52 protein-coding genes, 2 pseudogenes and 3 riboswitches (1 of these 57 running past the window's edge) are annotated in these 57671 nt (G+C 43.2%); of the genes and pseudogenes, 38 read left to right on the plus strand and 16 right to left on the minus strand.

Annotated elements, in window-relative coordinates; all coding sequences use genetic code 11:
- Positions 1-287: 287 nt before the first annotated feature.
- Positions 288-398: pseudogene (locus ACFQPF_RS12865) on the plus strand (TCP-1/cpn60 chaperonin family protein); the annotation flags it as partial.
- 156 nt (positions 399-554) lie between these two features.
- Positions 555-857, plus strand: a complete 303-nt coding sequence (locus ACFQPF_RS12870) for a hypothetical protein (protein WP_379750144.1) — start codon at positions 555-557, stop codon at positions 855-857.
- A 561-nt stretch (positions 858-1418) separates the two neighbouring features.
- Here the strand turns inward: ACFQPF_RS12870 and ACFQPF_RS12875 are convergent.
- Entirely contained in the window at positions 1419-3350 is a 1932-nt protein-coding gene (locus ACFQPF_RS12875) for a hypothetical protein (RefSeq protein WP_379750145.1), read from the minus strand.
- A gap of 503 nt (positions 3351-3853) precedes the next feature.
- Here ACFQPF_RS12875 and ACFQPF_RS12880 point away from each other — a divergent pair.
- From ACFQPF_RS12880 to ACFQPF_RS12905, 6 genes are all read left to right on the plus strand, one after another.
- A complete protein-coding gene (locus ACFQPF_RS12880) occupies positions 3854-4150 on the plus strand; it encodes a hypothetical protein (RefSeq protein WP_379750146.1) in 297 nt (98 codons plus the stop codon).
- A gap of 341 nt (positions 4151-4491) precedes the next feature.
- Entirely contained in the window at positions 4492-4959 is a 468-nt protein-coding gene (locus ACFQPF_RS12885) for a hypothetical protein (RefSeq protein WP_379750147.1), read from the plus strand.
- A gap of 310 nt (positions 4960-5269) precedes the next feature.
- Positions 5270-6190, plus strand: coding sequence for an aldo/keto reductase (locus ACFQPF_RS12890; protein WP_379750148.1), 921 nt, complete (start codon positions 5270-5272; stop codon positions 6188-6190).
- Between the two features lie 233 nt (positions 6191-6423).
- Positions 6424-8778, plus strand: coding sequence for a carboxypeptidase-like regulatory domain-containing protein (locus tag ACFQPF_RS12895; protein WP_379750149.1), 2355 nt, complete (start codon positions 6424-6426; stop codon positions 8776-8778).
- Between the two features lie 236 nt (positions 8779-9014).
- Positions 9015-9557 carry a dihydrofolate reductase family protein gene (locus ACFQPF_RS12900; RefSeq protein WP_379750150.1) on the plus strand — a complete coding sequence of 181 codons (543 nt, stop codon included), beginning with the start codon at positions 9015-9017 and terminating at the stop codon, positions 9555-9557.
- A gap of 52 nt (positions 9558-9609) precedes the next feature.
- A complete protein-coding gene (locus tag ACFQPF_RS12905; RefSeq protein WP_379750151.1) occupies positions 9610-10131 on the plus strand; it encodes an SMI1/KNR4 family protein in 522 nt (173 codons plus the stop codon).
- Positions 10132-10156: 25 nt separating this feature from the next.
- On the opposite strand, the gene ACFQPF_RS12910 is transcribed toward ACFQPF_RS12905, so the two are convergent.
- Positions 10157-10471 carry a hypothetical protein gene (locus ACFQPF_RS12910; RefSeq protein ID WP_379750152.1) on the minus strand — a complete coding sequence of 105 codons (315 nt, stop codon included), beginning with the start codon at positions 10469-10471 and terminating at the stop codon, positions 10157-10159.
- A 300-nt stretch (positions 10472-10771) separates the two neighbouring features.
- Between ACFQPF_RS12910 and ACFQPF_RS12915 the strand changes: the two genes are divergently transcribed.
- From ACFQPF_RS12915 to ACFQPF_RS12950, 8 genes are all read left to right on the plus strand, one after another.
- A complete protein-coding gene (locus ACFQPF_RS12915; RefSeq protein ID WP_379750153.1) occupies positions 10772-11062 on the plus strand; it encodes a DUF5344 family protein in 291 nt (96 codons plus the stop codon).
- Positions 11059-12441, plus strand: a complete 1383-nt coding sequence (locus tag ACFQPF_RS12920) for a T7SS effector LXG polymorphic toxin (protein WP_379750154.1) — start codon at positions 11059-11061, stop codon at positions 12439-12441. The genes ACFQPF_RS12915 and ACFQPF_RS12920 overlap by 4 nt, the downstream gene beginning before the upstream one ends.
- 17 nt (positions 12442-12458) lie before the next feature.
- Positions 12459-12764, plus strand: coding sequence for a DUF4176 domain-containing protein (locus ACFQPF_RS12925; RefSeq protein ID WP_379750155.1), 306 nt, complete (start codon positions 12459-12461; stop codon positions 12762-12764).
- Position 12765: 1 nt separating this feature from the next.
- The gene (locus ACFQPF_RS12930; RefSeq protein WP_379750156.1) at positions 12766-13104 is read left to right on the plus strand and encodes a hypothetical protein; all 339 of its coding nucleotides are present in this window, start codon (positions 12766-12768) and stop codon (positions 13102-13104) included.
- 20 nt (positions 13105-13124) lie between these two features.
- Complete coding sequence (locus ACFQPF_RS12935; RefSeq protein ID WP_379750157.1) at positions 13125-13670, plus strand: hypothetical protein; 546 nt, start codon at positions 13125-13127, stop codon at positions 13668-13670.
- A 285-nt stretch (positions 13671-13955) separates the two neighbouring features.
- Positions 13956-14999 carry a DUF5105 domain-containing protein gene (locus tag ACFQPF_RS12940; protein ID WP_379750158.1) on the plus strand — a complete coding sequence of 348 codons (1044 nt, stop codon included), beginning with the start codon at positions 13956-13958 and terminating at the stop codon, positions 14997-14999.
- Positions 15000-15191: 192 nt separating this feature from the next.
- Complete coding sequence (locus ACFQPF_RS12945) at positions 15192-15533, plus strand: hypothetical protein (RefSeq protein WP_379750159.1); 342 nt, start codon at positions 15192-15194, stop codon at positions 15531-15533.
- An 86-nt stretch (positions 15534-15619) separates the two neighbouring features.
- Positions 15620-16213 carry a hypothetical protein gene (locus ACFQPF_RS12950; protein WP_379750160.1) on the plus strand — a complete coding sequence of 198 codons (594 nt, stop codon included), beginning with the start codon at positions 15620-15622 and terminating at the stop codon, positions 16211-16213.
- A gap of 172 nt (positions 16214-16385) precedes the next feature.
- On the opposite strand, the gene ACFQPF_RS12955 is transcribed toward ACFQPF_RS12950, so the two are convergent.
- The 3 genes from ACFQPF_RS12955 to bla all read right to left on the minus strand — a co-directional run bounded on the left by ACFQPF_RS12955 (position 16386) and on the right by bla (position 20231).
- The gene (locus ACFQPF_RS12955) at positions 16386-18224 is read right to left on the minus strand and encodes a prenyltransferase/squalene oxidase repeat-containing protein (protein ID WP_379750161.1); all 1839 of its coding nucleotides are present in this window, start codon (positions 18222-18224) and stop codon (positions 16386-16388) included.
- A 123-nt stretch (positions 18225-18347) separates the two neighbouring features.
- Positions 18348-19190 (minus strand): sialate O-acetylesterase, encoded by an 843-nt coding sequence (locus ACFQPF_RS12960; protein ID WP_379750162.1) that lies wholly within the window; start codon positions 19188-19190, stop codon positions 18348-18350.
- Between the two features lie 177 nt (positions 19191-19367).
- Positions 19368-20231 (minus strand): class A beta-lactamase, encoded by an 864-nt coding sequence (bla, locus tag ACFQPF_RS12965; protein WP_379750195.1) that lies wholly within the window; start codon positions 20229-20231, stop codon positions 19368-19370.
- A 132-nt stretch (positions 20232-20363) separates the two neighbouring features.
- Here bla and ACFQPF_RS12970 point away from each other — a divergent pair.
- From ACFQPF_RS12970 to ACFQPF_RS12980, 3 genes and pseudogenes are all read left to right on the plus strand, one after another.
- Positions 20364-20784, plus strand: a pseudogene (locus tag ACFQPF_RS12970) (nuclear transport factor 2 family protein).
- Between the two features lie 277 nt (positions 20785-21061).
- Positions 21062-22948, plus strand: coding sequence for an alkaline phosphatase D family protein (locus tag ACFQPF_RS12975; RefSeq protein ID WP_379750163.1), 1887 nt, complete (start codon positions 21062-21064; stop codon positions 22946-22948).
- An 18-nt stretch (positions 22949-22966) separates the two neighbouring features.
- Positions 22967-23167: a twin-arginine translocase TatA/TatE family subunit gene (locus tag ACFQPF_RS12980; RefSeq protein WP_379750164.1), complete on the plus strand. Its 201-nt coding sequence runs from the start codon at positions 22967-22969 to the stop codon at positions 23165-23167.
- 97 nt (positions 23168-23264) lie between these two features.
- Here the strand turns inward: ACFQPF_RS12980 and ACFQPF_RS12985 are convergent, their stop codons facing one another.
- Positions 23265-24101 (minus strand): TetR/AcrR family transcriptional regulator, encoded by an 837-nt coding sequence (locus ACFQPF_RS12985; RefSeq protein WP_379750165.1) that lies wholly within the window; start codon positions 24099-24101, stop codon positions 23265-23267.
- Between the two features lie 97 nt (positions 24102-24198).
- On the opposite strand from ACFQPF_RS12985, the gene ACFQPF_RS12990 reads away from it, so the two are divergent.
- The 3 genes from ACFQPF_RS12990 to ACFQPF_RS13000 all read left to right on the plus strand — a co-directional run bounded on the left by ACFQPF_RS12990 (position 24199) and on the right by ACFQPF_RS13000 (position 30547).
- Complete coding sequence (locus ACFQPF_RS12990; protein ID WP_379750166.1) at positions 24199-27279, plus strand: efflux RND transporter permease subunit; 3081 nt, start codon at positions 24199-24201, stop codon at positions 27277-27279.
- A gap of 156 nt (positions 27280-27435) precedes the next feature.
- Positions 27436-27930 (plus strand): hypothetical protein, encoded by a 495-nt coding sequence (locus ACFQPF_RS12995; RefSeq protein WP_379750167.1) that lies wholly within the window; start codon positions 27436-27438, stop codon positions 27928-27930.
- Between the two features lie 304 nt (positions 27931-28234).
- Complete coding sequence (locus ACFQPF_RS13000) at positions 28235-30547, plus strand: glycerophosphodiester phosphodiesterase family protein (protein ID WP_379750168.1); 2313 nt, start codon at positions 28235-28237, stop codon at positions 30545-30547.
- A 62-nt stretch (positions 30548-30609) separates the two neighbouring features.
- On the opposite strand, the gene ACFQPF_RS13005 is transcribed toward ACFQPF_RS13000, so the two are convergent.
- Both ACFQPF_RS13005 and ACFQPF_RS13010 read right to left on the minus strand, forming a co-directional pair.
- Positions 30610-30894: a hypothetical protein gene (locus ACFQPF_RS13005; protein ID WP_379750169.1), complete on the minus strand. Its 285-nt coding sequence runs from the start codon at positions 30892-30894 to the stop codon at positions 30610-30612.
- A 174-nt stretch (positions 30895-31068) separates the two neighbouring features.
- Positions 31069-31767 (minus strand): Na-translocating system protein MpsC family protein, encoded by a 699-nt coding sequence (locus ACFQPF_RS13010; protein ID WP_379750170.1) that lies wholly within the window; start codon positions 31765-31767, stop codon positions 31069-31071.
- Positions 31768-32023: 256 nt separating this feature from the next.
- Here ACFQPF_RS13010 and ACFQPF_RS13015 point away from each other — a divergent pair, with 256 nt between their 5' ends.
- The 7 genes from ACFQPF_RS13015 to ACFQPF_RS13045 all read left to right on the plus strand — a co-directional run bounded on the left by ACFQPF_RS13015 (position 32024) and on the right by ACFQPF_RS13045 (position 36227).
- Complete coding sequence (locus tag ACFQPF_RS13015) at positions 32024-32485, plus strand: hypothetical protein (RefSeq protein ID WP_379750171.1); 462 nt, start codon at positions 32024-32026, stop codon at positions 32483-32485.
- Between the two features lie 92 nt (positions 32486-32577).
- A complete protein-coding gene (locus ACFQPF_RS13020; protein ID WP_379750172.1) occupies positions 32578-32955 on the plus strand; it encodes a DUF4176 domain-containing protein in 378 nt (125 codons plus the stop codon).
- A gap of 304 nt (positions 32956-33259) precedes the next feature.
- Positions 33260-33646 carry a YwqH-like family protein gene (locus tag ACFQPF_RS13025; protein WP_379750173.1) on the plus strand — a complete coding sequence of 129 codons (387 nt, stop codon included), beginning with the start codon at positions 33260-33262 and terminating at the stop codon, positions 33644-33646.
- Complete coding sequence (locus tag ACFQPF_RS13030; protein ID WP_379750174.1) at positions 33627-33899, plus strand: YwqI/YxiC family protein; 273 nt, start codon at positions 33627-33629, stop codon at positions 33897-33899. The genes ACFQPF_RS13025 and ACFQPF_RS13030 overlap by 20 nt, the downstream gene beginning before the upstream one ends.
- 199 nt (positions 33900-34098) lie before the next feature.
- Complete coding sequence (locus ACFQPF_RS13035; protein WP_379750175.1) at positions 34099-34833, plus strand: hypothetical protein; 735 nt, start codon at positions 34099-34101, stop codon at positions 34831-34833.
- Entirely contained in the window at positions 34820-35566 is a 747-nt protein-coding gene (locus ACFQPF_RS13040; RefSeq protein WP_379750176.1) for a hypothetical protein, read from the plus strand. The genes ACFQPF_RS13035 and ACFQPF_RS13040 overlap by 14 nt, the downstream gene beginning before the upstream one ends.
- Entirely contained in the window at positions 35556-36227 is a 672-nt protein-coding gene (locus ACFQPF_RS13045) for a hypothetical protein (RefSeq protein WP_379750177.1), read from the plus strand. The genes ACFQPF_RS13040 and ACFQPF_RS13045 overlap by 11 nt, the downstream gene beginning before the upstream one ends.
- Positions 36228-36286: 59 nt before the next feature.
- Here ACFQPF_RS13045 and ACFQPF_RS13050 read toward each other — a convergent pair whose 3' ends face one another.
- The gene (locus ACFQPF_RS13050) at positions 36287-37468 is read right to left on the minus strand and encodes a DUF4317 domain-containing protein (RefSeq protein ID WP_379750178.1); all 1182 of its coding nucleotides are present in this window, start codon (positions 37466-37468) and stop codon (positions 36287-36289) included.
- A gap of 174 nt (positions 37469-37642) precedes the next feature.
- Between ACFQPF_RS13050 and ACFQPF_RS13055 the strand changes: the two genes are divergently transcribed.
- A complete protein-coding gene (locus tag ACFQPF_RS13055) occupies positions 37643-37873 on the plus strand; it encodes a hypothetical protein (RefSeq protein ID WP_379750179.1) in 231 nt (76 codons plus the stop codon).
- Between the two features lie 22 nt (positions 37874-37895).
- Here the strand turns inward: ACFQPF_RS13055 and ACFQPF_RS13060 are convergent, their stop codons facing one another.
- Positions 37896-38420: an ECF transporter S component gene (locus ACFQPF_RS13060; protein WP_379750180.1), complete on the minus strand. Its 525-nt coding sequence runs from the start codon at positions 38418-38420 to the stop codon at positions 37896-37898.
- A gap of 214 nt (positions 38421-38634) precedes the next feature.
- Here ACFQPF_RS13060 and ACFQPF_RS13065 point away from each other — a divergent pair, with 214 nt between their 5' ends.
- The gene (locus ACFQPF_RS13065; RefSeq protein WP_379750181.1) at positions 38635-39339 is read left to right on the plus strand and encodes a hypothetical protein; all 705 of its coding nucleotides are present in this window, start codon (positions 38635-38637) and stop codon (positions 39337-39339) included.
- 83 nt (positions 39340-39422) lie between these two features.
- Here the strand turns inward: ACFQPF_RS13065 and ACFQPF_RS13070 are convergent, their stop codons facing one another.
- Positions 39423-39758, minus strand: a complete 336-nt coding sequence (locus ACFQPF_RS13070) for a BhlA/UviB family holin-like peptide (RefSeq protein WP_379750182.1) — start codon at positions 39756-39758, stop codon at positions 39423-39425.
- A 197-nt stretch (positions 39759-39955) separates the two neighbouring features.
- Positions 39956-40057, plus strand: a riboswitch (purine riboswitch).
- Between the two features lie 156 nt (positions 40058-40213).
- Between ACFQPF_RS13070 and ACFQPF_RS13075 the strand changes: the two genes are divergently transcribed.
- Positions 40214-41077: a 5'-methylthioadenosine/S-adenosylhomocysteine nucleosidase gene (locus ACFQPF_RS13075; protein WP_379750183.1), complete on the plus strand. Its 864-nt coding sequence runs from the start codon at positions 40214-40216 to the stop codon at positions 41075-41077.
- 221 nt (positions 41078-41298) lie between these two features.
- Here the strand turns inward: ACFQPF_RS13075 and ACFQPF_RS13080 are convergent, their stop codons facing one another.
- From ACFQPF_RS13080 to ACFQPF_RS13100, 5 genes are all read right to left on the minus strand, one after another.
- Entirely contained in the window at positions 41299-42573 is a 1275-nt protein-coding gene (locus ACFQPF_RS13080) for a hypothetical protein (protein ID WP_379750184.1), read from the minus strand.
- Positions 42574-42872: 299 nt separating this feature from the next.
- Positions 42873-44282 (minus strand): hypothetical protein, encoded by a 1410-nt coding sequence (locus ACFQPF_RS13085; protein ID WP_379750185.1) that lies wholly within the window; start codon positions 44280-44282, stop codon positions 42873-42875.
- Positions 44283-44456: 174 nt separating this feature from the next.
- Positions 44457-45707 (minus strand): S-adenosylmethionine decarboxylase related protein, encoded by a 1251-nt coding sequence (locus ACFQPF_RS13090; protein WP_379750186.1) that lies wholly within the window; start codon positions 45705-45707, stop codon positions 44457-44459.
- 547 nt (positions 45708-46254) lie between these two features.
- On the minus strand, positions 46255-46905 hold the full coding sequence (locus ACFQPF_RS13095; protein ID WP_379750187.1) for an LSm family protein: 651 nt from the start codon (positions 46903-46905) through the stop codon (positions 46255-46257).
- 31 nt (positions 46906-46936) lie between these two features.
- Positions 46937-48295 (minus strand): arsenic transporter, encoded by a 1359-nt coding sequence (locus tag ACFQPF_RS13100; RefSeq protein WP_379750188.1) that lies wholly within the window; start codon positions 48293-48295, stop codon positions 46937-46939.
- Positions 48296-48633: 338 nt separating this feature from the next.
- Between ACFQPF_RS13100 and ACFQPF_RS13105 the strand changes: the two genes are divergently transcribed.
- From ACFQPF_RS13105 to ACFQPF_RS13130, 6 genes are all read left to right on the plus strand, one after another.
- Positions 48634-49608, plus strand: a complete 975-nt coding sequence (locus ACFQPF_RS13105) for an AAA family ATPase (RefSeq protein WP_379750189.1) — start codon at positions 48634-48636, stop codon at positions 49606-49608.
- Complete coding sequence (locus ACFQPF_RS13110; protein ID WP_379750190.1) at positions 49608-50879, plus strand: DUF58 domain-containing protein; 1272 nt, start codon at positions 49608-49610, stop codon at positions 50877-50879. The genes ACFQPF_RS13105 and ACFQPF_RS13110 overlap by 1 nt, the downstream gene beginning before the upstream one ends.
- Entirely contained in the window at positions 50866-53064 is a 2199-nt protein-coding gene (locus tag ACFQPF_RS13115) for a DUF4129 domain-containing transglutaminase family protein (RefSeq protein WP_379750191.1), read from the plus strand. Before ACFQPF_RS13110 ends, ACFQPF_RS13115 begins: the two co-directional genes overlap by 14 nt.
- A 41-nt stretch (positions 53065-53105) precedes the next feature.
- Positions 53106-53207, plus strand: a riboswitch (purine riboswitch).
- Between the two features lie 108 nt (positions 53208-53315).
- A complete protein-coding gene (gene guaA, locus ACFQPF_RS13120; protein ID WP_379750192.1) occupies positions 53316-54854 on the plus strand; it encodes a glutamine-hydrolyzing GMP synthase in 1539 nt (512 codons plus the stop codon).
- 95 nt (positions 54855-54949) lie between these two features.
- Positions 54950-55051, plus strand: a riboswitch (purine riboswitch).
- A 137-nt stretch (positions 55052-55188) separates the two neighbouring features.
- On the plus strand, positions 55189-56487 hold the full coding sequence (locus ACFQPF_RS13125; RefSeq protein ID WP_379750193.1) for an NCS2 family permease: 1299 nt from the start codon (positions 55189-55191) through the stop codon (positions 56485-56487).
- A gap of 285 nt (positions 56488-56772) precedes the next feature.
- On the plus strand, positions 56773-57671 hold the 5' portion of the coding sequence (locus ACFQPF_RS13130) for a nicotinate phosphoribosyltransferase (RefSeq protein ID WP_379750194.1). Its footprint extends 535 nt past the window's final position; the window shows 899 of its 1434 coding nt (coding positions 1-899); the start codon lies at positions 56773-56775; its stop codon lies beyond the right edge, outside the window.

The following is a 57671-nucleotide window of genomic DNA, read 5'->3' on the forward strand; positions in this document are numbered from 1 at the left end:
ATAAAAAGCCACGTACTGGAACTGTTTGTGTCATCTTCAGTATAGTCACCGCATTCCCATTTTCATGCGGGGGTTGGGAGAGGACCGCTCATGATAGTTTTTATTCAACGTAATGAACCATATGAATATATAATAAGATGCTTACTAGACAGTTGGATGAAATTTCAATATACTGCTTTACACTCAACAACCACTGTTTTATACTGTAAATATAATTTTAAACTTAGGAAGTAGTGCTTACTGCTTCTAACTATATATACATAGGTTTCTACCGTTCTAACTGTTTTATGTTCCTAACGACTGAAGCTGTCATCGCCGACAAGCCTGAAGAAAACAAAGGCGGCGGCATGCCAGACATGGGCGGCATGGGAATGGGTGGAATGGGCGGCATGATGTAATAGCTGCTCGTTCATAATGGAATGAGTTAAATTAAAGAGGGTGTCCTGAGTACTTAAATGTACTGAGGGCACCTTTTTTTATTATTAGGGCAGTTCCTTTATTTTACAAATGTGTTAGAATTCTATATAACTGCAGCTCCTTAAGGAAGGAGAGCAATGCTTTATAATGTCAAATGGGATAGTTCGCAAACAAAACAAATTTACAAGGGTTTAAAAGATTCCGAGAGGTTAATGACCTATTTAGAGCAATCTTTATTGGACGCAGAACTCGTTCAGCTTATTGGAGAACATCCAGTACCTGATAAAGGAAGAGAATATGACGTGATGGTTTATTATCATCAGTCAAAACCTAAAAGAAGATTATTATCAGCTGCTCCCCGGCGTAATAATAAGCACATTCATGTCGTTCTTTTCAGAGGCATTTTAACTAAAGAGGAATTGATTAAAGAAGGATTTTAATTAGGGAATAATGCCGATCCTACTCCAGATATAAAGCTGCAATTAGAAGAAGAAATTGATGTATTGATTGAATTAATAAGAAAGAAAATTCAGCGTATTTAGTGGTTGATTTATATTAGTTTTGAGTAATGGCTTAACTGGTACCTGCACTAAATTTATCAAGAAGCGCGAGAACCGTCCCGGTGCTCTTTGAGGGACGGTTCTCGCGCTTTTTTTGCCCAAGATCTGTTCAGGGAGGAAGAAAAGAATCGTACGAGACCAGTGATCAGTGAAAAAATAGTATTTAAAAAAATCACTCACTTCAATTTCCTAATTATTAGAATTTAAAAACGAACATTGATATAAAACGGGGGATATTGAAACTGATATTCTTCTTTTTTATGACATTAATGCCGCAATTTTTTAAGCACGTGGATGGTTCTCTCGCTTCTTTTTTCTATTTGTGCTGTTAGAGCCTGACATCTTTTACACATTAAAAATGAGAAGGAAGGATATAAAGCTGCTTGTAATAAAGGCGGCTAACTTTGTTAGAAGCACGAGAACCGTCCCCATGCTTTTAACTTATTTCGACAAAAATTTATCGATTAATCCTAAATCTGCATGATTTAGATTCACGCCAAAGTGTGTTGTTTGGTTTACTTTCCAATGTCTTTTTACATTAATAAAATTTAAATCTCTGCTTTTAAATTGATAAAAACTTTTAATCATACTTATTTGTGGTGGAGATTTTAAAAATTGTACAATTTTCTTTGCCGTCAACTCTCCTTCAAGTATTTGAAACTTTTGTGTGGGTATATTAAATTCTTTTCCTTTATCAAAATACATCAACCTTGGAGCAGAACGATTTAAAAACTTTACAAACGCCGATTCATCTACAATATATACTCCATTAATAAGTAGAGGTGAACCCATCATAGAAGTTGTCAATATTATTCTGTGAGTATTTTTAGGAATAAAATTATCAGGTAAATCAAGTTGTTCTTTAACTAAAGATAGATTTTGTTCAAAAAATTCGGCTATCCTATTTATTTGAAGGGTTTCTTTTTTTAACTTATACAAGTGATTTGTATGCTGTCTTGTGGAGAATGGTTGAACGTGTGCTTTACATTCAACAAAAAACAATTCATCGTCTAAAACAAATGCTACATCACATTCATACTCGGTTTTTTTTGTTTTTTTATACAATCTAGAATTAATAATACCTTGTAAGTTTAAATCGTGTTTGGTACGTTCTTCAAACCCAGGTCCTCTAAAGTCCAAATCTAATCTTCTATTTAAGAAGTTTGAAGCAAGTGCCCTTGCTGCATCCGCGTTAGAGGTAAGAGTTGGAATAACAACTAGGTTATCATCTATTTTTACAAAAGGACAATCAATCATATCAAGAGAATTGCGATTAAAAGTAAATATATCTAAAATTGTTTCTGTTTCTTCTTGACTATATCCTTTAGATTTAAAAAACCTTATCCAATTAAGAACTGATTTACTTAAGCAAACTTTATCTAAACTAAACGATCTAATTTGATTTCTTCTTCGTAGAAAAGATTTGCTTTCCTCTATTAACAATTCATATGCATTTAACCAACGTGCAAGCGAAATTTTTTTCACTTTCTCTTTTAAAAAAATTGAACCGAAATATAATGTTGAAAACAAATAATTAAGAGATTCTTTTTTTTCCTTAATAATTTTATCGTATGGTATATTCTCTTGACCACTGTACTTACTTTGTATTTCTCCTATTGCATTCATTTGCCAGCCTTCCCGTAAGTTAAGAAATCTTTCATTAGATAACACGTTATTCAATTCAAAATCCTTATCACATATTTCAAAAAATAAAATATTATCCTTCTTTTGGATTTTAACATCTGAATATTTCCAATACTCTAGAAGGTCATTCAAGATTAACCAGATTTCACTAAACGACACATGTGTTTTAGAAACTTCCAAAACCCGAGGTGATATATTCCTTTTATTTCCTTTGAATGCATTTTTATTGTACATAAAATATTTTAATATCATTCCGCTAGATTCAATTGCGGAATCAAAGGAAGCTGTTAATACATTTGCTTTTAATTCTTGTAACTCCTTATTTACTATTTCATCCAAATGTAGTTCTAATGATACTAAATAAGATGCTACTTTATATTGCTCATCTATTTTTTCATTTTCTTCAAAATATTTAGTTCGTATCTGCTCAAATGATTTAAATAATTGTTCAAAATAGATCTTCTCTTGGACTAGATCTTCTATTTGGGAAAACTCGTCAATATCATGTGCTTTCCCCATGTAAATATTTAAAATATCTACAAATAACATATGATGCTTGTTACTTTCAAACAAGTCAACACTTATTCCTGAAGACTTTATAGCTTTTATTACTGCAGATATATCATTTTGTTCGTAAATGCTTTCTAAATACCTTATAAATTTATCTTTGTCTTCTTTTAACATGTTCTCTAATTTATAAAAATTGTAATGTTCTGGAATATCTAACATACACATACCACTCTTTTCACCTATATTCACTCAATAATTTACCATAAAAAGTTATTTAAAGGAATTAATGGAGTGAGTTTATCTTCGTTTTTATATTATTGAATTCATACTAATATTAAAAGAGTAGATGTCGCATATAAATTTATCTTTGATAGGCTGTTTTTCATATCTTCTCTTCAACAAGACTTCGACATCCTCCAGTTTGTCCTCCGTGGAGCACAGGGACGAGAAGCACTGGAACGGTTCTCGGGCTTCATTTGTTGTTTTTAAATAGTAACCTTTCAGGTTAATTGTGTAACCTAAAGTCTAATTCACTTGCATTGCACTGAGCATAAAAAAAAAGCATGAGAAGAACCGTCCTAGTGCTCCTACCCTACTTCTAAATAGTAGAAATTGTGGTTGTATGTGGAAATTGAGAAAGATTAGACTTTGCAAAATTTCGTTTAAAATATATATAATCAAAGAACGATAGCATATTTTTACAAAGGAGATGAGAAGGTTTAATGGATAAAGGAAGAGCGTTGATATTAGAAAATGCTGCAAGAGAAGCACTAGGTTTAAAAGAGCGTGGCGGACTTAACGGCCTTATTGATGCTGACCCAATTAGATACGGCCAAGCATTTTGGGTAATAGTAGCAGCTTTATCACCGTACTACAAAGAAGCTAATGAACATGGTAAGCAAGTGATTGAAGAATTATTAGACAGATATTCATTTTTAAAAGAAGACACAAGAGATGAAACATACTACGAAGGTGTTGTTAGCGCAGCTAAAGACATTAGAAAAATTATTAGACAATAGATATGAAGCGCTCAATTAGAGTGCTTTTTTATCTGTTACAAACATTTATAATGGATAATATAATTAGAGAAAAAGAGCACGGGGACGGTTCTCGTGCTTCTGTACGGACTTAAGGAATTGGAAGATAACAAAAAAGTGTCACGGTGTCACGTGTACTTAAATGTACACGGGGACTCTTTTTTTAAAACTACGCCATTTTACAATTTAGTGTGAGCAGTTAGCAGTTTTTAGCTGGAGAGTATTCATAGAAACACGCTCGATTGAAAGAGGAGCATGAGAACCGTCCCCATGCTTCACATGCTTCATAATTAGATAATATTTCTGTAAGAAAGAGGGTTAGTATGTTTATAGCTCAAATATTTTTTACTTTATTTGGTTTTTTTGGATACTACGCTTGGTTTGTATATTACTTCGGAATATTTTATGAAAACCTAAATAATCATGCTCCTATAAAAATTGCCACATTTATGCTGCTAATGTTATATAGCTTTTTAACATATACAAGATTTTTTTTAGGATACTATCAAGATCTTACAGATTTTGATACAGGTTATCCGGGTTATATTTTAACAATCTTGTTTTTATATCTTTCTAGGGAGTGGAATAAGATTATAGGAGTAATTTTTTCACTAATAATAGTTTTAATGACTATTTATTATGTATTTACACCTAGTTCTAACTCGGAAGAATTACATTATCAAATGTTTAATCTTACTATTCCAAACACAATTATGTTACTGCTAAATATTATTCTTTTGTTTACTGCTGACACCTTAGTTAAGCCGAGAAAAGAACAACTTAATAAATGAGAAGTACTGGGATAGTTCTTTGTTTACTGAGCATTATTTAATGAGCATGAAAAGCCTCCCCATGTTTCTTAAAAACCTTAAAGTGATACGAACTTGTAATACGGGGACGGTTCTCGTGCTCCTATTCTTTTTTTAGTTTGCCATTCTCGGGCTCTTAAAGATAACAAGATTTTTCCATCCTGCTCATTAAATACCTTAATTTACCCGACAATATTGTCCTTGCTCACCATAGTATTATCCCACAATGCAATTTCCCAAATAAATACTCAACGTGTTAACCTTATCCCAAATATTTTTCCGAGGTGATGAGATGAAGTACAGGCGCTTAGGTAAAACAAATCTAGATATTTCCGTTGTTGGGATTGGGACATGGCAGTACGGTGGAGAGTGGGGAAAGGATTTTACCCAGCTGGAAGTGGATTCTATTTTGGATAAGGCGAAGGAAATGGGCATTAATTTCATTGATACTGCTGAATGTTATGGTGATCATCTGTCAGAGAGCCTGATTGGCGGATATCTTAGCGGAACCAACAGGGAGGATTGGATTGTTGCCACAAAATTCGGCCACCATTTTCATGGGAATTTTGAGCGGAGCAGGCAATGGAGTGCGGAGGATGTGTTGAAGCAGCTGGATGCTTCTCTTAAAGCACTGAAAACGGAGTACATCGATTTATATCAGGCGCATTCTTGCTCGGACGAGGAATTTAATAATGACGAGCTTTGGACGATGCTTGATAAGCAGGTACAAGCCGGTAAAATACGGCACTTAGGTGTTTCACTTAAGACAAATGATGAGAGTTACCAAACAGACAAGGCGACAGAGGTCAATGTCGGTGCCATTCAGGTCGTGTACAATCGTTTAGACCGAGCACCAGAAGAAACAATTTTTCCATCAAGCATAAAACAAGATCTGGGCGTCCTTGCGCGTGTTCCGCTCGCAAGCGGGTATTTAAGCGGGAAGTATAAGCCAGGAGCCGTCTTCAGCCATGACGATGTTCGTTCCAAGCATGACAGAGAAGAAACGGCACGACTATTGGAGGAAGTGGAGAAGATTCGTGCTGCCGAAGTTCCGGAAGTTGTTCACATGTCTACTTGGGCATTAGCATGGTGTTTGAAGCATCCTGCTGTTACCTCCGTCATCCCTGGCTGTAAAAATCCAGAACAAGTGGAACTCAACGCCAAAGCCGCAGACTTTGTTGAAAATAATCATGCTCAGAGTGTGAATCCATGATAACTAAGTAAGCCCCAGCTGTAATGGCTGGGGTTTGTTTTTGTTCCATTTTTTAATTGCATGATAAAAATGGGGAGGAGCAGCCAGAATTAACAAACTAGTAAATTTCAAAATTATGATTTTAATAAAATAAAAAAGAAAAATCACAAGGAATATACATATTATGGTCGAATAATTAATCTTTGGAAAGATAGAAGTCTTTAAAGGAATATATAAAAGGTGGAGGAATTTAAGTGGTTAAAAAGTTTTATCTCGTTTTATTAATGGTGATCATCATGAGCAGTTTCACAATTGGCAATGTAAATGCCGCGCAAACAAAGAATGAAAGCAATGAAGCTGTTCAAGGAATGATTAAAGAAAATGGTACTCCGATAAAAAACTCTTTGGTTTTAATAGGTGAAGTGGGCAAGAAAAACTGGAATCATGTCGTTACTGACGCTAACGGATCATTTAAAGCAAAATTATCAGATGGTGACTATGTGATTAAGAGTGTTAAGGAGAAAAATAAATCTTGGTACAGTGCCAATGAAAAATTCACTGTAAATGATAGTAAGATTAAAGGTTTGAAAAAAGGGGAGATAAATCTTTCCGAGACGAAACAATTAAAGAAGTCTTTAAAACAAGACATTAATTTAAAAGGTGTATTAAAGGAAGGAAATAAAGGATTAAAGGCTGATTTAGTTATATCAAAATATGGTGAAAATGAGGAAGGAACTTATACCGTTGCATCTAAAGGCAACGGAAGTTTTTCTGCTTCATTGTCTGACGGAAACTATATGATAGTTGGAATAGAAGTTGATGGTGGTTTTTATCGTTATGAGAAAAGGTTTACAGTAGCGGATGGAAAAGTATTAGTAGACGGTGAGCCCAAAAACAATCTATCCATTAACATCCCTGTCAATAAACATGCAGGAATCGTTAAAGATTCAGCATCATCGCTATCAGAAGCAACGATTGTATTAGAGAAACGTCTCCTTAATGAAGAATATGAAACGGAACTGATTGAAACGGTTGTAACAAACAAAAAAGGAGAATTCTCTTTAAGAGAATTAGCCGATGGTGAATATGAAATTAGTGTGTATCATGAAACATACGTTGCATGGAAGAAAGAAAATTTTAAAGTGGTTGAAGGAACCGTTTATGTTAATGGTTTCGATGCATCAGTCATTGAAATCGTGGTGCCAGATATTAACCTAAAAGGTACTTTACAAGATGATATACAGCCAATTACCGATGCTAATGTTAACTTTGAAGGAGAGACAGCAGAAGGAGAATATGTTGGCTTTGGTACGCCTGTAGATTCAGAAGGTAATTTCCAATATAGACTTCAGGATGGAAAATATAAAGTTGTCTCTATCGATGAAAAAAGTAGATCTACACTGGTGAATAGTCCATTTGAAATACGTGACGGAAAGCTGATTCAAAATGGTGAATCATCAGCCTTGAATATTCATTTACCCTCCGTTACTTTTAATGGGAAGCTGCTTGAAGAGTCAGGGAATGCACTTCAAGGTGGGGTGTATGTGGAACGTGTTTCAGAAGAAGGCAGCACTGAATCGTACCATGCATACACTGATGAAACAGGAATTTATTCACTTCGCTTGAAGGATGGGACCTACCGAGTAACGGGTGGTCATTTAAATGGTGAAGGTGAAGATTTGGCTTTCTCTACAATGTTCGAAATTATTAACGGCAAACTTTTTGTGGATGGTCAAGAACAGTCTCTTTTAGAACTAAAGCTGCCTGCTGTCAGTGTACAGGGGCTCGTTCAAGATGGAGATACTCCTGCATCGAATGGGTATATATCGGTTAGTTCAGAAGACGGGACCTTTTATACCTGGGAAAGCCTTAACCCGGATGGGACATTCAAAATGCGTCTTGCAGATGGAAGTTATCGAATAAATGATATTCAATTAGAAGATGGAACAAATGCATCTATTAATCAATCGTTCTCTATCCAAGACGGTAAGACATATGTAAATGGCCAATTACAAGAAGTACTAAAAATTACTGTTCCGCCAATAACGTTAACGGGAACAATTACAGATTCAGGAAACCCTATTTCGGGTGATATTTATATTATGGAGATGAATGATGCGGATAGTCCTTTAGAAGCTCGAGCCTCGGCAAATGAAGAAGGAAAATTCCATTTGCGCCTTCCGGATGGTGAGTACAAGGTGTATACCGTATATTTACATGACGGTACAACGTTCAGTTCTGGAAAAGAGTTCAGCATTGTATCGGGTCAGTTATACGAGAATGGGGAGCTTTCACAACAACTTAACATTGCAGTTGATCCGGTGACGGTAACAGGTACTGTGAAGAACGGAGAGGAGCCAGTGGCAGAAGGCTCTTTATATATCAACTCAATTGATGGAAATTGGATTGCTGGAAATCCTAGCTTGATTCAAAACGGATTTTACCAAAAGCGCCTGCCAGATGGTGAATATTTGATCTCCATGGTAGAAGATTATCAACAGGGAATATTCAATTTTGATAAAAAGTTCTCTATCATAGAAGGAAAAATGATAGTTGATGGACAGGAAGTAAATTCCCTCGACATCAATCTGCAAGACGGCTGGCAATAAGATTTTAAAAAAGTAAATCATGAACTAACCCGAATCATGTGCACTTGTAAAAGCGTCCATTATTCGGGTTTTTGTGTTTTTTTGCCAAGTTTTCGTGCTTTTTAAGGAGAAGAAGAGCGTGTTCCACGTGCTTAGTTTCGTCCACATTCTCGTTCATCTACAAAACAAGTAAAGAAAGGATATGAATCCAACTTATCGAATGAAGTAGAAAGTAAATCATACGGAGGGATGTCACCGTGGCAAAGCTAATCTATCATGTGGCAACGACACTGGACAACTTTATCGCAGATGTAAATAGGGACGCAGGCAGTTCTATCTTCATGGATGAAGGGGATCATGTTACGGACTTTATCCATGATACCCAGCAATATGATGCGGTGTTAATGGGTGGAAAAACGTATGAATATGGTTTTCAATTTGGCCTTAAACCGGGTGAACCAAGCCCTTTTCCATTGAAACAATATATCTTTTCGAGCACGATGCAGTTTGATTCAAACGATCAAGTGGAGCTCATTAAGAACGATGCAACAGATTTCATCCGGAATCTAAAAAATAAGGAAGACGGCAAGCTGTGGCTTTGTGGGGGCGGTGAGCTGGCCGGTTCATTGATTGAACATCAACTCATCGATCAATTAATCTTAAAGGTGAATCCTATTATAATCGGTGATGGCATACCCTTGTTCGGCAGTAGCAAGCCTCGATTGAACTTGGAATTAGTCTCTTTGAAATACTATTCGAACGGTGTTGTTAAACCGACTTATAATATAATTTATTCTTAGTTAATGAATGAATCCAATAGAGCAGAGCGTGCTATTTATGGAGGAACTAAGCATGGAAACGGTGATTGAGAATATCTTAGCAGGCTTGAAGAATCGACTGCACGACGGCAAATTGATGATACAGAGTTCCGGCGGGTATTGTTATGAGGCGGAGTGCCTCTTTCATGAGCCTTTAACTGAATATGTGATGCAGCAGTTTGAAAGGCAAACGTTATTCACACTGCCTAAAGAGTATAGGCAATTTTTATTGCTTCATAATGGAATGACGTTGTTTAAGGGTACATTTGAAGGTCATATTGAGCTCTATCGATTGGAAGACATCCCTAATCACTATAAGACGTTTCGTGATGCGTTTTCCTCTTATTTAGACGACGATAAGAAAGATTCTTATCCGATCGGATATTACACGAATATAGGAATGATAATGATTCATAACGGTAAGGCGAAGGACGGTAAAGAGGATTACTTATGGATCACCTCAATAGATTCCATCGTCCTGCCTCACCATTTCCAAACCTGGCTGGATCGAACCATCATTTCACAAGGCAGCCCATATTGGTCGTGGTGTGACTAGCGATTTATTTGGAGGTGAAGGAAAACTAATTGATACCAGGGTACTCCACTTGCTTTTCAGTATACGATTCCATGATGATTTCATCCTTGTCATTCTTATAGTAATAATACGTTCTACTATCGTCTTTTAGCTTCACGCTAACCATCCAATTTTTATTTCCTCTTAAATTAGCTATAAACGGTTCAGCCGTAACAATATTCTCTTCAGATATCTTTTTCTCGCTAGTTAAAAAGTGTAATACGTCCTCTTTTACATCATTTTTCTTATAAGTGATATACCCATACACAGAACCTATCAATAACAAAACAATACCTATCATGATTCCCAGCTTTTTCAACATACGATACCCCCTCTAGTTTTTTCTACCATTGTTAAACCCTCTGCTGCTTCTGGCGGCTCAAAATATGCCGAGAAAACAGGGTTGATAGATTGCCCTGTTTTTTTATGTCCAATTTAGCACATTATTAACAATTAATGGTTTTAAATCGTTTGGATTGTGTTATTAAAATCAGTAATAGTTCTTTAGTTTTAGTTCATATTTATCATTCGGATTGGAGGGAGAGTATTAATTAATCTTAACACGTTAAAACACTGTTCAAGTCAAGGGGAAAGTAAAAAATAAAGTAAGGTAGTGATATAAATGGGGAAAATACAAATAAAGTATGAAAACATTGCGGAAGTATTAAAAGGTATGCAAGTAGCTTCTGCTAAATTAAATAGGAATTTTCCTGAAAGTTTATTTGAAGGAAATCAATTAGATACAATAAACGAACTAAAGGATATAAATGAATCATTTGAAAAGTTGATTGAAAACTACAAGAATCTTTTACATAAAAATCAACTTATGGTAACTCAATCGGTAGCCTTAATGAAGGAAACAGATAATAATTTGAAAAGTGCTATGTCAGTAAATAGTGTGATTCAAAAATGATGAAACTATTGGATAGATTCATCTTAGAAGAAAGTGTCAATATTCTTATAAAACACCTTGAGCATCTAATTACAGAAATTGAGGAGATTGAAAGAACAATTGAAGGCTTAATCAACTTAAAGGATTCATTTACGGGAAATGGTGCGGAGGCTATTAAATTATATTATTTAACGTGCCATCAACCTTTTATTCTTAAATTAAAGCAAGTTATATCTATGTATTCAACTAAACTTTCACATTGCGGTAAATCATTCCAAGCGTTTGAGCCAAGTATGAATGGGTTTGTAAGAACAGATTTTTTACAAGGTGAGCTTACAAATGCTTTAAATAAAACAAATCAAGTTACCAATGATTTAATTAAAAATGCTAATCAGGTTATTTCTTCAGTATCAGACATTATTTTTCTTCCGCAGTTTGATGGTGAGAGTTTTGAGGAAGAGGTAATATATGCAAATAAACAAATAACTAAAACCATTAATGACCTTGAAGAAGTGGATGGTTTAAACGTTCAATCATTTAATGAATTGAAGGCTGCCTTAGAGTTGTTAAGTACGTACATTAGTGAAATAAATTTAAATACAACCTTTAATAGTAGGCTTGAAAATTTTAATAGCTTACAGTTGCTATCTATCCCCTCGCATTCAAGATTGCATTCGAGTTTAAATTCTTCATTTAATACACTAAAAGTGACTACTAATTCTTATCAAAAATTTGCTGATAAGAAAGTATATACTGACTTTTTAATGAGCAGCTGGTTTGAACTTAAGTTGTATCCCAGCACTTATGAAGATCAGAAAAAAAATTACATTGTCGGGCAGAAGGTAACGAATGGAGATGTTACATTAGAAACTTCTGCAGGGAAACTAGAGAATAAATGGTCTGAACCAAATCAATTTGGGGGGAGCAGTTCATTTAGCGGAATTCATGTTAGTGCAAAACATGATACATCCATTATCGATACCAGTTTTACACAAGATATTGGCTCAGCTGAAGTAGAGGCAAGTGCAGGAGGAAAGTCGTTCTTCCCACTGTTAAAAGCTGGTGGAGCAGTTTATTCTAGTAAAGTACGTACGCAATTAGATAAAGAGATTCCCTTATTTGGAAGCACTGGTTTAGAGGCAAAAGGAGAAGTGTTAAAAGCAAACGCATATGCTGGTGTAGATAATAGCTCCGTTGGAATAAGCGCAAAGACTGCTGTTGCTGAGGGAGAGGTTTCTGGCATACTACCATTACCATTTACAGACTACAACTTAAAAGGTACAACTGGAGTTTCGGCTTTTGGCCTTGGAGGAGAAGCGAAGATCGGAAAAGAAATTGTATTAGATCTTCGTTTATTAATTGGAGTCAAAATTGGTTTGAGTTTAGAAAAAGAAGAATAATGTTTAGGAGGAGTAAAATGAAACAGGGAGACATCAATTCAATTAGTATTAATAAAGGTGAAGAACTTTTGCCTATTGGTACCGTGCTCTTACTAAATGGAATAACTCAGCCACTAATGGTTTATGGGAGAATGCAACAACAGTCGGAAAATAAAAAGGTGTGGGACTATGTGGCTTGTCCATATCCTCAAGGACATCTTTCAGAAGAAACCAATATTTTTTTTCAGCATAGTCAAATTTATAAGCTTCTTTTTAAAGGGTTTGAAACCGAAGGTGAAACACGATTAAAAGAAAAACTTAAAATTTTAAGTATGAGGAAATAATATGAAATTATTAACTTGGTTTATTGAACCTTATTCTATTGTTAAAAATGAAATGAGTTATCTAAGTAAATTAAAAAAGAATCAAAACACTTCCAGTCAAGAGATTTCAAGAATTTATCAGCTTCAATCATTTAATATTCTTCTTACTATAGTCTATTCCGTGTTTTTTATTGCTTTTATTGTTTATACAATTATGCTATTTGTAGTAAATTTATATGCTTTATCAGGCATCATAGTTGGCTTAGTTATGATGACTGTAATTAAACTAGTTCTGAAAAAAAGATATTTAAAGAGAAGGGATGCATTTCTTAAGGATGATCCTAGATTAATTAAACCGTAACCATGAAAGGATTTTTTTAAATGGCTAAAAAAATACTATATGTAATGGTGATATCGCTAATGGTATTGACCGGTTGTAGTGTGGAAGTCGTGTCAGATGACGAGGTCAAGAAGGAAAAGACTTTTAAAGATAAACAAACGTATTTATTAAATTTTATTAATAAGGACATTGAGAAGATTGCCAATCATGAAACGAAAGCGAATTTAGCTTTAGGCACAGTTGCCGGAGCAAATTTTAGAAGTGATAAGGAATTGCATGAGATGCTCACTAATACGGTCCTTCCTGAATACGAAAAGGCCGTTCAGGCAACAAAGGAGTTAGATGTTGAAATGAAGGAACTAGAGCCGCTGGTTAAATTATTAAAAGATTCTATCTCCACGTATTACGAGGGATTATTGCTTGAAAAAGAAGCACTGGAAAAAAGAGATATGAATATTCTTGAAGAATCGAATGCGAAAGCTGAAGAATATTTTGTCATCATCAACCAATACCACGATGGAATGAAAAAGCTAGCGAAAAAATATAAGATTGATTACGAACCGAGTTTTTTTAATAAAGGTCAATGATTGCAATTATAAATAGCAGGCTTAATTGAAAATGAATATGGACGAAGACCATTTCTCAAGGAAGATGGTCTTTTTGCAATGGTCCGGCATGGAAACCACCTAAGGGGTATCAAACGTTTAAGCTGAATTGGGGATAGACGAATAAGGTTCTCCGCTATTCATAAAAATCATGTAACTCCATACATTTATGGTTTATCCTTCCATATTAAGGGGAATTGCAATATCGAAACGGAACTGAAATATTGTTGAAATACTTTTAATCAAATGAACTGGGAGGATTTTTGAATGAGTAGAAAAGGAAGTTACCTTGTATTACTGGTTATGCTGATGATTGTGGCAGCGGGGTGCAGTGGAGGCGCATCTGGCGACGGTAAGAGCGATTTGGTGGAAGTGTCAGTGGCGGACGCTTCATACATACTGACTGGGGAGGATGACGGCGTATCGGAAAAAGATACGGGGATTCTGATGGTCAACTTGAAGGTAAAAAACACCTCCGACGAAGCGGTGACCATCTCTTCAGGAAATGGAATCAAGCTATATAAAGGAGAACAGGAGCTAAGCCCGAAAAGAGATGTTTTTGATCCTGATTTGAAACTGGAGCCAGACATGTCTGGGAGCATCGGAGCCAACAAAGTAAAGACCATCCCTGCTTTTTTTGAAGTGGAAAAGGGACAGAAATATGAGATCGGCATTACACCGCGCACGGAGGATTATGAAGAAAAGCCAAAGGAAGTTACCTTGAAGCTGGATACAACAAAATATGCAGACAGCCTGGATAAGATCGAGGATCCTGCGAGAGCGTTGACCGCGTACATTGAAGCTATCTATCTGGATAAGGAAAACCCAGATTTTGAAAAGCTTGTCTCCGCTGATAAGCAGGCACTGCAGGAAGAAGCCAAATCCAACTTCAACGACAGTCTGAAAAGTATTGTATACAATACGATACCCGCGCCTGAAGTGGATAAGCACTATAACAGCTTTAAATCCGTGCTTGCAAAAAAGACAGAATATAAAGCCGAGACAAAGGCGTATGCCAATGATCGGGCCGTCGTTAAGATTGAATATACCACAATAGATGTAGATGACTCTTATGAGATCATAGCAGACATTCAGAAGGAATATAGAGAAAAAACCGGTGATTTTGACTCCAAAAGGGCTCAAAGTTTCGCCATGCAAAATTTTGAAACGGTGCTGAATATGCTGGAAGTTCAGCCAGGAAGGGATCCATTGGAAATTAAAATGGTGAAGAAGGATGGCAAGTGGTCAATCGATAAGGGAGACTACAATAGTGAGAGACTTGTCGAAGTATTTGCAACAGGATCGCGCTAATAAAAGGGACAGCAGAAGATGTAGCTGCTGACTATTCAGCAGCTGGTCATTGGTTAATAGCTTGTCTACAAAAGCACGGGACCATTCTCGTGCTTTATTTTCTATGATTGAACTATGTATAACCCACGCTCTTGTATAATGGGCTTGAAAAGAAAGGAGAACAGCATCCATGAATAGGTGTGGTGAAATAAAATGAGTAAAATGTTGAACTGGTTCATTGAGCCATATTCCTTGACGATTAATGAACTGAGGTATTTGAAAGAAATAAGCGGAAAAACAGAGTCGGCGAAAGAAAGAATGAGAATCAGAGAGTTACAGGCGTTTAATATTGTTTACCTGCTCTTTATTTCTGGATTTCTTATACTCTCCATTGTTTATGTAATTCTCTCTTTTATTACGGCATGGTATGCTTTTACATCCCTGATCATCTCCCTGCCGATGATCGCACTGGCAAAACGTATGCAGAAAAAACGCTATTTTAAACGACGGGATGCTTATATCAAAAACGACGTAAGCTTGATTAAGCCGGATTGACAGATTGAAAGCAACGCTAGGGTACTTGTGCTTCACGTTCGTTTTCAAGGTATTATGTACTCCTAGGTAACAAAGGGGATATAACGATGATCATTGAGAAGAGATTATCATTAAAAGAAAGCAGAATGGGGCCAACATTTTTTTCAATTTTATTCCTTGCCTTAATGGGAAGTGTTATGCCGGAATGGTCAACAATAATCGCAGTGGTGAATTTCAGTTTAGCTGCAATTGCCATCACCATTATCATTGCCGCATGGTTAAGAGTGAAGAATACAAAAGATTATTTTTCGATTATGAGTTATTGCCTCTTATTCATTTTTGCCATTGCTGGTGCTCAGCCCGTCATACGATTATTTTGGTATGCTGGCCATTCGTTCTGGATTGTACTGAGTGTCTTTTGGAGTCTTGTTTTTTTAGTAAGTACCATGTTTAGGAAGAAAGCGTTCAAATCATTTAAAGATCCTGAGCAGTCCAAAGCATTAAAGGTCATTTACATCATCATTGGTTTTATTAGCTTAGTAGCTGGACCCGCTATTTTCGTTGGTGAAAGTATACTTCAGGGGTATTTCGACATGCATGCAGGGATGGTCATTGCTGGGCTTTTCCTATATATCCTATCGTTGATTTTACTTGTTTTAATTCCAGCTTTCCTTAACAAAGCGGATGCATCTGAAGAATAGAAAATGGTTGGATGGCCTTTTCATATGAAATGTCTTTCATCCTTTTGAAATGGGCTACTTTCCTCGTGTTCATCCTTTCTCCTTCTAAGCCAACGCTAGTTTAACGGTATACATACATAAACAAAGCATTCATAAAGAAGCATGAACACCGTTTCCATGCTTCTTATGTTCCTTAGCGATATTCTTTATAAAAATGACTCAGTGCAAGCAATGGCCAGATATGCGGATAGCTGTGATAGTAAATATAGAAACTTCCTGGCAGGCCTGCGCCTGTTGGATACGTTCTGCTAAAATCCGTATCGGATAGTGGATCGAGTAAATAATCCATCCCTTTCTTTATTTGCTCTGTCGGGTAGGGGAAAACGGATATCAGCGTGTCAAGAGCCCAAGCTGTCTGAGTGAGTGTGCTTTTGTATAGAGGTACATAGTGTTTCTTTTCGTCGCTTAGACAGGATTCACCCCAGCCTCCATCCGCGTTTTGCCTCTCTAATAGCCATTTTACAGATCTCTTTATACATCGGTCTTGTGGCGGTACACCGACACTTCTCATCCCAGTTACAGCGGCCCAAGTTCCGTAAATAAAGCAGATGCCCCATCTGCCATACCAGCTTCCGTCTAGTTTCTGGCTGCGGCGGAGCCAGGAGACTGCCTGCTGTACAGCAGGGAAATTACCATTCATTTTTTCGTATGACCCCAAATATTCAAGTGTGCGTCCAGTCAGATCAGCCGAGGATGGGTCGGTAAGCGCATCTTCCGCGTTTTCGATCGGGAGAAGCTTGAGCCACTTTTTATTTGTGTTCTTTTCGAATGCCGCCCATCCGCCGTCATTGTTCTGCATCGACAAAAGCCATTCTTTACCCAGTGAGTATGATTGATAGGCCCATTTGCTGCTGGATGAATAGTATTTCATGGTTCGTAAAGCAGCCTGAGTATCATCGATATCAGGATGTATGCTGTTGCTGTCCGAAAAACCCCAGCCCCCTGGTGCAGCAAACTGATTATGAACTTGCCAGTCTCCACATTTTGTGTGCTGTTTTTTTGTTAGATAGTGATAAGACTTTAATAGCTTTGGATGGCTGGGAGAGATACCTGCAGACAATAGAGCATAGTTTACGAGAGAAGTGTCCCAAACGGCAGATGGGGAGTTTTGAATATGAAGTCCATCATCTGTCATGCAAGCAAGACTAGACAGCCCTTGGAGCGCTTGCTTGATTTCGGGCGAATCCTTTTTATAGCCGATTGCCATCAGTCCGTAAATCATGAGAAAGGTGGTACTGGCATAGCTCAATAACGTGCCGTCGACTTCAATTCGATTTAGAATATACTTTATAAGAAATTCATCTCCACCAGAGATCTGTGAATCAGCCGTATTCAAGCCATCTATCTTTACATCCTCCCAAAACATAGAATCGTCAATTGGGTTTAAATGCGAGAGACTTGGCGTCCATTTGCTTGTGATCGTGAACTTGCGTGACATCGCGAGAAGGGCAGGGGAAAAGTGAGACCTAGCATAGCTGCTGAAATCAAAGAAATCGACGTTTAACGCGCTAAATAAGCGAAATAACATCGATGTATTGATTTCTTGCTCTGGCCACGGATACAGTCCGTTGCAAGCAAAAAATACTTTTGAAAGCAGACCCATACGCTTCAGGCCGCTGTTTTCTCTAATATAGTGAGCGGCTTTCTTCATTTTTATCGAGTCTTTTTGAACGTTTCCAGAGTACAGCAATGCCGTATACGCCTCGATAGTAGAGGTTAAGTGGCCACCCCGCTGATCAGGATAGGCCTTCCACGTCCCATCCTTTTCCTGCAATTTCATGAGCCTGTCAGAAAGCTGAGAAATCAGGCCGTTATCTTCGCAATCCAACGAGCGTAATAAAATAATCATATAAGCATCTGTCATGAGCGTATTTTCAAAGCAAAATCTCCACGATCCATCCGCAGCCTGTAAGCTAAGCAGGTGACTGCATCGTTGTCTAACGTTAGTTACAATGGAATCAAACCAATCCATCTTCTACTCCTCCTAGAAAAAGAACAGCACTATAGCTTATGAGACGCTGCTGCTAAGTGCCATCTTTTCTAGGAATTTAATCGTTCATAGATTTGCCTTTGTAAGGGCTTTTGAGTAAGGCAGTTATGAATTCATTACCTTCGCCATCTGTGCCTCAAATTCTGTGTAGGTAATTTTACCCGATGCCAAATTCATGCTATGAAGATAGATCTGTTCTGTTTTGGAATAGTCGCGCTCGACTTTTAGCGATTGTTCTTCCCCAGGAATGGGTTTTAGGACATGATCTCTTTTAGAAAAAGCATCAAAATAGCGGTAGCCAAATTTGCGCAGCGAAATCGCGTCGAAATGAATGCCATCAGGATTTGCGGTTAAACCTGCTGCTGTTACAAAATAGCAATTAGGCTGTTCGTTCGCAAAGCGCTGCAATTGTTCATTGACCTGTCGAAATTCTGTCGCGTGCTGTCCAAAGCCGGTCTTTCCAAGAAAATCACCAAGTCCGCCAATAATCAAAGGTACCTTATCAAGTTTCAACTCATTTCTTAATGTCCCAATGATAACGGTTAATTTCTCATAGTAAGTCTCATGCAATGAACGATAAGTGTCACTCTCACCCTGATGCCAAAGAATCCCGCTGATTTGACTGGACCGGAGAGCGAAGCGGGCTTCAGACAAAGCATGCTGAAAAAGGATGCCTTCTGGATGCCAATCATCCAAGGAACTGCCACCTTCCGCACAAGGAATCAAACCAACTTCCTCATCGGGATGCATTTTCGACCAGGCATCAGCAAAAGACGCGGCAAGGCCTACGCCAGAAACCGGACGGTCATAATTAATGGGCTCTGTCATCATCTGCCACTGTCCATTGCGCAGCATTTTTATTTTTTCGTTATAAATGGGCTCTACTTCATGCAAAAATCCACGGCCTGCCATATTCGATTGACCCAACATTAAAAATGACTTTATCATTTCATCTTCATTCCTTTACATGCTGTCATGATTTTACTTCAACTGTAGTGAATGCCGTTTATCTCGTTACTTCTTAATCACTATACCACTACTATTGGTTGAATTTTAAATCGATACCGCTAGACCAATTGTCACTAAAGGATGAATGGTCTAGCGGTCAGTTTTTTTCAATTGCCGTTATTTTAACGCGTTAAGTACGACCTTGGCAGCTTGCGCGATCAGCTCATCCTCATACTTGGCATCTGCCGTATCATGACGGGATAGTATTGCCATGATGATGGGTGCTCTGTTCGGTGGCCAAACGATGGCAATGTCATTTCTCGTTCCGTAACTTGCAGCCCCGCTTTTATCACCGACTGTCCATCCTTTAGGGGTGCCCGCGCGAACTAAAGTATCGCCTGTCTTGTTTCCGAGCAGCCAATCCGTAAATCGTTGTCGCTTATCATTCGGAAGAAAGTCTCCAATTGCAAATTTCTTAAGATCTGTGGCAAGAGCTTTCGGTGTGCTTGTGTCACGAGGATCTCCCGGAGTGAAGGAACCTAACTCGGTTTCGTATCGATCGGATTGGGTAACGTTATCGCCCGTTTCCCTTAACTCTTGTTCGAACCCTTTAGGACCGCCGAGTGCCTGAAGCAAGAAGTTACCTGCCGTATTGTCACTGGTCCGGACCGCTGCCTCAGCTAGTTCCAGAAGGGTCATGCCGGTGTCTATGTGTTTTTCGGTAACCGGAGAATAGGTAACCAAGTCATCCTTCGTATAATGGATGACCTCATTAAGTTCTTCGGTAGATTTCTGCTTTAGCACGAGAGCTGCGGCCAGCGCTTTAAAGGTGGACGCAAAAGCGAAGCGTTCCTCTGACCGATATTCAATCGTCTCGTTTGAACCGGTATCGATCGCATAGACACCAAGGCGAGCATCAAACGTACTCTCGAGCTGGGAAAATTTTTTATCGGCATTGTCTGTGTGTCCCTCGTTCACCTTTTTAGATGAGGCATCGGTCGTTTTGGCTGCATTCGTGCAGGCGGCGAGTGAAACAATCATCGATATAAACAATGTAAACAATCGAAAGCTGAATGTAGATGTATTAATCAAAGTGATACCCTCTTTCTTTTTTAAAATTTGATTAAACATATATCTTGCTTCTTTGTTCCAACGTTTGTCTAATTAGACACAATAAAAGGTTATCTAAAAGGCTCTTTTCGTAAAGAATGCTGCTTCTTAACATTAACTTTAAAGGAACATTTAAAAGAATTAGAGGAAATCCACATAGGTCTAGAAGTACGCAAAAGTCAGGAAAAACTAGACCAAATTCTTGCAGATGAGTTCTTTAAAATAGGTAGTTCAGGATAGAGAAAAAGGACTTCATTGAAACGGGAGCGGCATTGACTGAAATGTCACTACATAACTATGAAATCTATCCGTTAGCACCACATGTCGTTTTATCCACTTATTTTATTGTAGATAAAACGAGAAATCGTAACACCCTTCGCAGCTCTATTTTTGGAAACTGATTGATGGCAGATGGCAATTGTATTTTCATCAAGGCACGATATCACCACTGCAATTAAGTGAAGTTCTTAAAAAAACCAAATAGATGGGATTTTTGCTACAAAGGAGACAAAAGTCTGATTGCTTCGCCTTCGTTTTTAATCAACTCAAAGGCTACTTCCTAAAAACCTGGAAGTAGTCTTTTTATGACTGTTCTATACCCATACCCCTCTTTCACAACTATTATCCCGAAATACTTAATTTCATCATGAATATTTACCTACTCTTTACGTTCTGATAACCGCGCTGTAACACATCTTAATATCTCCTTCATGCTTAGTCAGTAGAATAGCGGTTGTATACAACTCGGAGGAGGCATTATCTTGAACAACAACGATCATAAGAAGAATATAGAAGTGGAATATGATAAATCACGAAGAACGTTTTTGAAATACTTTTTGGCAGGATCGGCGGTTATGGCGTTAGAGGCAACCGGACTCACTCGTTTATCATCCATGGTTTCCCCGGTGCAGGCAGCAACGGCAATTAATCCATACACAGCTTCCCAAGCAATCGGCAAAGGATTCCCGCAGTCTGTTGCCTCTGGTGACCCAACACCAACTGGCGCCATGCTTTGGACGCGAGTCGACCCAACACTCGAAACTGGTTTGACGAACAAAGAATTCTCAAGTGAAGTGATTTACTGGCTGGAGAATAAAGGCGGAAACGACGCGACTTTAGAAGATGGCATCAACCAAGGCAAGTTCATCATGTTCGAAATCAGCAGAAAGTCTGATTTCTCTGAGCTAGAAATGAGAGGCTTCTCTCCAATCTGGAAAGATCATGACTCGGTTGTGCGTGTTGACTTAGACGGGGCGCTGTCTTCTCAGCAGACGTACTATTACCGTTTCATCACAAAAAGCGGACTCGTCAGCAAGACCGGCCGTTTCAAGACATTGCCGGCAGTCGGGGCAGATGTTGCGTCTGCATCGATCGGTTATGTGTCGTGCCAGGATTACACGAACGGTTATTTTAACGCGCTAGGATACATGGCGGACGAGGAAATGGACTTCTTCCTGCATCTTGGTGACTATATTTATGAATCGGTCGGCGACGCGGCGTACCAAGGAAATATTGACGGTCGCCAAATCAAACTTCTGAGCGGACAGGCTAAGGCGTTCACGATCGAGGACTATCGCACGCTGTACAAAACGTATCGTTCCGACAAGCATCTGCAAAAGCTTCACGAAAACCATGCGATGGTCGGTATTTGGGATGACCATGAGTTTGCTAACGACACGTATTATCCGGCCGTAGCGCCAGACGACAACCCGGACTCTGATCCGAATCGCCGCCTTGTGGCAAACCAGGTTTGGTTTGAATACATTCCGGCTCGCGTTCCGTACAATCCAGAGGGCACGTTTGAAGACAGTGTGAAAATTTATCGTTCTGTGCAAGTCGGAAACCTAGCTTCCATCATCATGACAGATGAGCGATTGTACAGAAGCGCGCACCCATGCGGACAAGGAACGCTCGACCGTTACTTGACGTCCGGTTGTGAGGATATTAACCTTTCAAGCCGAACGATGCTCGGTAAAACGCAGAAAGAATGGTTCTTAAATGAACTGAAAAATGCCAAAGGAACATGGAAGATCTGGGGCAATGAAGTGCAAGTCACGCAGTTAAAAGCGCTTGGACGCTATTTAAACCTTGATGCGTGGGATGGCTACGCGTATGAAAGAAGACAAATCGCCCAAACGGTGCTCGACAACGGCATCCAAAACTTCCTTGCGCTCACTGGCGATTTCCACACATTTGAAGCAGGTTATATGCAAAATGAATATGTGCGCGGCGGCGAAAAATATGGCGTTGAACTCATGGTCGGCTCCGTCACATCCAGTAACCTAAGAGAAACACTGCGCAATTCACTCAATAACATCCCGGATCTATCCAGCCCGATTCCAATGGATGCAGCGGATGATCTCGTCAACAGGCTGAAAAGCAGATTCAGCGTACTATCAACCATCACGGCCGAGCTATTGTTCAAAGAGCTGCAAAACATCGTGAAGCTGGAAAACCCATGGATCGAACTGTTCGACAGCACCACACACGGATACGCATTGCTGCAGCTAAGCAAAACAAAAGCAAAATGGACGGCGTATAAAGTAGATAACATCGAACGACCAGAAGCAACGAAAAAGCTGCTATGGCAATGTGAAGTGCCAAACGGTGAAGTGAAAATCGATGTACTAGAAGGAAGCATATTTTAACAAATAGGAGGGATCACGATGTTTCAAAATATCGGAATACCAGGACTGATACTCATCCTTACGATTGCACTAATCGTATTCGGACCATCCAAACTGCCAGAAATCGGACGTGCATTTGGAAGCACATTGCGTGAGTTCAAAAAGGGTACGAAAGAATTGATGGCGGATGATGAGCAGAAGAAAGTGAATGCGGAAGAGACGGCTGCTATACAGAAGTAATTGAAAGAATAAGGGAGGGATTTGCCGGTTTTGGCGGGTCTCTCTAATACAAGAAGAAAGAGCCGCCAAATGAATTCCGCGGCTCTTTTTTCTAATTCTACACTCCAACATGCCTCCCCAACAAATAAACCACCCACTTACAATGAGGATGCTCCCGTAAATTCCCCATTAACCCTTTCACAATCGCCGGGCTATAAACAGGCTCAATAAGCTGCAACTTCAACAATTCCAACGATTCCTTCACAATAGGCTCCGCAATCTCTTCTGCTTTCTGTTCCAACAGCTCAATTAGCTGCTCTTTCGTCACATCTTCCTCCATCGGCTCAACGGAAAACGATTGAAACAGTTCTTCTGTCATGAACGACTCTCTTGAATGCCTAGCAAGCAAATCCGTTTTTTCCGCGAGCGAAGCGGCCAGTTTCTCCAGGTCGAGCGGCAGGTCAAAGAAGATGAACAAATGTGAATGGACGTCGAAGAATCCTTTAATGCACGTGATCAGGTCGTATTTCGTCGTCATAATACCATCACCGTACAAGCGGTGTAACATTTCAAGTGTGATCACATTGATCAGCTTGTCATAGTACCGCAGCTTCGTGATCAGGTCTTGGTTCAGGGTCTGTGACTGTTCTTTTATAAAAATCTTGGCAAAATCGGCGTGCTGCTGAAACGATTGAAACGCGGTTTTATAAAATTGAAATAGCAGTGTGCTGTTGTTTTGATGATTTTTGACTACCCAGTCAATATCGGATGTGAACTGCATCATAAAGTGGTCGATCAACCCGACGATCAGTTCGTCTTTTGATTTAAACGATAGATAAAAGGCGCCCTTGGAAATGCCGGCGTGGTCCGTGATCTGCTGGACGGATGTCGCTTCGAATCCTTGTTTGGAGAAGAGTTCGAGGGCGCTTTCTATGATAACTTGTTTTTTACTCATCTATAATCGCTCCTAATGGATTTCGTTGACAAATGACCAATCAGTCATTAGTATATGTAATGGAGTAACATAAGTCAATGTAAGGGTTGGTGTGGGTGTGAAGGGTTTAGTGAATTTTGTTCTGCAAAATAAGCTGGCGGTTTGGCTGCTTACGATTATTATAACCGTTTCTGGCATCTATTCGGGAACGCGAATGAATATGGAGACGATTCCGGATGTGACGATTCCGTACTTGGTGGTAATGGACGTGTATCCGGGCGCGACTCCTGAGAAAGTGATGGATGAAGTCTCGATTCCGCTCGAGAAAGCGGTGGAAGGGCTTGAAGATGTGAAGACGGTCAATTCCAACTCGTATGCGAACATGTCGAATTTGCAAGTAGAGTACGAGTATGGCATCGATATGGACGAGGCGAAGCGCGCGCTGCAGTCGGCGATTGAAAATGTTGAGCTGCCGGAAGGGGCGGAGGAACCGACCGTTACGGCGATCAGCATGAACATGATGCCAGTAGCGGCGCTCAGTGTGAGCAGCACGAAGGAAGAGATTGTCGAGCTTACCGGTACGGTGGAAGACATCATTCTGCCAAAAATCGAGAAGCTCGATGGCGTAGCGTCTGTCCAGATCACCGGACAGCATATTGAAGAAGTCGACCTGACGTACGATCAGAACAAGCTCAAGGAACTCGGTCTGACCGAGGAAAAAGTAAAAGAAATGATTCAGGCAAGCAACATGGCCGTATCACTAGGGCTTTATGAGTTTAAAAAAGGCGAAGAAGCGGTCGCGGTGGACGGTAAGTTCATGACATCGGACGAGCTAAAGAACATGTTGATTCCGGTCACGCCAAGTGCGGCGAACCCGTCACCGTTCGTGAAGCTTAGCGACATCGCGGATATCAAGACGGTCGGCAAGGTCGAGTCTGTATCGCGCACGAATGGCGATGAGGCGATCGCGATCCAGATCGTGAAAGAGCAAGAAGCGAACACGGTCGATGTCGTGAACGCTGTGAAGGAACTGGTAAAAGAAGAGAAGTCGAAAGTCGACGGCCTTGTAATCGATGTATCGCTTGACCAGGGCAAGCCGATTGAAGATTCGGTTTCCACGATGGTTGAGAAAGCGCTGTTTGGCGGCTTGATCGCGGTATTCATCATCCTGCTGTTTTTGCGTGATGTGAAATCGACGATCATCTCCATCGTGTCCATTCCGGTGTCGATTTTCATGGCGCTGCTCATATTGCACTATATGGATATCACGCTGAACATCATGACGCTCGGTGCGGTCACGGTTGCGATCGGGCGCGTCATCGACGACTCGATTGTCGTCGTGGAAAACATTTACCGGCGATTGCATTTAAAAGAAGAGAAATTGAACGGACGTGCGTTGATCCGTGAGGCGACGATTGAGATGTTCAAGCCTATTCTTTCCTCGACGCTCGTTACGGTTGCCGTATTCGCGCCGCTCATCTTTGTTGGCGGAATGGTCGGCGAGCTGTTCACACCGTTCGCGCTGACGATGACGTTCGCGCTCGGTGCGTCACTGCTCGTGGCGATTACCATCGTGCCGGCGCTGTCTCACTTTTTGTTCCGCAAAAAGCTGTACAGTGAAAAGACAGAAAGCGGTCATAAAGAGGTCGGCAAGCTGGCTGTCTGGTATAAAGGCATTCTGAACAAATCGTTGAACCATAAGATCATTTCGTCTGTTTTAGCGGTGGCGCTGCTTGGCGGAAGTCTCGCGCTCACGCCGATTATCGGCTTCAGCTTCTTAGGCAGTGAGGAAGACAAGGTCATGTACTTGACGTACACGCCTGGCGCGGGTGAGCTGAAGGAAGAGACGCTCGAAAACGTGGCAGAAGTAGAAGAAAAGATGCTGAAGCGCAAGGACATCGACATCGTTCAAGTGTCGGTTTCCGATAAAGCGGATCCGTTGCTCGCGATGTCGGGCGGCGGTGCAGGCGGCGGGCTATTGTACTTAATCTTTGACCCGGAAATGGAGAACTTCCCAGAAGTCCGCGAAGAGATCGAGAAGTATGTAGGAGAGATCGGCCAGTCCGGAGAGTGGAAGAGCCAGAACTTCACATCCTCGTCCGTCGCGTCGGATGAACTGAGCTATACGTTCTATGGTGAGAATTTAACGAACTTGAACAAAGCTGTAAAGATGGTTGAAAACAAGCTGAAAGAGCAGGATAACTTAAAAGAAGTGACATCGAGCACGGAGGATGCGTTTGTCGAGCACACGTTCAGAGTGGAGCAGGACAAACTGCTGCAGAACGGACTGACGACAGGTCAAATCGTGATGATGCTGAATCCGATGAAAACGAAAGATGTGCTCACAACGATTGAGAAAAACGGTGAATCGCTCGATGTGATCGTTCAGCAGGACCAGTCGAAAGAGCCGGAATCGGTGGAAGAGATTTTGAACACGCCGGTTCCGACAGCACAGGGAACGAAGAAGTTGTCTGAGCTAGTGACGGTGAAAAAAGGAACGACGCTGAACACGCTAAGCCGCAGCAAAGGGGAGTATCATGCGACGGTCACTGGTAAGGTTGTTGGGAAGGACATCGCGAAAGTGACAGCTTCTGCGGACGAAGCGATCAATGAGCTTGACCTTCCAAAAGGCGTGAACGTCGAAGTCGCGGGTGTAGCGGCCGATATGCAGGAAACCTTTACACAGCTAGGACTAGCGATGCTCGCAGCCATCGCTATCGTGTACTTTATCCTTGTGGTAACGTTCCGTGAAGGTGTCGCGCCGTTCGCGATTCTATTCTCGCTTCCGTTTGCCGTAATCGGTTCGTTCGTCGGCTTGCTACTTGCCGGTGAAACGATCTCTGTATCGGTTATGATGGGGCTGTTGATGTTGATCGGTATCGTCGTCACGAATGCGATCGTACTCGTCGACCGCATCATCCACATGGAACGCGATGGGCTGAGCATGCGTGAAGCGATACTTGAAGCAGGTGCAACCCGTCTTCGTCCGATCCTCATGACCGCGATCGCGACAGTCGGCGCACTTCTTCCGCTCGCGTTCGGTTCAGGCGGCGGAGGGCTCATCTCCAAAGGCCTCGGCATCACGGTTATCGGCGGACTGACGAGCTCAACACTATTGACGCTCATCATCGTACCGATCGTGTATGAAGTGCTGTCGAAGGTGTTTAAGAAGAAGCGTAGTGTGGTGGAAGATAATTAAATGGGAAAGCAGTCTCGTTCAGTGTTTGAGCGAGGCTGCTTTTTTGTGTGTTAATTAGTATTGTAAGTAATGGATAATGGGTACAGGGAACATAGGCTTGTATTTGATTTATTTTTACTACATGACTGTATAATGAGACTGATAGGAGTTCTAATCATGCTGCTAACAAACAAAGAAGATTTGAAAAAAGCTATTAACTATGGGTTATTATTATTTGGGGTGTTTTCAGGTTTAGGTGGAACCTTGATGTTAGGGATGCTCATATTTGATGATTCTCCGCAAAATGAACTTTATGGACAAGTCAAACCAATAGTTATTATAGCGCTCTCTTTTTATATTCCTTGCGCGATAGCGTTATTTATCCGCTCAAGGTTCAATAAGAGTTTAGTTGTGCAAAAGCTGATTGAAAAAGGATTTTCTTTGCTGCCTTCAACGCAAGGAGGTATTAGAGCGAAATTCAGCTTCGCGTTAGTCACTTATGCCGTATTCATGGGAATAGCCGGAACCATTTCCTTGACAACTGTCTTATTGCGGGAAGCACAAAGAGGTGAGTTGGATAAAGCCTTGGCACCTGTAGGTATCCTTGCATTATTGTTATACGGCTCTTGCGCTATTGCTTGGTTTATTCGTTTGAAAATAAGGCCTAAATAATGTAGTGCGAGAGATATAGTGATGATTATGTATTATTTTTGTAAAAAAATTCTAAAATAAATCTTTAGTTGATTCATAAAGTGTGAAAAGAGAAGAACCCCCTTTTATATAGCTTTTTTTTAAAAGCTAAAGGGTATGTTCTTCTCTTTTTTTGTAACTCCGTTCACAGGAAAAAGTTAACAATATCTTTATATCAGACTACTATTTTGCTTGGTAATATTAATAAGGTAGTGAGTTTTTGTAGGCAATGCTTTCATTCTAATATAATGTCCGTTTCACCATCTCAAAGGAGGAATCTCGTAAAATGAAAACGAAAACGGTCAGTCGTTTTGCTGTCACATCTGCCTTAGCTTTAAGTATCGTCATGCCTCAGCTGCATTCAAATGCCAATGCGGAAAACGCAGTCCTTGTTAACGAGAACTTTGATTCACTGCAAAATGGCATGTTGCCTTCTGGCTGGAAAGTGGTGGAGGGTCAGGGTACGGTACAGGACGGAAAACTGTTGTTGAGCTCTACGGCAACAAACAAGCCGGCGCGCGTGGTGGTGCCACTGGCGGACGACAATAACGGAAACTATGTGTTTGAAGCGGATATGACGTTCAAATCGGCCGTAGAGGATACGCGCTGGGCATCGTTAATGTACCGCGTGCAGAACGATAACTATCCGTACTATCAGTTTGCGGTCAGACGCGGCACAACAGCGCTGAACGGCATTGAGTTTGCGGAACGTACGGAAAAGAACGCGTGGAACGTGATGGAAACGAATTTTCACTCTCAGAACTTTGAGTATGATAAAAGCTACCGTCTGAAAGTAGTGGCGAGCAAAAACCGCGTGCAGCAGTACATAAACGGCCAGCTCGTTATCGACACCGCTGCGGCATCCAAATATAGCGACGGCACGGTTGGCTTTCAAGCAGCAGGATCCACGGTTCAGTACGATAACGTAAAAGTGACGCCTTTTAATGGCGAGCTTCCAGACATCAAGAACTCAGGGGCATTGCTGCCGGAAGAGCCAGCAACGAATATGGTGAACGCGCCGACTCTTATTGCAGGACCTGAAGCAGGTGGTGATACCGACAAGACAAGCTCTGCACTGCTTAAAATAGAAGAAAGTAACGGAACACTTTTAGCGAACGGAGAACCGTTGGTAGAGCAGCTGCAGTCACTTAAAGGGAAAAAGATCCCTGTGCTGCACGTGGAACAGATTGGTTTAGAAGAAGCATTAGTTGACGCGCTCAATGAAACAACAACAACCGATGTGCAGGTTGTATCGAGCGATACGGCGATCGTCGAAGCGGTGAAAGATTTGAATCCGAAGATCCGCGGTGGTCTTTACTACGGAAAAAGCAGTCTGAACAAGCATGATTTGCAGCAGATTGCAGAAGATGTTCACGGGAGCGGCAGCAAGATGGTCATGATCCCACAGCATAACCTTATTGCAGATAACGTGTATTATTTGCACAACCGCATGGTGTCTGTGTGGGGTATCGGAGGCGATACGATGGAAGAGACGCACGCGCTGCTTCACGCTGGAGTGGATGGCATCGTAACGAACGCGCCGTCAATTGCGGTCAAAGCTTTCGGGCAATACCCGGAAAACACGATCATTCAGCGTCCGATCGTAGCGGCTCACCGTGGCGTTCCCTCACAGGCACCTGAGAACACGATGGCAGGCTACCGTCTAGCCTATGATCTTGGTGCCGATCAAATTGAAACAGACGTGCAGCGGACGAAGGATGGCCAGCTTGTAATCATGCACGATAACACCGTGGACCGGACGACGAACGGAACAGGTGCGGTGGATGCACTGACACTGGAAGAAATCCGCGCATTGGATGCAGGTGTAAAATATGATCAGAAATTTGCCGGGGAAAAAGTGCCAACGTTTAAAGAGTTTTTGCAAGGGTTTAAAGGGAAGAATGTGTTGCTGCTGGTAGAGCTGAAGGACAAAGGGATCGAACAGCAGGTAATCGATGAGATTAAGAGTGAAGGTATGATGGACCAGGTGTCGATTCAAAGCTTTTATCTCGACAGCATGCAGACGATGAATAACATCTCGCCTGAACTGCCAATCGGCTATTTGTTCTCCGCTTCTGTACCAAAAACGGTTGAAGCGAAACTGCAGAACGCGAAGAAAATGGTCGATTACGGAACGATGAACGATGTGAATCTGAACGCGAGCTATGGATCGATTTACGAGGAGTATATTCAATACAGCAGGCAGCGCGGACAGATGAGCATGCACTGGACGTTCCGAGCAGAAGATCCGTTCGCGGAGAAGCTGAAGCAAGGAATGATCGGCCCGATTACGGATTATACACAGTGGCTGACAGCGTCACCAATCCAACTGGAAACACCGATAAAAAAGCTGAACTTGAATGTTGGAAAGACGCATACTGTACAAGCGAAAGCGAAGGTCAGCTATCGAGTGGATCAGCGAGAACTGATTAAGACAGAGCTTTTCGTGGCAGAAGATAACGGCGTTGTGAAGGTAAATGGGAACACGGTTGAAGCGGTATCGAGAGGAACGGCGCAAGTTTTCGTGAAGCACACCTTTACTATGCTCGGCCAAGAGTGGAACCTTGTTTCAGAACCGCTTGAGGTGACGGTGAAATAATTTATTCCACAGTAAATCCCAGGCGAATCTTCTCGTCTGGGATTTTTGCGTGTGATACGGTATTACCGCGCGTTTTCGGCGGTTAGCGTATGCCTTGTATAATAATTTTTATATCGATAATTGATTTCCAGCTTTAAGCTCGTGTTCTCGAGTTGAAATTGATAGTACGTCTGTGTTGAGGTCGACTCCTTGGTGTAGGGGATCTGCAGTTTATCAGCAGAAGTCTCCAAGTACGTTTCCAGCTCTTTTTTGCGGATGACGCTCGGGTTCCCGTCGTCTGTGTCATCGCGCTGCATGTCGATATAATCGTTTAAGGCAGAAAGCAGCCGTTCCTTTGTAATGGTCAATGCGCTCCCTCCTTTTTGTATAAAACTGACAATAAAAAAAGTCAGGAAAGAAGCGTGTCTCGCATCTTCCCTGACTTATGTCTGGTCCATTATTTATTGTCCATTCATTACCGTCAGCACACTATTAAGATAACATTCTTTTATCATACCACAAATTCGTCTTCCAAACAATTCCTATTTAGCTTTGGCGTTTTGTTGCAATACAAATAAAATATAGCTTTTGTCTTCTGTAAAGTTCCAGGCAATAAAAAAATCCATGACCTTTGCGCCCAGTTTCTGCTCAATGACGTCCATATGTTCTTCTATTAACCGTTTCTCCAGACGCCGCTTTGCCAGTAACAGCGTTTCCTCAAAACCGAGCGAGATCAATTCCTTCTCGATGCTGACGAGAATGCCGTCTCTCGTCACAAGAAGGTGCTTCGGTGTCAGTTTTTTTGATTGAATCTCATCCGGCACTTTTTCTGCTTTATGGCTGATTTCTGAGATAATGCCATGCAATTGATCTTGTTCAGGATACGTCCCGTCTTGTACCGCTTCTTTATTGAAGATGAAGATCAGCATTCCTGAATGTGATTCCAAATTCCAATCGTAATAAAACTCTTTCACCTCATAACGCATTTTGAGCGCCATGAAGGTTTTCATTTCTTCCTTAAGTGTGCTCATTAAGAGATCCCTTGTTTTCTCTACAAATAAATTCTGCTGAATGTTCATTAAAGACAGCTCAACCGGAGAGGCGAAATTCGTGATAAAAGCCACGAGAACAGAGTCAGACAGCGAACACACCACATTCCCTGGACCTTTCCCGAAATTATCGCGCAGTACCTTTCCAATGACACCGGCAGTTTCTTTCTCCAGAACTTTTATTTCAACCATAGTACTCTCCTTGGAATGAATGATAGTAGATATTGCCGCGTCTGTATAACGACTAGGGAGTTAGTATTATATTACCCAGCAGCGGACAGAACGAATCAAAAGCAAGCAAACCGTATTGTAAAAGGTTTCTAAAAAGGTCGAGTGGAGGAAAATAAAGGGTGGACGTTTGCTTGTCTGGTAACTCAGTATGTAAGAGAGGATTTAAGATTAATCCATAACTAAAAACGGCAAATTCCATCACAAAGGCGGTAATTGAATGACACAAATTACATTCTTAGCTTCATCCAAACCTTTTACTATTCCAGATGAAATCGATGCCTTTAACAGGAAAACTGTTTTTGAAAAGGAGGAAGACGCTGTGTATTTGTCTATCCATTCAGTTGATGAATATTGGAGAGAAAAAATCAGCGGTTTATTTTCTATGCCATACATCTATGAAGCGTTCGGGATCGAGAGTGATTTGTTTCTAGTTTACATGGAAAAGTACATGGAGTTAGGCGATGTTTTGGAAATCTATCAAGTGCCGAACCAGCATGACTTAGAGAGATGTATACAGAGTATGAAGGAGCACCCCGAACCGGTTGAAATCAACGCAGCGCGACATACGTATCAAACGGTAAATGGACAACACAGCCTGAATCCAAAGAAGTGGATAGACGAACTCCGTCACCGCAACTACCTAACACCCCGCGGTCTGACCACAGTCGTTAAATACTAAGTTTTACAGAACAATGTGAAAAGCGGCTTGGAGGATATTAGAACAGAAAGAGTAACTGTTAATGCCAAAAAAACTGAAAAGGAACAGTGAACATGTTGAAAACTAAAAATAAAGGAAAACTAGCATTCATCTTTTTACTCGTTTTACTGTTAATAGGCTGCACGGATGCAAAGGGAAGCAGTGCTGAAAAAGAAAAGCTGGATCAATCCAAGCCTTTGCCTATTGGCACGGTCGTAAAGCTGAAGAAGATGAAGAAGAGTGTCATGATTTATGGATACAACCAGATACAAGTAAGTACAGGCAAACAGTATGATTACATAGCCGTTCCATACCCTGAAGGCAACATCTCGGCTGATTACAATGTGTTTTTTAACCGAAACGTAATTGAGAAGGTAATGTATGGAGGCTATGATTCAGCAGAAGGAAAGAAGCTGCGTAAGAAAATTGAAAGTGAATGGCAAGACAATTAAGCAGCAATCCCAGGCATAATCATCGTCAGGGATTTTTTATAGCATCATAAGAAATGAAGGTCCTGAAGCTTTTGCTGACAGGACCTTTTTTCTCGAAATGATCCTGCTTCACATAGTGAGCATGCAAGCCGATTATCCTGGATTTTGAGGTTTATTTTACCAATTTAACAGGGTATAAGTCACAATGAGTGCTTCCTTACTAGTAATTATCACTAAAAAATGAATATAGACCTATTTTTACCAGCTAGTCTCAACCGTTACTATTAAATAATGTGAACAGATTGAAAGGGTGTTGATGTAAGCAATGGAATTGTCCTATTTGTACGCTAGGTTGCGTGAAAAGCAGGAGCAGCTTCAGAGGATGCAGGATTGCCAGCGAGACTTGAGTGAATGTCAGCAGGCGTTTCAACAAGAGAAGCATCTCTGCACAAAACCGGAGTTAACCTCCGTCACATGGGAAGGTGTGCTGGCCAAAAGCTTTGATAACATAAGAGAAAATGGCATTCTTTCTGCGTATGAGGAAATAGAGGGAAGCCAGTTTGACCGTGTCTTCCAAGCGATCGCAAGCAAAATCAGTTCGCTGCATGCCGACATTCAATCGATCAATGAGGCGATTTCGGCTGCTAGATTGGCTCAGATGCAGCTGAAATTAGGAGATGAGGTGACCGCAAGTGGCAGAAATAAGAATTAAGTACAGTGATGCAGAGGCGGCCTTAAGCAAGCTTCAGGCAGCTGCACAAACCATCGAGCCGAGTATGCCGGCAGATATTAGCGGCCAAAACGTGCTGGATACGGTAAAAAAGCTCAACGCCATCAGCCACAGTCTTCAGCAGACGTTAACCGCTTACCAAAGGCTGTTAACGAAAAACAGCCAGGCTGCTAAGGATTCCATCCAAATGATGCGTGAGATGGATGAGGAGATTGCTCATGGGATGGTCAGGTAGGTCCTTGGTTTCTGTTCTGTATTTTGTCTCATAAATCAAAATATCTTTATAATGGTGGTTTATTCATGTTTATTATGATTCTTCACAAGTCTATCGGTACAGTTCTGCCATCGTTAGCTATTGTTCATTTGTCAGCTTTTTGCTGAAAATCGTATGAAAATAACGTGATTTAGAAACGCTCACTAGGTGGTAAAACGCTATGCTTAAACTGGATCAAAATCTGAAGTATCGTCAGCTGCCCAAACACCTGCAAGAACACCTGACGTTTGTTCCTACGGATGTGACGAAACAAGTTATTGCAGTATTTACATTTATCTTACTTGATCTCGTTATTGCGATGCCGCTTCTTTTTCCTTTTGTTAAGACGGTTCTGTTTGTTACAATTCCGGTTATTACGGTTATAAATATTTGGGCTATCCTATTACTCTTGAAAGACTCCACACAAACAAAATTTGAAAGCTTATTATATCTTGGATTTCTTGGCGCAGTAGGTTCATTTTCCTATTTTGTCCTCATTTTAAAAATGAATTTCTATGCTTTAAATGTCCAATCTCCCATTCTCATAAGTATTTCCATTATTGTATATCTTGTTTACGTAATACTTCTTATCTATTTAAGGGAAAAGAATACATCGCTGTCACGAAATATCTTAAAATCAAAGTTTAATAATCTCAACATCATAAAGTGGGCTGCGCCAACAGGGTATATTCTAACTCAAATCATGGTGAACCAAACACCACAAATAATGAATTCATACATGGTAGTCATGTACTCATTCATTATGTTTTTTTTCACCAATATGGGTATTAAATTTCTTCACCGCTACCTTTTTATGAGAAATAACCCTCATTTAGTAACCTTTTCGACGTTTGAAAGCGGTAGGAAGGGAACTAAAGTCCGTTTTGGGAAGGTGAATCGAGATGTTAAAAATTGACCCATCCGTAAAACGAAAAGACATACCGGACCATTTTTTTGAGCAATTATCATTTATAGAATCTTGGAAAGTAAAGTCCAGTGTTTTAATCGTCACGTTTATTATGCTGGATTTATTAATTCTTGTGCCGTTAATTTCTCCTCCAATTGAATGGATACTTTGGCTGACTATGCCGCCTATCTCAGTTATTAATTTATGGGCTTTAACCATGTTAGTCAGAAAAGCGGAGTCCATTCACTATGAATTCATTTTATTTATTGGAAGCATAGGTGCCGTAGGTTCTTTCACTTATTATGTTCTTGTTCAGAAAATGGCCATTATGATTTTAAAAGGTCATTTCTTGAGCTTTTTTTTCGTTTCTACGCTTGGGTATGTTGCCTTCTTTGTGTTTCAGATTTGGTTTTATAAAAAAAAATATTCCTCGCTTGATTCTAAGTTTGGTCTATTCAAGGACTTGCCTTGGCATTATAAAGCTCTGTATTGGAGTCTTCCGGTGGGGGCTGTCTTTGCTCAATTTGTAATGAGCAGGTCTGAATTTTTCATGGTATCCGTCATGATCATTGTTTATTCCTTTTTCAGCGGTTTCTTTACTTGTGTTTCCGTTAAGTTTTTTCACCGCTTTTTTTTCATGAGCGCAAATGAACATCTTTTACGTTTTCCTGGTGAAACCAAAAAAACAAGGAAGAAACGTATGCTTAGAAGTCAGAGACAGGTGATAGAGTATGAAGATTGATCCTTCTGTTAAATACAGAGATTTACCCGATCATTTTTGCGAGCATCTAAATTTCATTGACACAGACCAGATCAGATATGCAGCCTTTGCATTTACGTTTGTCATGCTTGATTTCTTACTTATCTTGCCGATACTGTATCCGCCTCATCCGTTGACGTTCTGGTTAACCATACCGCTGCTTGGAATCATTAACCTTTGGACTTTGGCTATTTTTGTGCGAAAGCCTGAAAAATTAAGGTTCGAGATTATTATTTTTATAGCCTGGGCGACTGCAATTGGGTCGTTTTGTAATTTTGTACTTGCACAAAAAATGGCCTATTTTGTATTGGGAGTGGACTCTCCTGCGTTTTTTATTGTGACGCTAGCAGGGTACATCGCCTTAATACTTCAACAAATTTGGTTTCATTGGAAAAAATATGCTTCTGTTAAAAATAATTTCGGTGTCTTTAAGGACCTTCCGTGGCATCATAAATTACTTTGTTGGTCCGTTCCAACGGGTTATATGGTTGCTCACTTTGCGATGAATACGTCTGAATATGCAGGGCTTTCGTTAGTAACCTCCGCTATTCTTGGGTTATCCAGCATCTTTACTTACATCTCTGTTAAGTTTTTTCATAAGTATCGTTTTATGAAAACTAATGAAAGCTACTTAGATATGTAGCCCCTATATGTAAAAAAGCTTCCCACCAGCCCAACACCTGATGAGAAGCTTTCATTCTATTATTTTTCTACTTTCTCTCCAAACGCCTCGGGTATCATCGTAAATCCTTCGATCACCGTATCCTCGTCCACTTCAATCATGAGGTATCGTTTGTTGTTCAGATTCACCTGCTTCACATACTTCAGGTCCTGCGGGCTGATGGAGATGTTCGCGATCTTGGTGTTGATTTTAATCGATTTAGACGTGTATTTCGGAACGATGCTGCTCGCTTTGATCTCATACTTGTTGTCATCGATCACGTTGTGAAAGGCGGCTTCCACTTTTTCTGTACTCACGTCTTCCAGGCCGCTAACCTTCAGCACACGCTCAACGTCCTTGGCATCCAGCTTCGGATGCTCTTCCTCTTCATTTTCCTCCATCATCCGGTGAATCTCTTCATACACGTTCGACAGCGTGGAGGTGTTCAGCGAATCGCCGGTCACGTTCTTGATGATTTCTTCAAACACAATCTTGTCGTCCTTTGCCGTCATCGTTTCTTCGCCGTTCAGAACATGTTCAATAAAGTCATGGTCTGGCTCATGCACTTTTCCTGCAGCGTACAGAATATGGTTCACATCGCTCGCGTTATCTGTAAAGCACGGGAACAGGAAACCGCCGAGCGGCGCGTGCAGGTTGATGACAGGATCGAGCACGAAATTGTACTTGAACTCTTTTTCTGCATAGTCAAAGAGCAGTTCTTTCTTCGGCTCCTGCGTATTGTTGATGCTGCAAAGGATGAATGGGTTAGAGTAGACAGGACCACTGTCGCTTTCCTCGGACTCGTCATTCTGGCGCTGGGACTTTTTTCTGTACTCACCGCGGATGAAGGAGATCACGATGTCCTTCTCATAAAGCCGGTCCGCCAGCATCTTGCCCACCATCTGAAGCATCCGCTCTTTCCAATCCTCCAGATCCTGCGCCAGCAGTCCCTGATGAAGAATCAGCTGGCTGCTGTTTTCGGCGTCTCTTTTAAACTTCAGCTCGAACAGCTTCTCATCCAAATTCCCGCCCAGCAGTTTTTTAAAATTGTTCAAAAACAGCTCCTGCTGATCATGATCCAGCATCTCAAAATGCGTGCTTTGATGATGGTAGATGTCACTCGATTCCTTCATGATATACACGTTGAAAATGCTCGAGATCTTCAATGACTGATTATCTTTCTTGAACTGCCTGCGAAACTGCGCGATGTCTTTTTTATTCATGAATGAGTACACTCCTGTGTGGATGTGATAAATGAAATGGTCATACCGTTTATTTTATCATAAGTTATTCGTTTGAATTGGAGTGTTAGGGTCGTTACGAGAGACGATAAAGAAGGAGATAAATGCAAAATGTTGAATTTGTCATTACATGTATGAATAAGGGTGTGAATGAAAATGAACTTCAAAGATTTTTTAATGAAAGAATACAAAATTGGTGAAAAGTCAGCAGAGGATTATGTAGGCAGGCTAAACGGCATGGAAGCGAAGGGCATTTATCGTGGCGAAAAAACGGTTTCATACAGTATGAAGGCTGCAATTGAAAGGGAGTATCCTAAGTCAAAGCACCATTATCTGCTGACTATGGATAGATACATGAGATACAAACAAAAAAGAGCTGAAGACTAATAGCCCTCAGCTCTCTTCTTGTCTATAGCACTCTTTTCTTAATGCGCGCCACAATCGGCACGACGATGATTCCTGCTAAAGCAACCTGTACAATGTTGCCAGGAACCGATCCGAACGGCTGAATCCAGTTGCCGTATAGAACGACTTCGGTAAAGTAGTAGCCGACGATCTTGATTAGCATTGCTGCGATTACAGCGATAATGTAGACGAACGCTTTTTTGCCGGGGACTTTTTCAGAAATAAGTCCCGCTACGTATCCCATCGCACCTACGATAACGAAGGTGAATGGCGCCCACATGTTCCAGCCGGAAATGAGGTCGAACAAGCCCATTCCGAAGGCGCCGGCGATAGCACCGGTTCTTCTGCCGAATACGAACGCAGCGATAAATAGCGGCACGTTGCCAAGGTGGATCAAGCCGCCGTTTCCGATTGTCGGCAGCTTGAAGTTGATGAACATGGTCGCCACAAGCGTCAAGGCAATGAAAAGGGCGTTGATGACGAGTGCTTTAGTCCTGGAATTTTCTATGGATGTGTATGTTGTGTTCACAAGATGACCTCTTTCAGTTAATTTGTTAACTCTATCATACTGATTTTAACAGAAAAAATAGAGATGTGAAGGGCTTCCAATAGCGATACAAGCCTTATGATACAGATGATGCTTCTCAAAGTAATAGACGTACCACTCAGAGAGCTGTCGAAAGGTATAAAAAATGATCCGTATATCGGTGCATGATATACGGCTAACCAAAAGGAGACGAGTTATGAGACGCGATATACAGCCTAACGAACGGGCGTATTCTTCAAAAGAAGTGGCAGAAGAGCTCGGAATTGCGACACCGACCGTCCGGAAATATGGGCAGATACTGGAGCGGAACGGATATGAATTTTTAAAAGACGGCGACAGGAGGATTTTCGTGCAGTCCGATGTGAACGTGCTCATAGCGCTGCGCGATACAGACAAGCAGCTGGACGATGCGGCGAAGGATCTTGTTGAGAAGCAGGGAGAACGGCTGAAAGAATCTGTGGATACAAGCATATCGGTACCCGATACATATAACTCGTTGCCGCAGGATCAAGCCCAATTGCGTGAGTTCTTGGTGCTGCTTGGAAATGAGCTTGCGGCAAGCCGGGAAATGAACGTCCAGCTGGCTAGCGATGTTATGGAGCTGAAGCAAACCATTTCTAGGCTGCAGCAGGATCATCATGTCATCAGCTCGGCGATTGGCAATGCCTCGCAAAAAACGAGTGCCAAGCTTGAGAAGCTAACCGAGCAGCAGGCGAAGCATTATGAGGTGCTTTTGCAGCAGGAGAAGGAAAAGAGCGAAAGGCTGGAAAGCGAGCTGCAGCAGATGCGCAGCGAACACGCTGCAGAATGGCGGCAGCAAAATGACTTTAACGAGCGGCTGGAAAAAGCGCTGGAGAGCCGGCCGAAACGGCGAGGATTTTTAGGGCTGTTCAGGAAATAGAGACATTTCCCGAGAAATATCGACAAAAATAGATATGTAAAGAGGGGGAGAGCCCCATGAAAAGGATAAAGGTGATGCAGCTATTACGTGTCATTCTTTATCTTTTCTATATTTCTGCTAATCTCGGTTAATTTATGAAGCGTTTCGGATTCTATTTTTCTGTTCTTAGCGTATTCTTCTTGCATCATTTCAATGAGAGAACGATTTAAAAGAACATTTTGCTGGTGTTTAATGAGTTCGCTGTGGATGGAAGACAGATCTTTGGATAACTGCTCGTACGTTTCCAGCAGCTTCTCCATATTTTCTTTCATTTCATCTTCGCGTTCTCTCGTCCATTTAATCGTGTAAATTAAACCGAAAACGAACAAGATGGCCCACGGCCCCTCTGTTGTAAAATAGGATAATACATCAACATTCAAGGTTATCACCTCCCCATTGCTTTCCTCATAGCATTGGAAACTCATTGGTATGAGGTTACTAATACAATATGCAGGGCTTGGACAAAGTGTGTAAATTAATTTCAGCATGATAAACGAACATTTAATAAACATTGATAAAAAATGTTCGCCTTTAACCTTGTCATCTTGATGTGGATTTGTTAAGGTAGAGAAGTATTCACTATATAATATATTTTGCTCGTATAGGCTCGGTAATATGGTCCGAGTGTCTCTACCTGGTTCCCGATAAGAACTGGACTACGAGTTGAAGTGCCGGCACGGCGTCTTTTCGCTGTTGCCGCTATCCCTTCGCATGCGCTTTTATTTGGCGTACGTGATGGTACTTTAACTCTTTTGGTCTAAAAGGCAGAGTCTGCTTTTTGGACCTTTTTTCGTTCCTATAACGGGTGAAAAAAGACAGCGGAGGAGAGAACATCATGTTAAAAAAAGCAGGTTTAATGGCAGCAGCGGTCTTGATGGCGGTCGCTCTAACTGGATGGAACGGCACGGCTACACAGGAAAAAAAGGCGTACGCTAAAAGCAAGAACCCGATTATCATTCAAGGGCCGATGCCCATTGAGGCAGAGAACCTCGCAAAGCGATTGGACTCCGTAAAAGTGGAGAAATCCGGTACGTTCGTGTTTTACAAAGGAACGCTGGACGGTTATCCGGTGATTGTAGCGAAAACGGGCAAAGGGATGGAGAACACGGCGGCCGCTACGGCTATTGCGATTGAGCGTTACAAGCCTTCTGCGATCATTAACCAAGGAACATCTGGCGGACATGATGCGGATCTTAACGTATATGACATCGTGCTTGGAAAGCGCACGGTTAACCTAGGCGCACTGAAGACAACGAGCAAGCTAGCTGGCGAAGGAATCGACCCGACAACGTGGATTCCGATGGACTTGATGGCGAGCGAGGGAAGTGCGGGCGAGGATCCGAATGCGGAAAAAGCGCGCTATTATGAAGGAGATGCGGAGCTGCTTGCTGCGGCACACGCAGTAAAGGACACGTATAAGAAAGGCAAGGTTGTGGAAGGGACGATCGGTTCAGCGGATGTTTGGAACAATGAAGTGGACCGCATCAACTGGTTCCATGAAAAGTTCGGAAGCTCGGTCGAGGAGATGGAAGGCGCGGCTGCGGCACAGATGGCCAAAGCGTATGATGTGCCGTTCCTTGGAATCCGCGTACTATCTAACAACAAGGTAAACGGCGGAAAGTATGACCCGAAGACGGCCGCAGCCAATCAAGAGTACGTGTATGAAGTGGTGAAGAAATATATCGCACAGAATCAATAAATCTCATATGAAAAGCCTTCGAACGTCCAGCCTGCTGGATGGTCGAAGGCTTTTTAACACTATAGAAAAGTAAAATTTTTTTGCGAGTTGATTACTCGACGTGGCAAAAAAGTTAACGTACATAGTGTAAGGGCAACTAAGGCTGACTTAAAGACATAGCGTCAGCCAAGTGTTCTTTAAATGTCCACGCGGGCTGGAAATAGAGAATGTACCGGACGCCGTTACGAAAGTCTAATAACGCCCCACCAGGTTTCCCACGTGTTTTCTCGTACGGCGTATTCTTGCACGGTCCAAAAGACAGAGTCATCGGCCGGATCAATCATTGTAGCGCTGTAATCTCCCCAGCGATTGCGTGTCCCAGAGTAGGTTTTGAAATAAGAAGCCTGCCCCTGCCTCATGAGTGCTACGGGCTGAGTGAAGCCTGCCGGATCAGTTCCAAGCCGGCTCGTGTAAAAGGCGCTGGCATACTCATTGGGTGATGAGCCGCTAAAGCCAACCACAACATGATTTTCAGCGTTAACCGCTAGCGAAGGATAATAAAACGAACGGCTACCATCGCGTATTCGCCCTTGCTGTATGACGGTGGAAGAAACCGGATCGATTTGGTACCATGCTGCCTCGGCTCTTCTGCCATCATCACTAGCGACGGCGTGCGTGGTCCATATGGAACGGTTGCGATATACGGCTTGAAGAAGCCTTCCGTCACCCGTGTCAATTCCTTGTGTGGAATCCTTTTGTGAAGCGTTTGGCGGATCTTGAAATCTGTCTACCCGCACACTAGGCAGTACTTTCCAGAAATGTTCGCCGCTATCGAAGAAAATTCGATAGAGAGAAATAGCGTTCGGAAAATCAGCGGAAACAAGGTATTGATTGGTTGTTTCCTCGCTGTATACCTGTGCCGGAACGGTAGTGAAGCCGATAGAGTCAGGGTTATAAAAGTAGACATAAGAGGAGATCAAATCATATAAATCCGATTTGTTAAAAACCCACACCTTCACTCCGTCAAATCCATCGCCAGAAATAAACATGTTCGCTGTAACGTATAGAAATTCAGTGTTAAAGCTAATATTCGGATAATCGGCCCAAAGGTCGCCTCTTCCGTTTTCCTCAGTCACACTTGCGTCTATCGCATGGTAAGTCCACGTGAATGGATTACCAGGCTCGGATGCCGCAAGAAGCAAATAGTTTGGAGCGGTACTCCCGGCTATCGATACCATGAAAAACCGATTCGTGGACGCATCATAAAGTATTTTGGGATCAAATGCATTGACGGTACCAGGCTGAATCATACCTGTCGGCGACCAAAATTCGTTTAATGTAGCAGAATACAGTTGGTCGTTCGTTGCACGGCTGTTCACTTGAACTTTGCCGTTAACCGCGTTCACGACATAGGTTTGATCGATTGCCCCGTTTGTATCCGGCGGTATGAAGGTGTTGTCTGTTACTCCTTTAAAGCTGTCGATAAGAGTAGCGGATGAAACGGAATTCTTATTCAATTTCTTTAATCTTGACGTAGGAGAAGCCGGGAAAATTCTTTTTTGAAGCGAGACCTTAACGGCGGCCTTAGAGCGGTGTTTTCCTTTTTTTCCTGATAATGGCTGAATTGCGCTGTTTTCTTGAGTGTTTTTATTTTTAAGGCGATTTCTTGTTTTACGATGCAAATGATACAGATCCTTTACGTGGAATTTTTTTGTGTACTGTTCACTGTATGCATGCCGCGTGGCGGAGGAGCCGGCAGATGCCTGTTTTTAAAGGAAACGGGTTCTTGAAACAAAAAAGAGCCTTAACCAAATAATTAAGGCAGTCTAATTGCACCCCACCATGTTCCCCATGTGTCGGGAGCAAGCGTATATTCTTGTGTGGTCCAAAAAACCGTATCGTCTGACGGATCGTTCATCGTGGCGCTGTAGTCTCCCCATCTGTCCAGCTCATATGGGGCTAGTCCGTTTTTCAGCCAAATCACAGGACGTGTTGTTCCGAGGGCATCAGACGCGAGGCGGCTTGTGAAAAAGGCGTTCGCGAACTCATTTGGCGACGAGCCGCTGAATCCGATCAGCACATTGTTGACGGAGTTAACGGCAAGAGAAGGGTAGTAATACGAGCGGACGGTGTTGCGGACACGCCCCTGCTGGACAGGCGTTGTTCTTGTCGGACCGAGCTGATACCAGGCGACTTCAGATCGGTTTCCGTCAGCACTGGAAACGGTATGGGTTGTCCAAATCCAGCCGTTGCGGTTGATCGCCTGCAGAAGGCGAGAGTCCCCTGTGTTGATCAAGAACGATGTTCCTTTTTGCGGGGCGTTAGGCGGGAACGGACTGCTCAGCGGAGCGATGGTGATGACTTGAAGCTTCGTCCAGACAGGAACGCCGCTCGGGAACGTGATGCGTGCAAGCTGAAGCTTGTTAAGGCTGAGCTGGGAAACGAGGTACTGCGGGGTGACAGCGTTCGTGAACACCTGTGTCGGCTGTGTAGTAAATTCCGCGCCAGGCGGGTTGTAAAATTCGTTCCATGTGATGCTGCCAGGTGTAAAGAGAGACGTCTTATTAAAAATCCACACCTTTACTGCATCAAATTCGTCTGTGTTAAAAAACATGTTCGCGGTCACGTAAAGCCGCTGATTGTCGATTCCGATGCTCGGATAATCGGCCCAAGAGTTTGTCTGAGTGCTGCCGAATTTGTCCGCATCAATAGCGCGCAGCACCCACGATAACGGGTTGCCAGGCTGGGAAACGCCGACTAAAAGCCAGGAGTTTGGTGCGCTGAACCCTGCCAGCGAAACGATATAAAATCGGTTGGAAAGCCTGTCATACAGTATTTTCGGGTCAAATGCCTCTGTCCCCGGTCCGATAACGCCGGTCGGCTGCCAGAAAAAATCAAGCGTGGATGAACTAAGCTGGGCGCCTGTGACTTTGTCACTCACCGTAAGCCTTCCGTTTACAACCGTGACGAAATGAGCTAGACCGACTGCTCCCATCGTATCCGGAGGAAGAACGCCTGTGTCACTTATGCCTTTGAATCGTTTTAAAACAGTAGCGGCGATAGAGATGGATTTTTGTTTAGTGGGTGTGGATGCGGGCAGAGGGGAAGCGGCGGTGTTCAGCTGGCTTTTCCGGAGAGGAATGGTCGGGGCGTAGAGGCGTTTTAATTGAATGGGACTGCCGGGTGAAAACCGCATTATCGTAAGCCCTGTAACACTTTCTGCCAAGGTCATATCAATCCTTTCATGTGATGTATTTAAAAGCTAGATTAGTATATTCATAGAGCAGATGAAGTGACACGGCTAAGTGTTGGGGGTCCAGTGATGGGGGTCCGGTACCACCCGCTCCTGTCCTGCGCTGTTAAGCCAATGATGGCGGATGGTACCGGACCCCGAAATGGATTACACGCGTTTGCGGCGGTTGTGCAGCAGGCCGTCTGAAGCGGTGTTGGTGCCGGTGACGAAATCTCTCATATGGCAGGAAAGATAGCTGCCATAGCGAATGCCGTGCTGCAAAAGCAGCTCGTCGACGTAATGAGCGCCGTTTGGCACAGGGTCAAGCAGCAGAGAAGCGAGCCCGCCGTAAAGGCCGCAAGCCACTTGAAAGTAGGTGGCGTTCGTCTGATAACGATGATAAATTTCCTTCGTGTTCATCACGTTATACACATATTCTTCTCGGTCCTCGAACACGAGCAGCACACCGACTAAATCTTCACCGTGAACAGGCCCGATATCCGGGTCGATCAGCTGGTGTTCCCAGTCCCACAGCTCGTCCACTCGGTGCAAATTGTCGCGGATCAGGTTCGTCGTATGCTCGTTCACACGGTAAATGAAGCCAAACTCCATGTCGTACAGCTTGCCGAGTGACAACACTTCTTCATGGGGCATCAAGCACCCTTTAAACGATACATCCCCGAGTGTCACGCTGTATTCCGTCCGATACACATCTTCATATAAATAAAGCGGCACCTGATTGGCGACATACATCGGATAGCTCAGGATCGCCTCATCCAAAAAGCATTCTACTGACCACGACGTGTAGATCGTGTCCTTTTTGACAAGACGATCATCTGCAAAGAACGACGTGTCGTGCTCTACGATATAACAGGCTTTTGGCTTGTCCTTTTTATGCTTTTGTAGAAGTTCATGCGCCATCCACTGCACCACACCAGGATTCATGCCCGACCCGATAATCGCCTTCGTGTTCGTGAAGTTCTGCTTCACCTCTTCAAAACGCTTAAAGCGCTCAGACAGCGGAAATCCGTAAAGTGTCGGGTCATCATCCACGGCCGTATTCTCTAGTGCTGAATTGATGTATGAAACACCGAACTCATTGCAGCACGTGAGCATCTGAATCGTATCCGCCCATGAGACATCCACAACGATGGAGGTTTGAGTTGTTTTTAAATGATGCTTAAATGCTTCTATATCCTGCAGATTGAACTCATAGAGCTTGATCTGATTAGTTAAATGAGGAAACCGTCTTTCATAATAAGTCGTGTCCTTTTGTTTCATATCAATTAAATGAAATGTTGATTGCTGCAATGTATGGTGGAGCGGATCGTTACCATCCTGCACAGCTTGGTTCAAAATGGACAAAATGGCTTTCGCCACGCCGCCCCCGCTGCCGAGAATCGTCAGTTGAGTGCTCAATATCATCTTCCTTTCATCACAAAAAGCCGTAATACACTAGTTTATGCGGCCAATGTTAGATCGGTATGGTTAGATGAAGGAGGTGATTAGCCAAAAAAGCGGCGAAATGAGGCGTTATTTTGGCTTGGCGTACAGGGCGCGGGCGCGTTCTACATAAGTGCGAGCGCAAAACGGGAAAGCGCAGGTCACATCAGACAAAGCGCGGGTCAAATCTACACAGTCGCGGGCTACTAACGGAAATCCGCGGCCTTTATTCCATTATTTACTAAAAAGTAACTATAGGACCCCATTATGCTTGAATTATGCTTCAGGGGTCCGGTACTACCCGGCTTTTTATGGCGCTATTAAGCCACTATCAGCTCACTCGTACCGGACCCCTGACTTCGCACCTGACTTCCACCTGACTTCTCTGAGATTCCTGACTTTCCTGAGGCCACTGACTTCTCTGAAACCCCTGACTTCCCTGAAACCCGTAACGATTCAACTTTAAAAGCCTTGAAAACCAATACCTCCCCTCGGCTGATGAGCAGAGGGGAGGTATTGGTTTTCAAGGGACATATACCGTTTTTAAATGGTTACTTTTGATATACATGGTTTCTCCGTTTAGCGTTTGCAGTTCAATCATGCTGCTTTCTACTTTTTTCAGCCACCCTACTTTATCTGGATCTTCTTCCATATCGAAGATGACGAGGCGGCCTTCGAGTTTCTTTAGCTGTTCTTCCCAAGAACGGCTGAGTGGAGCGGATGAAACAGGGATGTCCACGGAGAAGGGGATTTGGTCGTTCTCGTAGAATGTCAGCCATTTTAAATGATAGAACGAAATGTACAGTGTCTTGTAAATCGGTGAATAGTACGTAAAGTAATCGCTTAGAACGTGGGTGATGTAGCCTTGTATATCCTTTTTGCCGGCGACGTGTATACGTGTCAGCAATCCTTTTGCGTTTGTTAAGGTTGAACGGTATGAAATCGTTTTTTCCTGTTTCGTTGCGGATAGAGCGCTGTTAGGGCTCATCTCCAGATCAGCGCTGTGGCTTAGCCTTATTTTATGAATATGCAGGAGAGGAATGTATTGAAAGTGACTGCCATCGTTTATGACCAGAATATCATTTCCTAAATCGGTCAGTATGCCTTCAAATACTTTTCCTCCTGTCATTCTGATGTAGACGGTTTTATGCAGTAATGGCTTTAATTGATTCAAACGTATTCTCTCCTGAATTTTGATTAAACGTTTATAAAGAAAAGATGAATTGCACCCAGCCGTATAACAATAGCAGCGTAACCATCATGGTTAATGGGACGACGATCAGCGATACGCGTAAATAATCCTTCCATTTTATCTTTATCTTGTTTTGCCTCAGGATATGCATCCAGATAAGGGAGGCTAGTGTGCCGATTGGGAGGAGCAAGGACCCGATGTCACTTCCGATAATGCTTGCCAGATACATCGTTTTTAATGTGATGGGATCAAGGTTCATTTCTGTAAGCGTAATGGTTCCAATGAGCAAAGCCGGGTGGTTGTTAAAGAAATTTGAAAGAAGAGTGACCAGCGCGCCCATGAGGAAGGTGGCTTGAAACAGCCCTTGGTCGACGATGGGCACACATATCTTCAACAAAAGGTCCGTTAAGCCGGAATTGTGCAATCCGTAAATGATGACATACATAGAAAAAGCGAAAATAAGAATGTGCCACGGCGTTTTTTTCAAGATATCGACGGGGTTTGTGCCAAGGCGGTGCCATCTCCATAACAGCAATATGATCGAACCGAGAACCGCAACTAATTCAATCGGAATGGAAAGGTAGGAAGCGATAAATAGAGAACAGCGAATAAGGAAGACGAACAGCAGGATCTTTAACATGAAGGTGCTGCGACTCTTCTTTTCGTTAGAAGAAATGGTCCCTTTAAGAGGATGATAGTTTTTCGTGAAAAATCGTTCTTCAATATCGTGAGCGGCCTGAGGCAGCTTCACCGGCAGCTGCTTCTTGACGAGGAGATACATCAGATAAGACATGAACAGCAAACCGAGCATGGCAGGAACGAACATCATGGCCGTATGCTCTAAGAGCGTCATGTGTACGATCTTCAGCGCGATCAGATTGACGATGTTGCTGACACCGATCGGCGTACTTGCTGCAGTGGCAATCAGGGCGCCTGTGAGAAGGTAGGGGATTTGCTGATGCGGCTTCAATCCTAGATTTCTAAGAAGAAGAATGAGGATAGGTGTCGTAATTAAAATGCTTCCATCGTTATTGAATAGCAGTGTCATCAGAAAACATAATAGTTGAATGTACCAATACAAGCGGTAGCCTGAACGGTTTGCTAAAGCGGTGAGCCGGGCAGCGGTCCAATGAAAGAATCCGAAGCTCTCTAATATAACGGCCATGACAATGGTCGACAAGATTGTAATGGAGGCGCCGCCAATCTTATGAATGATGTCATACACATCAGCCTGTGACACAACGCCTGTTAACAGAATGATCAATGCCCCTATAGAAGCAGGCCAAGCCTCATTCAACCCCTTTGGCCGCCAAAAGATGATAAGGGTGGCTATAAGGAATACAAAAACCGAAATCAATTCGTGAATGTTCATCGTGTTCCTTTCGTGATTAAGAAAATTCAAGTGCTTAGTTACTTGTCCTTTTAGGATATTCAAGCAAACGATTATTGCGTGGGTAACCGACTAGCAAAAAAAATTTGGTTGAATAACCAGCAGAGAATATATGGGTAAGCGCACAGCAACTCTATAGCGGCAGTATGAATTAGAAATTTATGAACATTATTTGAAACTTAAATAATATGTTTCCGACTATTTTTTACAAAAAACAAGGAAAAGTGAAGGAACGTTAAGAAGTTAACAAGGATACATTTTTTTCAATCCGGCATTCTGTCACCAGGCTGCTGTAGCATAGATAAGGGGGAGTTTTCCGAATGAAGATCATGAAGCATGAAGTGTCTGAGTACCACCCTAAACTAAATGAAGTTATCAAAAATGTAGAGCGCGTGATGGTCGGGAAGAAAAAGATTACCGAGCTGAGCCTTGTTTCGCTGCTCGCTGGCGGCCACGTACTCCTTGAGGACGTGCCGGGCGTGGGGAAAACGATGATGGTGCGCTCGATCGCCAAGTCGCTCGGGCTTAAATTCAACCGTATCCAATTCACCCCAGACCTTTTGCCGTCTGATATCACTGGTGTTTCCATATTCAATCAAAAAGAGATGGAGTTCGAGTTCCGACCAGGACCGCTCCTTGGCAATGTTATCCTCGCGGACGAGATCAACCGGACGTCGCCAAAGACACAATCGGCGCTGCTTGAGTCCATGGAAGAGAAAAGCATGACGGTGGATGGGCAGACGTACACGCTTCCCGATCCGTTCCTCGTCATGGCCACCCAAAATCCGCTTGAATACGAAGGGACGTACCCGCTGCCAGAAGCGCAGCTCGACCGTTTTCTCATGAAGCTGTCGATGGGCTATCCGTCGGTGGAAGAGGAGCTGAACGTGCTCGATTTGATCGGTCGCGAGCATCCGATCGAGACGATCACGTCGGTCATTTCAGTAGAAGAGCTGCTGCAGCTGAAGGAAGATATGAAATCCATATACGTGTCCGAGCCGGTAAAGCGATATATCGTCGAGCTCATTAGCCGCACGCGTAACCATCGCTCGATCTACCTTGGCGTCAGTCCGCGCGGATCGCTTGCGCTCATGAAGGCAGGCCAGGCGTTTGCGCTGCTCATGAACCGTGAATTTGTCATTCCGGATGACATCAAGTATTTGGCGCCGTTTGTTCTGACACACCGCATTTTATTAAAGCCGGAAGCCCGATTTGAAGGAACGACACCTGAAGAAGTCGTGAAGGAGCTGCTATCAAGAGTGCCGGTTCCAATCACGAAGGAACAAAGTGTGTGATGAAGAAGCGGTGGATGGCGTTGCGCAGCAAGTATAAAGCGCCACTCGGCTTTGCGGGAATCCTTCTTCTGCTCGCGCTGGCGTTTTCATATGCGATGTTTCAGGGCGGCTTTGTCAGCTGGTTTTTGTTTTACAGTGTGCTTCCATTTGTTCTGTATTCCATCATGATGGGCTTCTATCCGACCGGCCGGTTGAGCGCGACACGTGAGATTTCCAAGGAAATGCTCATGGCAGGGGAAGAACTGATCGTGACCATTAAGATTAGAAGAAAAAGCAACTTTCCGCTTTTTTATATGGTGATCGAAGACTTGATTCCAGACTCCTTGAAAAAGGTGGCGCATGCTGCGGGCAAAGCGCATCAGCAGCAGTCACGGGTGCTTCTTTTTCCATTGTTCAAAAAAGAGATGACGTTCACGTACCGTATTGAACCAGCGCCAAGAGGAGTGTTCGAGTTCGATGCGATCGCGCTGAAAACAGGTGATCTCTTCGGCTTCGTCCATCGCAAGGCGGTCGTGATGCAGCCGGATAAAGTGTTCGTGTACCCTCGCTATCAGGAAATTGAGCGGTGGGAAGCGGGAAAAATGCAGCAAAGCGGCTCGAAAAAAGCAGGCCGCCGTTCGCTGTCTGACTTCACGTCAAGTGTGAGTGTGCGCGAATACGTGCCGGGTGACCGGATGGCGTGGCTGCACTGGAAGGCGAGTGCGCGTTCCAACAAGCTGCTCACAAAGGTGTTCGAGCATCAGCGCAACGATGATTATTGCCTCGTGCTGGATCAGAGCGCGAAAAGCTATGGCAGCCAGAGCTGGCTGTTCGAGCGCGGTGTGTCGTTTACCGCATCGCTCAGCCATTATTCCATTTCTAAAGGCGGAGCGATCGGGCTTGAGAACTTGAAGGGCGGTGACGGTGTCGCAATCGCCAGCGGCACGGAGCAGCAGTGGCGCGTGCTGCACGAGCTCGCCAAGGTTGAGCATGACATGAAAGAACCATTTGATGAGGCGCTTAGACGCCATTTCCTATCTGGCGCCTTAGAGGGAAAGACAGCCGTCATCATCTCGCCGCGTCTTGATGAAAATGTTGTCAAGATGCTTGAGATGACAGCAGTGCGGAACGCCAATCTGCTGTTCTTTTACCTTGCGCCTGACAGGAAACTGACGGCAGGTGAGCTCACATTTTTGAACAGGATGAACCATGCGTCGATCTATGCGACGGCGATTAATGGCCCTGACTTCAGTGAATCGTTAAAGGCAGGTGTAACGTATGCAACCGTCTAACCTTAATGGCGGGGAAACCTCGTCTTTTCATAAAATCGTGCTGTACGGACTTGGCTTTTTGCTTTTGTGGGAATGGCTGCGGCCGATCGGTGAGCTGACCGATACATCTGACATCCAGATTTTTGTCATGTTCGCGGCGTTTTTGTTTATCGTGACGTATTTTCAGTTTCCGTTCTGGATTTCGTTTCCGGTAAAGCTGGCTGCGATGATGTACGCGGTACACTCGATGTTTTTTTCAGACGTCTTCCTGTCATTCCGATGGGTGCCGTATTTTATAGAAGATCTGCAAGCGAACCTGCAGTTTATCGCGGACCGTGAGTGGGACAGCATGACGTCGCTTGGGCGATCGTTTCTGTTCTTTGTCCTGCTTTGGATCGTCAGCTATCTGATGCATTATTGGCTCATCCAGACGAAGAAGATCTTCTTCTTTTTCTTCCTGACGATTCTGTACATTACCGTCCTCGATACGTTTGCCGGGTACGATGCGGCAGTCGCGATCGTACGCGTTGTGTTCATCGGACTCGTGCTCACGGGCATACTGCGAATGATGAAGATCATTGAAGCAGAAGGGTTTTCTTTGCTAAAAGGGAAATTCCCTGTTCTGTGGATGATGCCGCTGACCGTGGTTATCGCCCTCTCCTCGTTTCTCGGGTATATTGCGCCAAAAGCAGAGCCCCAATGGCCTGATCCGGTTTCGTTCATCACGAAATCAGGCGAAGATGAAGACGAAACAGAAGGGTCTGGCGGCAAAGGCATCTCGAAAATCGGATATGGCACGAACGACCGGAGGCTTGGCGGCCCATTCGAGTTCGACTACACGCCTGTATTCACCGTGCTAGATAACGGCAAGCATTATTGGAAGGTCGAGACGAAGGATGTGTATACCGGCAGAGGGTGGGAATCGTCCTCACGCGAGCAGTACCCAATTGCCAATACAGAATCGTACAGCCCGTCCTCTGAATTATTGCGCCAGCTGGATCCGGCTGTGAAGAAGACGGATCACAAGGCTGCTGTTACAGGACAGAAGATTAAATATCCGTTTGTCTTGAATCCTGGCAGCTTGCAAAGTGTGCAAATACCTGATCAAGCGGTTGAGCTTCACGAAAATATCGTGACAGGAAAGCTATTTACGAAACAAGATGGTATGGAGGTGCTGATGGACAGCTATGAGCTCACCTATCAGCTGCCTGTTTTGAAAGAAGCAGACGTAAAAGCGAGCGGGTCTGATTATCCGGCTTATATTACGGATAACTACTTGCAGCTCCCTGAATCTTTGCCAGAACGCGTGAAAACCCTCGCGCAGTCGATCGTGAAAGACAAACCGACCATTTATGAAAAAGTTAAAGAGGTTGAAGGTTACTTCGCGGCGGAAGGCTTCGGGTATAACACAACAGACGTAAAGGTCCCCAAAAAAGGGCAGGATTACGTTGATCAATTTTTGTTTGAAACGAATATCGGCTATTGCGATAACTTCTCGACATCAATGGTCGTGATGCTCCGATCCGTCGGCATTCCGGCGCGCTGGGTAAAAGGCTTCACACAAGGCGAATACGAAAAAACGCTCGATGATGGCATGAAGGAATACACCGTCACGAACGCGAACGCTCACTCATGGGTCGAGGTATATTTCGAGGGAGTCGGCTGGCTGCCGTTCGAGCCGACACGAGGGTTCTCCAACCCGACAGCGTTTGAGGTAGACAGGTCAAGTACACCAGTCGCTGCTGCCCCGAAACCAGAGCCGAAAAAAGAGAAAGACGTTCAGGAAAAGGATGCCTCTAAAGAGGAGAACGGCACCTTCAATTGGAGTGAATGGGTCCGCAAAACAGCTCTGTTCGCTGGTGCAACACTTCTCGTGGGCGCCGCGCTAGCGTATCTGTTCCGCAAACGCTGGATGAGGGAATATATCCTTTGGCGCTTTAAACACAAAAAGGGGTCCGGTACGTTTTCAGAGGCCTTTGAGAGGCTGATCTGGCTGCTGAACTTCTACGGCATCAAGCGCCAGCCAGCTTTCACGCTGCGGGAATACGCGCTTCATGTGGACCGCGCGCTTGATACGAAGGACATGAAGATTCTGGCGAAAGCGTATGAGAATCTTCAATACAGCGGCAAAGAGCAGACGAAAGACCATTGGAACGAGACAAACCGAAAATTGTGGGAAAATTTAATTAAAAGAATCCGCCCTTGACCGCTATAAAGCGCATTGTTAGAATGGCTTTAAGATTATAGCGTCAGAATATATTTCTCCTTCGTATATCCTCGAAAATAAGGTTCGAGAGTCTCTACCGGGTTACCGTAAACAACCTGACTATGAAGGCAGGATTCTTTATAGTTGCGAAAAGAATTCTGCCTTTGTTTTTTTATGATAAAAACAGAGGCAGAATTTTTTTGTTTTACTGACGGATACTATATGAAGAATTTTCTAGATGGGGTGAGAACATGGACGTAACAAGCGAAATGATCGTCGTTCTTGATTTCGGCGGTCAATACAATCAGCTGATAGCACGACGTATCCGTGACTTGGGGGTATACAGCGAGCTGCATCCGCACACAACAACGGCGGAAGACATTAAGAAGATGAACCCGAAAGGCATCATTTTCTCAGGCGGCCCGAACTCGGTGTACGCAGAGGGTGCGCCTCGCTGTGACGAAGCGATCTTTGAACTCGGCATTCCGGTTCTTGGCATCTGCTACGGCATGCAGCTGATGAGCCACCATTTCGGCGGGAAAGTAGAGCGTGCGAACCACCGCGAGTACGGCAAGGCGGAGATCACAATCTCGAACATGAACAAAATGTATGCCGACCTTCCTGAGAAGCAGGTTGTGTGGATGAGCCACAGTGACCTTGTTGTCGCGCCGCCGGCTGGTTTCTTGACGGACGCAACGAGCATTTCCTGCCCGGTCGCAGGAATGAGCGACGTATCACGCAAGCTTTACGGTGTACAGTTCCACCCAGAAGTGCGCCACTCTGAGTACGGAATTGAGCTGCTGAAGAACTTCGTGTTCGCGGTATGCGAGTGTGAGGGCAACTGGACAATGGAAAACTGGATCGAAGACGAAATTCAGAAAATTCGTGACGTTGTCGGCGATAAGAAAGTTTTATGCGCGATGAGTGGCGGAGTCGATTCGTCTGTTGTAGCCGTGCTCGTTCACAAAGCGATCGGCGACCAGCTGACGTGTATTTTCGTTGATCACGGCCTGCTTCGTAAGGACGAAGCTGACCAGGTGATGAAAACCTTCAGCGAAGGCTTTAACATCAACATCATTAAAGTCGACGCGAAAGACCGCTTCCTAATAAAGCTTGCGGGCATCTCTGATCCTGAGCAAAAGCGTAAGATCATCGGCAACGAGTTCATCTATGTGTTTGATGATGAAGCGTCCAAGCTTGAAGGCATCGAGTACTTGGCGCAAGGCACGCTGTACACAGACATCGTCGAAAGCGGAACAGCAACTGCTCAGACGATCAAATCTCACCATAACGTTGGCGGACTGCCTGAGGACATGCAGTTCAAGCTAATCGAGCCGCTCAACACATTGTTCAAAGACGAGGTTCGTAAAGTCGGCACAGAGCTTGGCATTCCTGAGCACATCGTTTGGCGCCAGCCGTTCCCGGGGCCTGGTCTTGGTATCCGTGTTCTTGGCGCGATTACTGAAGAGAAGCTCGAAATCGTGCGCGAATCCGACTTTATCCTTCGTGAAGAAATCGCGAAAGCAGGTCTTGAGCGCGATGTGTGGCAATATTTCACGGTCCTTCCTGACATCCGAAGCGTCGGTGTAATGGGCGACGCACGCACATACGATTACACAATCGGCATTCGTGCGGTCACATCGATCGACGGCATGACGAGTGACTGGGCTCGCATTCCGTACGATGTGCTCGAGAAGATTTCCACACGCATCGTAAACGAAGTCGACCACATCAACCGCGTCGTGTATGACATCACGTCCAAGCCGCCAGCAACGATTGAGTGGGAATAGGTTAAAACACGAACATTTATATCTATTTTTATAAAAATATTCGGGAATAATGTTGACGGGTGTCGAAAGTCCCGCTATACTAAAACCGAATATAACAAATTGTATATCACGTTCTTCATATAATCTTGGGGATATGGCCCAAAAGTTTCTACCGGACTGCCGTAAATGGTCTGACTATGAAGGAATGTTTTTCGCGAATGCCCGGTTGCTTGCGCTCTTTTGACGCCAGCATACCCGCCATTCGTGCTATTCCTTTATACGTTCAGGCCCTCAGGCATCCACTGAGGGCCTTTTTTATAGGATGAGTGAAGAAACGTATAGGGGGAGCTTAGTCTTGGAACGGTATTTCGCATTTAAAGAGAACAACACTACGTATAAGAAGGAATCGATCGCTGGATTAACAACGTTTTTATCGATGGCGTACATTTTGTTCGTCAACCCGATGGTCCTCGGCGATGCCGGCATGGATAAAGGCGCTGTTTTCACCGCGACCGCACTTGCTGCGGCACTCGGCACACTGATCATGGGTATCATCGCGAAGTACCCGATCGCCCTCGCGCCAGGCATGGGTCTGAACGCATTCTTCGCTTACTCCGTCGTACTTGTCATGGGCATTCCGTGGCAGACTGCGCTCGCTGGAGTGTTCATGTCAGGCATTATCTTTATTTTTATTACTCTGTTTAAAATTCGTGAAACCATCATCAACGCCATCCCGCAGGATTTGAAGTTTGCAGCTGCATCGGGTATTGGACTTTTTATCGCTTTTATCGGATTGAAAAATGCCGGCATTATTGCTGAAAACAAAGCAACGCTCGTCTCACTTGGCGACTTAACGAAGGGTCCGGCACTGCTGGCTATCTTCGGATTCGTGGTTACCATTTTAATGATGGTCCGCAACGTACGCGGCGGCATCTTTTACGGTATGGTATTGACCGCGATCGCAGGCATCTCGTTCGGCTTGATCGACGCACCGACTAAAATTGTTGGGGCGATCCCAAGCCTGGAGCCGACGTTCGGCCAAGCGTTCAGTCATTTCGACCAGATCTTCACCGTGAAAATGATGATCGTCGTGCTCACATTCTTTATCGTCGATTTCTTTGATACAGCCGGAACGCTCATGGCGGTTGCCTCGCAAGCCGGCATCATGAAGGACAACAAGCTGCCGCGCGCAGGAAAAGCGCTGCTCGCTGACTCTTCTGCTATTGCAGTAGGTGCGGCACTCGGTACATCGTCCACAACAGCATACATTGAGTCAGCATCTGGCGTTGCCGCCGGCGGACGCACGGGCTTCACATCAGTCGTAACAGGCGGATTGTTCCTGCTGGCACTGTTCTTCTCGCCATTGTTGGTTGTCGTCACACCATCTGTTACCGCACCAGCTCTTATTATCGTCGGCGTGCTTATGGTTTCCGTTCTTCGCAAAATTGAATGGGAGAAGCTAGAGATCGCGGTTCCAGCTTTCTTGACGCTTATCGCCATGCCGCTCACATACAGCATTGCAACAGGAATCGCGCTCGGATTCGTCATGTACCCTGTCACGATGACCGTGAAAGGCCGCGTAAAAGAAGTACACCCGATTATGTGGGTCTTGTTCTTGATCTTTATCAGTTATTTTGTGTTTTTAGTGGAATAGTCTATGGTTTTGAAGAAAAGCCCCCGTTTGTGGGGCTTTTTTCTGTATTTGAATGTGGTCTAATGAGCGTGTTGCATCATTTTTCAGGATTGTTGTGACACTTTCCGGAAAAGTCACGACACTTCTGAGAAAAGTCGCAGCAATTTTAGCGTTTTTCACAGCACTTTAGCAAAATCTCAAAACAATTCATTAGCGGTCTTTCTATATAAAGGGTCATATGGCTTTTTACTTACATCATTTAAGGGGATAATAGAAGAAGATTCGCAGTAAGAAAGGTGAGTGGATATGAGCTACGAAGATCTCGCATTGCACACAGACAAGTATCAGATCAACATGATGTACGCGCACTGGAAGAATGGAACTCATAACAACATCCGCGTTTTTGAGGCGTTTTTCAGGAAAAATCCGTTCAAGAGCGGCTATGCGGTATTCGCTGGATTAGAGCGCATCGTCACTTACATAGAAAAATTGCAGTTCTCAGAAGACGATATCTCTTATTTAAAAGAGCAGGAAGAGAACTATGAAGAAGGCTTTTTTGACGAGCTGCGCCAGTTCAAGTTTTCAGGCGAGCTCTTTGCGGTGAAGGAAGGAACCGTTGTTTTCCAAAACGAGCCGCTGATTCGCATCAAAGCGCGCGTGTTTGAAGCACAGCTGATTGAAACCGCCTTATTGAACTTTATGAACTATCAAACTCTGATTGCCTCAAAGGCAGCCCGTATCCGCCAGGCGGCACCGACCGATGTGCTCATGGAATTCGGAACGCGCCGCGCTCAGGAAGCGGATGCGGCGATATGGGGGGCGCGTGCCGCATACATTGCTGGTTTCGACGCAACATCCAACATGCGCGCCGGCAAGCTGTTCGGCATCCCGACAAAAGGAACGCATGCCCACGCATGGGTGCAGGACCATGACAGCGAAGAGCAGTCGTTTGAGCGCTTTGCCGAAGCGCTTCCCAATCAGAGCGTGTTCCTCGTCGACACCTATGATACGTTAAAAAGCGGGGTGCCCAATGCGATCAAAGTCGGGTTAAAGATGAAAGAACAAGGCAAATCGCTCAAAGGCATCCGTCTCGACAGCGGCGACCTCGCTTATCTGTCTATACAGGCAAGAAAGATGCTGGATGAAGCGGGACTGCATGATGTTGTGATCGTAGCGAGCAACGACTTGGATGAAGACGTTATCGT

It is taken from the genome of Fictibacillus iocasae (genome assembly GCF_042665465.1).
GTDB classification, from domain to species: Bacteria; Bacillota; Bacilli; order Bacillales; family Fictibacillaceae; genus Fictibacillus; species Fictibacillus iocasae.

Bases quoted from the DNA above. Each gene is read 5' to 3' on its own strand.
- ACFQPF_RS12910 (WP_379750152.1), bottom strand. From the start codon at position 10,471: ATGTTGAAAAAGCTGGGAATCATGATAGGTATTGTTTTGTTATTGATA.
- ACFQPF_RS13050 (WP_379750178.1), bottom strand. From the start codon at position 37,468: ATGAATAAAAAAGACATCGCGCAGTTTCGCAGGCAGTTCAAGAAAGAT.
- guaA (WP_379750192.1), top strand. From the start codon at position 53,316: ATGGACGTAACAAGCGAAATGATCGTCGTTCTTGATTTCGGCGGTCAA.
- ACFQPF_RS13110 (WP_379750190.1), top strand. From the start codon at position 49,608: ATGAAGAAGCGGTGGATGGCGTTGCGCAGCAAGTATAAAGCGCCACTC.
- ACFQPF_RS13035 (WP_379750175.1), top strand. From the start codon at position 34,099: ATGCTTAAACTGGATCAAAATCTGAAGTATCGTCAGCTGCCCAAACAC.
- ACFQPF_RS12880 (WP_379750146.1), top strand. From the start codon at position 3,854: ATGGATAAAGGAAGAGCGTTGATATTAGAAAATGCTGCAAGAGAAGCA.
- ACFQPF_RS13055 (WP_379750179.1), top strand. From the start codon at position 37,643: ATGAACTTCAAAGATTTTTTAATGAAAGAATACAAAATTGGTGAAAAG.
- ACFQPF_RS13025 (WP_379750173.1), top strand. From the start codon at position 33,260: ATGGAATTGTCCTATTTGTACGCTAGGTTGCGTGAAAAGCAGGAGCAG.
- ACFQPF_RS13045 (WP_379750177.1), top strand. From the start codon at position 35,556: ATGAAGATTGATCCTTCTGTTAAATACAGAGATTTACCCGATCATTTT.
- ACFQPF_RS13105 (WP_379750189.1), top strand. From the start codon at position 48,634: ATGAAGATCATGAAGCATGAAGTGTCTGAGTACCACCCTAAACTAAAT.
- ACFQPF_RS13020 (WP_379750172.1), top strand. From the start codon at position 32,578: ATGTTGAAAACTAAAAATAAAGGAAAACTAGCATTCATCTTTTTACTC.
- ACFQPF_RS12940 (WP_379750158.1), top strand. From the start codon at position 13,956: ATGAGTAGAAAAGGAAGTTACCTTGTATTACTGGTTATGCTGATGATT.
- bla (WP_379750195.1), bottom strand. From the start codon at position 20,231: ATGATTGTTTCACTCGCCGCCTGCACGAATGCAGCCAAAACGACCGAT.
- ACFQPF_RS13010 (WP_379750170.1), bottom strand. From the start codon at position 31,767: ATGGTTGAAATAAAAGTTCTGGAGAAAGAAACTGCCGGTGTCATTGGA.
- ACFQPF_RS12950 (WP_379750160.1), top strand. From the start codon at position 15,620: ATGATCATTGAGAAGAGATTATCATTAAAAGAAAGCAGAATGGGGCCA.
- ACFQPF_RS12905 (WP_379750151.1), top strand. From the start codon at position 9,610: ATGGAAACGGTGATTGAGAATATCTTAGCAGGCTTGAAGAATCGACTG.
- ACFQPF_RS12890 (WP_379750148.1), top strand. From the start codon at position 5,270: ATGAAGTACAGGCGCTTAGGTAAAACAAATCTAGATATTTCCGTTGTT.
- ACFQPF_RS12925 (WP_379750155.1), top strand. From the start codon at position 12,459: ATGAAACAGGGAGACATCAATTCAATTAGTATTAATAAAGGTGAAGAA.
- ACFQPF_RS12930 (WP_379750156.1), top strand. From the start codon at position 12,766: ATGAAATTATTAACTTGGTTTATTGAACCTTATTCTATTGTTAAAAAT.
- ACFQPF_RS12980 (WP_379750164.1), top strand. From the start codon at position 22,967: ATGTTTCAAAATATCGGAATACCAGGACTGATACTCATCCTTACGATT.
- ACFQPF_RS12920 (WP_379750154.1), top strand. From the start codon at position 11,059: ATGATGAAACTATTGGATAGATTCATCTTAGAAGAAAGTGTCAATATT.
- ACFQPF_RS13075 (WP_379750183.1), top strand. From the start codon at position 40,214: ATGTTAAAAAAAGCAGGTTTAATGGCAGCAGCGGTCTTGATGGCGGTC.
- ACFQPF_RS13015 (WP_379750171.1), top strand. From the start codon at position 32,024: ATGACACAAATTACATTCTTAGCTTCATCCAAACCTTTTACTATTCCA.
- ACFQPF_RS13115 (WP_379750191.1), top strand. From the start codon at position 50,866: ATGCAACCGTCTAACCTTAATGGCGGGGAAACCTCGTCTTTTCATAAA.
- ACFQPF_RS12955 (WP_379750161.1), bottom strand. From the start codon at position 18,224: ATGGATTGGTTTGATTCCATTGTAACTAACGTTAGACAACGATGCAGT.
- ACFQPF_RS13000 (WP_379750168.1), top strand. From the start codon at position 28,235: ATGAAAACGAAAACGGTCAGTCGTTTTGCTGTCACATCTGCCTTAGCT.
- ACFQPF_RS13065 (WP_379750181.1), top strand. From the start codon at position 38,635: ATGAGACGCGATATACAGCCTAACGAACGGGCGTATTCTTCAAAAGAA.
- ACFQPF_RS13100 (WP_379750188.1), bottom strand. From the start codon at position 48,295: ATGAACATTCACGAATTGATTTCGGTTTTTGTATTCCTTATAGCCACC.
- ACFQPF_RS13040 (WP_379750176.1), top strand. From the start codon at position 34,820: ATGTTAAAAATTGACCCATCCGTAAAACGAAAAGACATACCGGACCAT.
- ACFQPF_RS12875 (WP_379750145.1), bottom strand. From the start codon at position 3,350: ATGTTAGATATTCCAGAACATTACAATTTTTATAAATTAGAGAACATG.
- ACFQPF_RS12985 (WP_379750165.1), bottom strand. From the start codon at position 24,101: ATGAGTAAAAAACAAGTTATCATAGAAAGCGCCCTCGAACTCTTCTCC.
- ACFQPF_RS12885 (WP_379750147.1), top strand. From the start codon at position 4,492: ATGTTTATAGCTCAAATATTTTTTACTTTATTTGGTTTTTTTGGATAC.
- ACFQPF_RS12945 (WP_379750159.1), top strand. From the start codon at position 15,192: ATGAGTAAAATGTTGAACTGGTTCATTGAGCCATATTCCTTGACGATT.
- ACFQPF_RS12915 (WP_379750153.1), top strand. From the start codon at position 10,772: ATGGGGAAAATACAAATAAAGTATGAAAACATTGCGGAAGTATTAAAA.
- ACFQPF_RS12870 (WP_379750144.1), top strand. From the start codon at position 555: ATGCTTTATAATGTCAAATGGGATAGTTCGCAAACAAAACAAATTTAC.
- ACFQPF_RS12995 (WP_379750167.1), top strand. From the start codon at position 27,436: ATGCTGCTAACAAACAAAGAAGATTTGAAAAAAGCTATTAACTATGGG.
- ACFQPF_RS12935 (WP_379750157.1), top strand. From the start codon at position 13,125: ATGGCTAAAAAAATACTATATGTAATGGTGATATCGCTAATGGTATTG.
- ACFQPF_RS12960 (WP_379750162.1), bottom strand. From the start codon at position 19,190: ATGATAAAGTCATTTTTAATGTTGGGTCAATCGAATATGGCAGGCCGT.